This window comes from Streptomyces sp. GD-15H (genome assembly GCF_045291515.1).
Classification (GTDB): Bacteria; Actinomycetota; Actinomycetes; order Streptomycetales; family Streptomycetaceae; genus Streptomyces.
Map to the genome: position 1 here is coordinate 4,394,759 of NZ_CP149447.1, position 57,118 is coordinate 4,451,876.

48 protein-coding genes, 2 tRNA genes, 6 pseudogenes and 1 riboswitch (1 of these 57 only partly in view) are annotated in these 57,118 nt (G+C 69.9%); of the genes and pseudogenes, 29 read left to right on the forward strand and 27 right to left on the reverse strand.

What is annotated here, in order from left to right; all coding sequences use genetic code 11:
- Positions 1–433: the 5' portion of a low molecular weight protein-tyrosine-phosphatase gene (locus tag WJ438_RS20675; RefSeq protein ID WP_406726576.1), read on the reverse strand. The gene continues 59 nt to the left of window position 1, outside the view; the window shows 433 of its 492 coding nt (coding positions 1–433); the start codon lies at positions 431–433; the stop codon falls past the left edge of the window.
- A gap of 5 nt (positions 434–438) precedes the next feature.
- The gene (locus tag WJ438_RS20680; RefSeq protein WP_406726577.1) at positions 439–816 is read right to left on the reverse strand and encodes a phage holin family protein; all 378 of its coding nucleotides are present in this window, start codon (positions 814–816) and stop codon (positions 439–441) included.
- A gap of 58 nt (positions 817–874) precedes the next feature.
- Between WJ438_RS20680 and WJ438_RS20685 the strand changes: the two are divergent.
- From WJ438_RS20685 to WJ438_RS20700, 4 genes and pseudogenes are all read left to right on the forward strand, one after another.
- Positions 875–1,189 (forward strand): annotated as a pseudogene (locus tag WJ438_RS20685) (cupin domain-containing protein); the annotation flags it as partial.
- A gap of 151 nt (positions 1,190–1,340) precedes the next feature.
- Positions 1,341–1,553 (forward strand): DUF5326 family protein, encoded by a 213-nt coding sequence (locus WJ438_RS20690; protein WP_406726578.1) that lies wholly within the window; start codon positions 1,341–1,343, stop codon positions 1,551–1,553.
- Between the two features lie 302 nt (positions 1,554–1,855).
- Positions 1,856–2,581 (forward strand): IclR family transcriptional regulator C-terminal domain-containing protein, encoded by a 726-nt coding sequence (locus tag WJ438_RS20695; RefSeq protein WP_406729751.1) that lies wholly within the window; start codon positions 1,856–1,858, stop codon positions 2,579–2,581.
- Positions 2,582–2,679: 98 nt separating this feature from the next.
- Positions 2,680–3,114 carry an SsgA family sporulation/cell division regulator gene (locus WJ438_RS20700; protein ID WP_406726579.1) on the forward strand — a complete coding sequence of 145 codons (435 nt, stop codon included), beginning with the start codon at positions 2,680–2,682 and terminating at the stop codon, positions 3,112–3,114.
- A 176-nt stretch (positions 3,115–3,290) separates the two neighbouring features.
- Here the strand turns inward: WJ438_RS20700 and WJ438_RS20705 are convergent.
- Positions 3,291–4,738 (reverse strand): annotated as a pseudogene (locus WJ438_RS20705) (YibE/F family protein).
- 381 nt (positions 4,739–5,119) lie between these two features.
- Positions 5,120–5,310, forward strand: a riboswitch (TPP riboswitch).
- Here WJ438_RS20705 and thiC point away from each other — a divergent pair.
- A complete protein-coding gene (thiC, locus tag WJ438_RS20710; RefSeq protein ID WP_406726580.1) occupies positions 5,303–7,117 on the forward strand; it encodes a phosphomethylpyrimidine synthase ThiC in 1,815 nt (604 codons plus the stop codon). It overlaps the preceding riboswitch by 8 nt.
- An 81-nt stretch (positions 7,118–7,198) precedes the next feature.
- Positions 7,199–8,598, forward strand: a pseudogene (locus tag WJ438_RS20715) (VWA domain-containing protein).
- Positions 8,599–8,799: 201 nt separating this feature from the next.
- Here WJ438_RS20715 and WJ438_RS20720 read toward each other — a convergent pair.
- The 3 genes from WJ438_RS20720 to WJ438_RS20730 form a co-directional block, all read right to left on the reverse strand.
- Entirely contained in the window at positions 8,800–9,669 is an 870-nt protein-coding gene (locus WJ438_RS20720) for a hypothetical protein (protein WP_406726581.1), read from the reverse strand.
- A gap of 183 nt (positions 9,670–9,852) precedes the next feature.
- The gene (locus WJ438_RS20725) at positions 9,853–10,947 is read right to left on the reverse strand and encodes a metallophosphoesterase (protein ID WP_406729752.1); all 1,095 of its coding nucleotides are present in this window, start codon (positions 10,945–10,947) and stop codon (positions 9,853–9,855) included.
- A 410-nt stretch (positions 10,948–11,357) separates the two neighbouring features.
- The gene (locus tag WJ438_RS20730; RefSeq protein WP_406726582.1) at positions 11,358–12,464 is read right to left on the reverse strand and encodes a LacI family DNA-binding transcriptional regulator; all 1,107 of its coding nucleotides are present in this window, start codon (positions 12,462–12,464) and stop codon (positions 11,358–11,360) included.
- A gap of 533 nt (positions 12,465–12,997) precedes the next feature.
- Here WJ438_RS20730 and hisC point away from each other — a divergent pair.
- The 5 genes from hisC (at position 12,998) to WJ438_RS20755 (ending at position 21,703) form a co-directional block, all read left to right on the forward strand.
- Complete coding sequence (hisC, locus tag WJ438_RS20735; protein WP_406726583.1) at positions 12,998–14,077, forward strand: histidinol-phosphate transaminase; 1,080 nt, start codon at positions 12,998–13,000, stop codon at positions 14,075–14,077.
- Positions 14,078–14,382: 305 nt separating this feature from the next.
- Positions 14,383–15,888 carry a cytochrome ubiquinol oxidase subunit I gene (locus WJ438_RS20740; protein WP_406726584.1) on the forward strand — a complete coding sequence of 502 codons (1,506 nt, stop codon included), beginning with the start codon at positions 14,383–14,385 and terminating at the stop codon, positions 15,886–15,888.
- A gap of 20 nt (positions 15,889–15,908) precedes the next feature.
- Positions 15,909–16,913, forward strand: coding sequence for a cytochrome d ubiquinol oxidase subunit II (gene cydB, locus WJ438_RS20745; protein WP_406726585.1), 1,005 nt, complete (start codon positions 15,909–15,911; stop codon positions 16,911–16,913).
- Positions 16,914–16,925: 12 nt separating this feature from the next.
- Positions 16,926–20,468, forward strand: a complete 3,543-nt coding sequence (cydD, locus tag WJ438_RS20750) for a thiol reductant ABC exporter subunit CydD (RefSeq protein ID WP_406726586.1) — start codon at positions 16,926–16,928, stop codon at positions 20,466–20,468.
- Positions 20,469–20,644: 176 nt separating this feature from the next.
- Positions 20,645–21,703: a M23 family metallopeptidase gene (locus tag WJ438_RS20755; protein WP_406726587.1), complete on the forward strand. Its 1,059-nt coding sequence runs from the start codon at positions 20,645–20,647 to the stop codon at positions 21,701–21,703.
- 26 nt (positions 21,704–21,729) lie between these two features.
- On the opposite strand, the gene WJ438_RS20760 is transcribed toward WJ438_RS20755, so the two are convergent.
- The 4 genes from WJ438_RS20760 to WJ438_RS20775 all read right to left on the reverse strand — a co-directional run bounded on the left by WJ438_RS20760 (position 21,730) and on the right by WJ438_RS20775 (position 25,490).
- Positions 21,730–22,656: a Cof-type HAD-IIB family hydrolase gene (locus WJ438_RS20760; RefSeq protein WP_406729753.1), complete on the reverse strand. Its 927-nt coding sequence runs from the start codon at positions 22,654–22,656 to the stop codon at positions 21,730–21,732.
- A gap of 127 nt (positions 22,657–22,783) precedes the next feature.
- Positions 22,784–23,680 (reverse strand): LLM class flavin-dependent oxidoreductase, encoded by an 897-nt coding sequence (locus WJ438_RS20765; protein WP_406726588.1) that lies wholly within the window; start codon positions 23,678–23,680, stop codon positions 22,784–22,786.
- A 10-nt stretch (positions 23,681–23,690) separates the two neighbouring features.
- Positions 23,691–24,563 carry a DUF72 domain-containing protein gene (locus WJ438_RS20770; protein WP_406729754.1) on the reverse strand — a complete coding sequence of 291 codons (873 nt, stop codon included), beginning with the start codon at positions 24,561–24,563 and terminating at the stop codon, positions 23,691–23,693.
- A 378-nt stretch (positions 24,564–24,941) separates the two neighbouring features.
- Positions 24,942–25,490, reverse strand: a complete 549-nt coding sequence (locus WJ438_RS20775; RefSeq protein WP_406726589.1) for an RNA 2'-phosphotransferase — start codon at positions 25,488–25,490, stop codon at positions 24,942–24,944.
- Positions 25,491–25,585: 95 nt separating this feature from the next.
- Here WJ438_RS20775 and WJ438_RS20780 point away from each other — a divergent pair, with 95 nt between their 5' ends.
- The 6 genes from WJ438_RS20780 (at position 25,586) to WJ438_RS20805 (ending at position 30,049) form a co-directional block, all read left to right on the forward strand.
- Positions 25,586–25,861 (forward strand): hypothetical protein, encoded by a 276-nt coding sequence (locus WJ438_RS20780; RefSeq protein WP_406726590.1) that lies wholly within the window; start codon positions 25,586–25,588, stop codon positions 25,859–25,861.
- A 184-nt stretch (positions 25,862–26,045) separates the two neighbouring features.
- Complete coding sequence (locus tag WJ438_RS20785; RefSeq protein ID WP_406726591.1) at positions 26,046–27,074, forward strand: ABC transporter ATP-binding protein; 1,029 nt, start codon at positions 26,046–26,048, stop codon at positions 27,072–27,074.
- Positions 27,064–27,981: an ABC transporter permease gene (locus WJ438_RS20790; RefSeq protein WP_406726592.1), complete on the forward strand. Its 918-nt coding sequence runs from the start codon at positions 27,064–27,066 to the stop codon at positions 27,979–27,981. Before WJ438_RS20785 ends, WJ438_RS20790 begins: the two co-directional genes overlap by 11 nt.
- On the forward strand, positions 27,978–28,889 hold the full coding sequence (locus WJ438_RS20795; RefSeq protein WP_406726593.1) for an ABC transporter ATP-binding protein: 912 nt from the start codon (positions 27,978–27,980) through the stop codon (positions 28,887–28,889). The genes WJ438_RS20790 and WJ438_RS20795 overlap by 4 nt, the downstream gene beginning before the upstream one ends.
- 13 nt (positions 28,890–28,902) lie before the next feature.
- Positions 28,903–29,622 carry an ABC transporter permease subunit gene (locus tag WJ438_RS20800; RefSeq protein WP_406726594.1) on the forward strand — a complete coding sequence of 240 codons (720 nt, stop codon included), beginning with the start codon at positions 28,903–28,905 and terminating at the stop codon, positions 29,620–29,622.
- A 342-nt stretch (positions 29,623–29,964) separates the two neighbouring features.
- Positions 29,965–30,049: transfer RNA gene (locus tag WJ438_RS20805), tRNA-Ser, on the forward strand.
- A gap of 86 nt (positions 30,050–30,135) precedes the next feature.
- Here the strand turns inward: WJ438_RS20805 and WJ438_RS20810 are convergent.
- The 5 genes from WJ438_RS20810 to WJ438_RS20830 form a co-directional block, all read right to left on the reverse strand.
- A complete protein-coding gene (locus WJ438_RS20810; protein ID WP_406726595.1) occupies positions 30,136–30,939 on the reverse strand; it encodes an HAD family hydrolase in 804 nt (267 codons plus the stop codon).
- Positions 30,936–32,213, reverse strand: coding sequence for a serine--tRNA ligase (gene serS / locus WJ438_RS20815; RefSeq protein ID WP_406726596.1), 1,278 nt, complete (start codon positions 32,211–32,213; stop codon positions 30,936–30,938). Before serS ends, WJ438_RS20810 begins: the two co-directional genes overlap by 4 nt.
- A 593-nt stretch (positions 32,214–32,806) precedes the next feature.
- On the reverse strand, positions 32,807–33,739 hold the full coding sequence (gene pheA, locus WJ438_RS20820; RefSeq protein ID WP_406726597.1) for a prephenate dehydratase: 933 nt from the start codon (positions 33,737–33,739) through the stop codon (positions 32,807–32,809).
- Positions 33,740–33,809: 70 nt separating this feature from the next.
- A complete protein-coding gene (efeB, locus tag WJ438_RS20825; protein WP_406726598.1) occupies positions 33,810–35,102 on the reverse strand; it encodes an iron uptake transporter deferrochelatase/peroxidase subunit in 1,293 nt (430 codons plus the stop codon).
- 6 nt (positions 35,103–35,108) lie between these two features.
- Positions 35,109–36,344 (reverse strand): copper resistance D family protein, encoded by a 1,236-nt coding sequence (locus tag WJ438_RS20830; protein ID WP_406726599.1) that lies wholly within the window; start codon positions 36,342–36,344, stop codon positions 35,109–35,111.
- A 279-nt stretch (positions 36,345–36,623) separates the two neighbouring features.
- Here WJ438_RS20830 and WJ438_RS20835 point away from each other — a divergent pair, with 279 nt between their 5' ends.
- A complete protein-coding gene (locus WJ438_RS20835; RefSeq protein ID WP_406726600.1) occupies positions 36,624–36,890 on the forward strand; it encodes a hypothetical protein in 267 nt (88 codons plus the stop codon).
- A gap of 2 nt (positions 36,891–36,892) precedes the next feature.
- Here WJ438_RS20835 and WJ438_RS20840 read toward each other — a convergent pair.
- The 5 genes and pseudogenes from WJ438_RS20840 to WJ438_RS20860 form a co-directional block, all read right to left on the reverse strand.
- Positions 36,893–37,180, reverse strand: a pseudogene (locus tag WJ438_RS20840) (copper resistance protein CopC); the annotation flags it as partial.
- Positions 37,181–37,223: 43 nt separating this feature from the next.
- Positions 37,224–37,652 carry a copper chaperone PCu(A)C gene (locus WJ438_RS20845; protein ID WP_406729755.1) on the reverse strand — a complete coding sequence of 143 codons (429 nt, stop codon included), beginning with the start codon at positions 37,650–37,652 and terminating at the stop codon, positions 37,224–37,226.
- A 38-nt stretch (positions 37,653–37,690) separates the two neighbouring features.
- Positions 37,691–38,352 (reverse strand): annotated as a pseudogene (locus tag WJ438_RS20850) (SCO family protein).
- A gap of 92 nt (positions 38,353–38,444) precedes the next feature.
- Positions 38,445–39,194, reverse strand: coding sequence for a YcnI family protein (locus WJ438_RS20855; protein ID WP_406726601.1), 750 nt, complete (start codon positions 39,192–39,194; stop codon positions 38,445–38,447).
- Positions 39,195–39,494: 300 nt separating this feature from the next.
- On the reverse strand, positions 39,495–40,322 hold the full coding sequence (locus tag WJ438_RS20860; protein WP_406726602.1) for a hypothetical protein: 828 nt from the start codon (positions 40,320–40,322) through the stop codon (positions 39,495–39,497).
- A gap of 220 nt (positions 40,323–40,542) precedes the next feature.
- Between WJ438_RS20860 and WJ438_RS20865 the strand changes: the two genes are divergently transcribed.
- A complete protein-coding gene (locus tag WJ438_RS20865; RefSeq protein ID WP_406726603.1) occupies positions 40,543–41,007 on the forward strand; it encodes an ATP-binding protein in 465 nt (154 codons plus the stop codon).
- A gap of 93 nt (positions 41,008–41,100) precedes the next feature.
- Here the strand turns inward: WJ438_RS20865 and WJ438_RS20870 are convergent, their stop codons facing one another.
- A complete protein-coding gene (locus tag WJ438_RS20870; protein ID WP_406726604.1) occupies positions 41,101–42,612 on the reverse strand; it encodes an aminopeptidase P family protein in 1,512 nt (503 codons plus the stop codon).
- Between the two features lie 168 nt (positions 42,613–42,780).
- Entirely contained in the window at positions 42,781–44,223 is a 1,443-nt protein-coding gene (locus WJ438_RS20875; protein ID WP_406726605.1) for a PP2C family protein-serine/threonine phosphatase, read from the reverse strand.
- A gap of 622 nt (positions 44,224–44,845) precedes the next feature.
- Here WJ438_RS20875 and WJ438_RS20880 point away from each other — a divergent pair.
- Positions 44,846–45,508 (forward strand): bifunctional DNA primase/polymerase, encoded by a 663-nt coding sequence (locus WJ438_RS20880; protein WP_406726606.1) that lies wholly within the window; start codon positions 44,846–44,848, stop codon positions 45,506–45,508.
- A 565-nt stretch (positions 45,509–46,073) separates the two neighbouring features.
- On the opposite strand, the gene WJ438_RS20885 is transcribed toward WJ438_RS20880, so the two are convergent.
- From WJ438_RS20885 to WJ438_RS20895, 3 genes are all read right to left on the reverse strand, one after another.
- On the reverse strand, positions 46,074–47,039 hold the full coding sequence (locus WJ438_RS20885; protein ID WP_406726607.1) for a DUF5926 family protein: 966 nt from the start codon (positions 47,037–47,039) through the stop codon (positions 46,074–46,076).
- 205 nt (positions 47,040–47,244) lie between these two features.
- The gene (locus tag WJ438_RS20890; RefSeq protein ID WP_406726608.1) at positions 47,245–47,883 is read right to left on the reverse strand and encodes an ATP-binding protein; all 639 of its coding nucleotides are present in this window, start codon (positions 47,881–47,883) and stop codon (positions 47,245–47,247) included.
- A 180-nt stretch (positions 47,884–48,063) separates the two neighbouring features.
- Complete coding sequence (locus WJ438_RS20895; RefSeq protein ID WP_406726609.1) at positions 48,064–48,891, reverse strand: glycerophosphodiester phosphodiesterase; 828 nt, start codon at positions 48,889–48,891, stop codon at positions 48,064–48,066.
- Positions 48,892–49,210: 319 nt separating this feature from the next.
- Between WJ438_RS20895 and WJ438_RS20900 the strand changes: the two are divergent.
- Together WJ438_RS20900 and WJ438_RS20905 are read left to right on the forward strand one after the other, a co-directional pair.
- Positions 49,211–50,751, forward strand: a pseudogene (locus WJ438_RS20900) (S1C family serine protease).
- Between the two features lie 64 nt (positions 50,752–50,815).
- Positions 50,816–50,902 (forward strand) — tRNA-Ser (locus WJ438_RS20905).
- A 214-nt stretch (positions 50,903–51,116) separates the two neighbouring features.
- On the opposite strand, the gene WJ438_RS20910 is transcribed toward WJ438_RS20905, so the two are convergent.
- A complete protein-coding gene (locus WJ438_RS20910) occupies positions 51,117–51,872 on the reverse strand; it encodes a GntR family transcriptional regulator (protein ID WP_406726610.1) in 756 nt (251 codons plus the stop codon).
- A 79-nt stretch (positions 51,873–51,951) separates the two neighbouring features.
- Here WJ438_RS20910 and WJ438_RS20915 point away from each other — a divergent pair, with 79 nt between their 5' ends.
- The 7 genes from WJ438_RS20915 (at position 51,952) to WJ438_RS20945 (ending at position 56,259) form a co-directional block, all read left to right on the forward strand.
- Positions 51,952–52,230 (forward strand): hypothetical protein, encoded by a 279-nt coding sequence (locus WJ438_RS20915; protein ID WP_406726611.1) that lies wholly within the window; start codon positions 51,952–51,954, stop codon positions 52,228–52,230.
- Positions 52,231–52,242: 12 nt separating this feature from the next.
- Entirely contained in the window at positions 52,243–52,539 is a 297-nt protein-coding gene (locus WJ438_RS20920; RefSeq protein WP_406726612.1) for a hypothetical protein, read from the forward strand.
- Positions 52,539–52,742, forward strand: a complete 204-nt coding sequence (locus WJ438_RS20925; RefSeq protein ID WP_406726613.1) for a hypothetical protein — start codon at positions 52,539–52,541, stop codon at positions 52,740–52,742. The genes WJ438_RS20920 and WJ438_RS20925 overlap by 1 nt, the downstream gene beginning before the upstream one ends.
- 234 nt (positions 52,743–52,976) lie before the next feature.
- Complete coding sequence (locus tag WJ438_RS20930; RefSeq protein ID WP_406726614.1) at positions 52,977–53,708, forward strand: GntR family transcriptional regulator; 732 nt, start codon at positions 52,977–52,979, stop codon at positions 53,706–53,708.
- On the forward strand, positions 53,705–53,995 hold the full coding sequence (locus tag WJ438_RS20935; protein WP_406726615.1) for a hypothetical protein: 291 nt from the start codon (positions 53,705–53,707) through the stop codon (positions 53,993–53,995). The genes WJ438_RS20930 and WJ438_RS20935 overlap by 4 nt, the downstream gene beginning before the upstream one ends.
- A gap of 113 nt (positions 53,996–54,108) precedes the next feature.
- Complete coding sequence (locus tag WJ438_RS20940; protein ID WP_406726616.1) at positions 54,109–55,518, forward strand: IS4 family transposase; 1,410 nt, start codon at positions 54,109–54,111, stop codon at positions 55,516–55,518.
- Between the two features lie 192 nt (positions 55,519–55,710).
- Entirely contained in the window at positions 55,711–56,259 is a 549-nt protein-coding gene (locus WJ438_RS20945; protein ID WP_406726617.1) for a DUF4262 domain-containing protein, read from the forward strand.
- A gap of 176 nt (positions 56,260–56,435) precedes the next feature.
- Here WJ438_RS20945 and WJ438_RS20950 read toward each other — a convergent pair whose 3' ends face one another.
- Positions 56,436–56,879 (reverse strand): hypothetical protein, encoded by a 444-nt coding sequence (locus tag WJ438_RS20950; RefSeq protein ID WP_406726618.1) that lies wholly within the window; start codon positions 56,877–56,879, stop codon positions 56,436–56,438.
- Between the last annotated feature and the right edge of the window lie 239 nt (positions 56,880–57,118).

Consider the following 57,118-nt stretch of genomic DNA (forward strand, 5'->3'; position numbering starts at 1 on the left):
CCTCCACCATCTCAAGGCACGCGACGAAGCCGTCCGCCTCTCCGGAGTACGGGTCCGGTACGTCGGGATCGTCGCTCGCCTCGGGGTCGTACGAGCGCAGCAGGCGCACCTTGTCCGCGTCCTGCTGGGTGGGTGCCAGGCGGCGCAGTGCTGTGAGGTGGCCCGTATCGAGCGCGATGACGAGATCGAGACGGGCGAACCACGACGGGTCGAACCGCCGGGCCGTATGGCCGGCGGCGTAGCCGTTCGCCTCCAGGGCGGCCACCGTGCGGAGATCGGCGCCGTCGCCCTCGTGCCAGCCGTGGGTGCCGGCGCTGTCCACCTCGACCATGCCGTCGAGGCCGGCCTCCGCGACACGCGCGCGGAAGACCGACTCGGCCATCGGGGACCGGCAGATGTTGCCGGTGCAGACGAAACAGACGCGGTACGTCATGGTGCTCAGTCCCCTTCGGGCAGCACGACGTTGAGGGCCCAGGAGACGACCGAGATGACCAGACCGCCCAGCACGGCCGTCCAGAAGCCCTCCACATGGAAGCTCAGGTCGAACTGGTCGGCGAGCCAGGAGGTGAGCAGCAGCATCAGCGCGTTCACCACCAGCGTGAACAGCCCGAGCGTCAGGATGAGCAATGGGAGGCTCAGGAGCTGCACGATCGGCTTGACCAGAAAGTTCACCACGCCGAAGAGCAACGCGACGAGTATGAGGGTGCCGATCTCCTTGCCCGTGCTGTCACCTGTAAGGGTGATCTTGTCGATCAGCCACACCGCGACCGCGAGGGCGGCGGCGTTGGCGATCGTCTTGACTACGAAATTCTTCATGTGTCTGATCGTGGCAGACAGGACCGGACATGAGCAGTGAGGCAGGGGCGGACAGGCTATGAAGGCATTCCGGCTGGACGAACTGGAGGCCGAACGCGCCGCCAATGACGGCGCGTACCTTCAGTTCCTGCGGGAGCGGAACATGTCGGTCGGCCTGTACGCCCTGGACGCGGGTGGGCAGGATCCGCAGCAGCCGCACGGCCAGGACGAGGTGTACTTCGTCGTCAGCGGCAGGGCGGCGATCACCGTCGGCGTGGAGACCACGCAGGTGGCACGCGGCAGCGTGGTGTACGTGCCGGCGGGTGTCGCGCACAAGTTCCACCACATCAGTGAGGACCTGCGGGTCCTGGTGGTGTTCTCTCCCCCGAGAGCTGAGCGGCGGTCTCGGGGTTCCCTAGGGGACCGGTCAGGGGAGGACGAGGGATCCGAGGGCCCCGGTGGGACTCCTGGCGCCCTAGCATCGAGCGCAGGACATCATTCACGCGACCCGGCACGAGACGGGCGGAGAGGTAAGGACGAAGGCGATGCGAGAGATCTTCACGGGACTGCCGTGGTGGGTGAAGTGGATCGCGGTGCCGGTCATCGCCCTGGTCGTGTTCGGGGGGCTGATAGTGAGCGTGGTCGGCTTCGTGATCGAGCTGCTCTTCAAGGTGCTGGTGTTCGCGGCCCTGGTCGGCGGAGTCATCTACGTCGTACGGAAGTTCACGTCGAGTTCGTCGTCGCGCGGCGACTGGTGAGCCCCACGGGGAGCCGGTGAAGCGGTAACGGGCGACACCGGTTCCCTCGCGCGGGGGAAGTTTCCCGGACGGACCGTCCGTGTGCGGTGACAGACGGTTAGAGTCCGGAACGCCATGCGGGGACAATCCCCGCGAGCGGCGTACACCCCCACCCGTGTTCCCCCGCACGGGCTGCCCCCTCGCTTCGGGAGTGACCCTTGGCCACGGCTGACACCGGCACCGCACATCTGCCCGCCGTTCCCTGCCAGCCCCATGCGCGGGCAGTCTCCGAACCGGCGCCCACCGCCACCCTCATCGGATCCGTGCAGCGCGCGATGCGTCTACTGGAATCCGTCGCCGGACATGAGTACGGAGCCCCGGCCAAACAGTTGGCCCGCGAGACCGGACTGGCCCTTCCCACGACGTACCACCTGCTGCGCACCCTTGTGCACGAGGGCTATCTGCGCCGTGACAAAGGGCTGTTCTTCCTCGGCGACGCAGCCGAGCGGCTGAGGAGCAGCGGGGCCCCGCAGAAACGTCGCAGCACGGTCGTCGACGCGCTCGCGCGGTGGCGTGACGCGATCGGGGCTCCCGTGTACTACGCGGTATACCGCGAGGGTGAGGTCGACCTCGTGTGCGTCTCCGACACTCCGGGCAATCCCGCGGTCCAGGAATGGGCCGACTTCCGGGAGACCGGCCACGCGCACGCCATCGGGCAGTGCCTGCTGTCCCAGCTCGACGAGGCCGCCCGCCGCGACCACCTCGACCGCTTCCCCGTGCAGCCCGTCACGCCGTACACCGTGCGCGACGGGCACAGTCTTCTCCGGCGCCTGGACCGGACCCGGCGCATGGAACCGGTGATCGAGCGCCAGGAATACGCCTTGGGCACGGTATGCGCGGCCATCCCGATCACGGCCGGCGCCACGGCCGCGACCATTGCCCTCTCCCTGCCCGCACATCAGGCCCACCGGCTGCTCCCCGCCGCGCAGCAACTGCAGGCGGAAGTGGGCCGTCTCCTCGGGCCGTTGGCACTCTCTATCACCATCTGAAAACTCACTCCTTGTGATTCACCGTGTACGTTGAGCAAGATTCCCCTAGTGTCAGGGGTCCATTCCCGGCCGGTCCGCAGCTAATGACGGGGTAGGCGATGCGCGAGTCCGTACAGGCAGAGGTCATGATGAGCTTTCTCGTGTCGGAGGAGCTGTCCTTCCGCATCCCGGTGGAGCTTCGCTACGACACCTGTGATCCCTACGCCGTGCGGCTGACCTTCCATCTGCCCGGTGACGCGCCTGTGACCTGGGCGTTCGGCCGGGAGTTGCTGATCGACGGCGTCGGCAGGCCGTGCGGTGAGGGCGACGTGCGGGTCTCGCCGGTCGAGCCCGACGCACTGGGCGAGGTGCTGATCCGGCTTCAGGTCGGTGGCGACCACGCGTTGTTCCGTTCGTCGACGGCGCCACTCGTGGCCTTTCTCGACCGCACCGACAAGCTGGTACCGCTGGGCCAGGAGGGAGCGCTCGCCGACTTCGACGCTCATCTCGACGACGCGCTGGACCGCATCCTGGCGGAGCAGAGCGCCGGGTAAAGGGTTCCGCCACTCGGGCAGTCGGTGGCGGAACCGTTCACCGTGTTCCGCCACATCGGTGCAGGAACACTTCCGCACCGGTGGACGAGCCGCCCGGATGGGCCGGTTGCCCGGAGGCGGGGCTGCAGCCGGTCATGTGTCGGCAGCAGGATGTCCGGCGCCGCGCCGTGACGGGGTCAGCGCTTCCGGCGCCTGCCCTTCCCACCGCGCGCCGGAGCCGCCCGGACGCCCTCCCCGGGGGTCTGCGCCGCCGCGCGGTCGGCCGAGACCACCAGGGCGGCCAGAGCTGTGGTGACCGGCACCGCGGCCACCAGGCCGATCGAGCCGACCAGCGTGCGCACGATCTCCTCCGCGACCAGCTCGCTGTTGGCGACCGTCCCCAGCACCTGCTCTGCGCGATGGAGAACAGCAGCAGCAACGGCAACGCGGCGCCCGCGTAGGCGAGGACGAGGGTGTTGACCACGGACGCGATGTGGTCGCGGCCGATGCGGATGCCCGCGCGGTACAGCCCCCGCCAGCCCATCGATGGGTTGGCCTCGTGCAACTCCCAGACGGCCGATGTCTGTGTGACCGTCACATCGTCGAGCACACCGAGCGACCCGATGATGACGCCGGCCAGCAGCAGACCGCTCATGTCGATGTCGGGGTACAGGCCGTGGATCAGTCCGGTGTTGTCGTCGGTGTTGCCGGTCAGCGCGGCCCAGTCGATGAAGACCGAGCCCAGAATGCCGATCAGCAGCAACGAGACCAGAGTGCCGAGCACCGCCACGGAGGTGCGTGCCGACAGCCCGTGACAGAGATACAGGGCCTGCAGCATGATGGCGCTCGCCCCCACCACCGCCACGACCAGCGGGTTCGAGCCCTGCAGAATGGCGGGCAGGATGAAGAAGTTCAGCACGAGGAAGCTGACCGCCAGCGCGACCAGTGCCATCACACCGCGCAGCCGCCCGACGGCCACGACGGCGACCGCGAAGATGCCGGCGAGCAGGGTCATGGGGAGACGCCGGTTCACGTCGGCGACCGAGTACTGCAGATCCTTCGGAGCGGAAGGTTCGTAGGCGACCACGACCTCCTGGCCCTCGCTCAGCTGACGGGACTGGTCCGGCTGCACGATCTCGGTGAACGTGCGGCCCTGGTCCTCGCCGCTGTCGACCCGGATCGTCGCTCTCTTGCACGTGCCGTCCGCCTGCTGTTGCGCGGAGGAGCCCTCGGCTGTCGAGGTGTCGCCGGTCGGGACGCCTCCAGAGGCGTTGACGGACGAGCAACTCACCTCGACCACCTTGGTGACCGTGGCCTGCTGCGTCTCCCGGTCGAAACCGACGCCGGTGCGCTCGTGTCCCGGTGCGCCGCCCGGCCACAGCACGACGAGGCCGACCAGCACCGCTGCGGTGAACGGGATGAGGACCGCCGCGATGACCTTGCGCAGGTGCTTCGAGACGGGGGCGGCGGGGCCGTGGCTGTGACTGTGCCCGTGCGAGTGGCCGTGTCCGCCGCCGGAGTCCGGACCGTGATCGTGTCTGTTGTCGCCCGGAGGGGGGCCGCCGTGGCCACCGCCGTTCGGGCCGCGGTCGCGGTCGCCACCGCCCGGGTCCGGACCCCGGCCATGACCGCGGGCTTGTCCCACCCCCTGTCCCTGGCTCGGGTGGCCCGCGCCGGGCCCGGGAGCCCGGCCGGGATGCCCGGACCCGGGGCCTTGCGGCCCGGGATCTCCGCGGCCGGGCAGGTGGCCCTGGGGTGCCGGTGCCGCCGGTGCCTCGCCGGGGCCGCGCCCGTGTCCGAACCAGTCTCCGGAACCGGGGCCGTCTCCCTGGCCGTCTCCACGGCCCGTGCCGTCGCCGACTGCGGGCCCTCTGCCACGGCCGCCGCCGTCTCGAGCGCCGGAGCCGCGGGGTGGTTCGGGCGGTGGGTACGAGGGATGTTGCGTCGAGGTCACCGCCCGATCATCGCAAGAACAACGAGGGCCCTCTGTTCACCGCGCCAGAATGGACGCTAGCGTGGGGGCATCTTTTGTCCACGCGGGAGCTCGGAGCACCGGGCTGAGAGGGCGCTGACCTCCGTCCCAGCGGCGTTTCACATGAAACATCCCTGTTGTCCGAGTGATGTTTCACACGGAACGCCGACCGACGGAAACCGCTGCGTCGACCGCTGAACCTGTTACCGGGTAATGCCGGCGTAGGGAGTAGGTCTCATGACCAACAAGGACGCACGCACGCACGCCTCCACGCAGAGCCCGACGGAGACGTCGGAGCAGGAGGCGGCCGGGAAGTCCATCGGCTGGCACAAGGCGTACGTCGAGGGCACACGCCCCGATCTACGGGTGCCGGTACGTCAGGTGCACCTCACCAACGGCCAGTCGGTCACGCTGTACGACACATCGGGCCCGTACACCGACCCCTTGGTCGACACCGATGTGCGCAGAGGGCTGGTGCCGCTGCGGGAGAACTGGATTGCCGCGCGCGGCGACACCGAGGAGTACGCGGGCCGTCCCGTCCGTCCCGAGGACGACGGGATCAGGCACACCTCGCCGCGCGGCGGCCTGCGCAACCTCGACGCGGTGTTCCCGGGCCGGCCCCGTCAGCCCCGCCGGGGCCGCGCGGGCGGGGCGGTCACGCAGCTGGCGTACGCACGCCGCGGCGAGATCACGCCCGAGATGGAGTACGTGGCCATCCGGGAGAACGTATCGCCGGAGGTCGTCCGTGAGGAGATCGCGGCAGGCCGCGCGGTGCTGCCCGCCAACGTCAACCATCCGGAGATCGAGCCGATGATCATCGGCAAGCGGTTCCTGGTGAAGGTCAACGCCAACATCGGCAACTCCGCGGTGACCTCCTCCATCGAGGAGGAGGTGGAGAAGATGACCTGGGCGACTCGCTGGGGCGCCGACACGGTCATGGATCTGTCCACCGGCCGCAATATCCACACCACCCGGGAGTGGGTGCTGCGCAACTCCCCTGTTCCCATCGGCACCGTGCCGCTCTACCAGGCGCTGGAGAAGGTCGACGGCAGGGCCGAGGAACTGACCTGGGAGATCTACAAGGACACGGTCGTCGAGCAGGCCGAGCAGGGCGTGGACTACATGACGGTTCATGCGGGCGTACGGCTGGCGTACGTGCCGCTCACCGCCAACCGCAAGACGGGCATCGTCTCGCGCGGTGGCTCGATCATGGCGGCGTGGTGTCTGGCGCACCACAAGGAGTCGTTCCTGTACGAGAACTTCGAGGAACTCTGCGAGATCCTCGCGACGTACGACGTCACGTACTCGCTTGGCGACGGGCTCCGGCCGGGGTCGATCGCGGACGCCAACGACCAGGCCCAGTTCGCTGAGTTGCGCACACTCGGGGAACTCAACCGGACCGCGAAGCGTTTGAATGTGCAGACCATGATCGAGGGCCCGGGGCATGTCCCGATGCACAAGATCAAGGAGAACATCGACCTTCAGCAGGAGATCTGCGATGAAGCCCCGTTCTATACGCTCGGCCCGCTGACGACGGACGTCGCGCCCGCGTACGACCACATCACCTCCGGTATCGGTGCCGCCATGATCGCCTGGTGGGGCACCGCCATGCTCTGTTACGTCACGCCCAAGGAGCATCTCGGCCTGCCCGACCGTGACGACGTCAAGACCGGCGTCATCACCTACAAGATTGCCGCACATGCCGCCGACCTCGCCAAGGGACACCCGGGTGCGCAGGAGTGGGACGACGCACTGTCCGACGCGCGCTTCGAGTTCCGGTGGGAGGACCAGTTCAACCTCGCCCTCGACCCGGACACGGCAAGGGAGTTCCACGACGAGACCCTTCCGGCAGAGCCCGCCAAGACCGCGCACTTCTGCTCGATGTGCGGGCCGAAGTTCTGCTCCATGAAGATCAGCCAGAGCATCACGGAGCGGTTCGGCGGTGCCTCGCCGCAGGGTGCCTCGGCCGAGGAGATCGCCGAGGGGATGCTGCAGAAGTCGAAGGAGTTCGCGGAGGCGGGCAACCGTGTGTACCTGCCGCTGACGGACTGAACTGACTGAACGGGCGAGGGGCGGGTCGTTCGGGCCCGCCCCTCTCGCCGCTCGTGGGGACGGATCGGCAGACTGGATGCCATGACAGCGCAATCAATGAGCAAGGGGTCCAACCTTCCCGGCGATGCCCCGGTGGTGCGCGTCGAACTCGCTTGGACCGCCGGGGCCGGCGTGCCCGACATCGACGCGTCGGCTCTCCTGCTCACGGAGGCCGGACGGGTGCGGGACGACGGCGACTTCGTCTTCTACAACCAGCCGCGGCACGCCTCCAGCGCCGTGACGCATCTGGGAAAGCGGAGCGCCGTCGGAGCCGCGACCGACACGGTCGAGGTCGACCTGCGCCTGCTGGAGCCGGCCGTCGAGCGGATCGCGCTGTGCGCATCATCCGACGGCGGGACCTTCGGCCAGGTGCCGGGGCTGGTGCTCAGGCTGCTCGACGCCGGGGAGGGAACCGAAATCGCCCGGTTCGACATGGTGGCCGGCACGGAGACCGCGTTCATCGGTGGCGAGCTGTACCGACGCCAGGGGAAGTGGAAGTTCCGCGCGGTGGGCCAGGGGTACGCCTCTGGGCTCGCGGGGCTGGCCACTGACTTCGGTATCACCGTGGACGACGCTCCCCGGCGGCCCCCACCGCCGTGCCTCCGGTCGTCGCGCCCCCCGTCACGCCTGCCGCCTCCGCTCCGGTACCTCCCGCTCCGGCTGTTCCACCGGCCGCTCCGCGTCTCACCAAGGGGGAGGAGCGGCTGCCCGTGGACATGCGCAAGCGGCTGTCGCTGCGCAAGGAGCAGGTGGCCGTCAGTCTGCGCAAGCACGGGGCCGCCGAGATCACCGCGCGCGTCATCCTCGTCCTGGACGCCTCCGGCTCCATGTCACCCCAGTACTCCAAGGGAGTCGTGGCGGACGTCGTCGAGCGCATGGCCGCGGTCGCCGCGCAGTTGGACGACGACGGTGAGATGCAGGCCTGGACGTTCGCCTCGCATCCGGCACGGCTGCCGGACCTGCGGCTGGGCGAGCTTCCCGACTGGCTCCGGCTGCACGTGCGGGTGGGGGAGATGAGCCTCTTCCGGCGAGGGCGGAAGAAGGGCCTGGACCCGAGCCAGGTCGACATGCGGGAGGTCGGCATCCAGAACGAGGAACAGAAGGTCATCGCCGAGGTCCGCTCGTTCGTCGGGAGCAACCCCGCGGCGGCCCCGACGCTCGTGCTGTTCTTCTCCGACGGCGGGGTCTACCGGAACGCCGAGATCGAGCGGGAGCTCCGCGAAGCGGTGGAGGAACCCATCTTCTGGCAGTTCGTGGGGCTCGGACGATCGAACTACGGCGTGCTGGAACGATTCGACACGCTGCCCGGACGCCGCGTCGACAACGTAGGGTTCTTCGCCGTCGACGACATCAGCACCGTGCCGGACCCGGAGTTGTACGACCGTCTGCTGTCCGAGTTCCCGCTGTGGATCACAGCTGCGGGCCGGGCGGGCATTCTTTGACCAGGGACATGCTCTGGCCCGGGCATGCACTGACCCGGACCCGGGCATGCTCCGGCCCGGGCAGGACCGGATCCGGTCATGACCTGACCGGGGTGCCCGGCTCACGCCCCCGTCGCGGAGTCTCTCGAGAGGGCTCCGTCGGGGAGGGAGCGCGCTGGCGACTCGGGTACCCGGGCCGGTACTTCGGCCATTCGACCCCTCCTACTCCGGCTGGTGGTCCGGTCCCCCGAAGTCCGGGCTGCTGTAGTCCGGACTCGAGTAGCTCGGCCGCGGGCCGCGGGTCGGGCCTTCGCCGGGGCTGGTGAATCCCGGCCGGTGGTAGCCGAGGTGCGGGATACGGCTGGTCGGTTCGGACGGTGCCGCGTAGTGCAGTGCGGCCGCCGTGCCGGGATCGGTGAGAGCGTCTCGCAGGAACGGCATGATCCCCCGCTCCAGCAGTGCCTCGTGCCAGGCATCCCTGGCCAGGGCCAAATCCTCGTCGACCTCCACGTACGGCCCGCTCCGGGCCGAGGGCTTGTTGCGCAGCGCGGTGAGGAGCAGGCCCACGGCGGCGACCAGGATGGCGACCGCGGTCACGGCGCCGAACGTCCAGCCCGTGGTGAGCATGGTCCGGGCGAAGGCCGCGCCGGGGTCGAGCATGCGCAGGAGGTAGCCGACGAGCAGGAATATCGCGGCCGCCGTTCCGGCCAGGACGGGTGCCAGAACGGCGACGACGGCGACGGCACCCGCGCCGGCGGTCTCGGCGACCTCTCCCATGGCGGGGGCGAGCCCCGCTGTGCCCGGTTCCGGCTCGGAGGAACCCGACTCGCGCGCGGACGGGATGGCCGACGCCGGTGGCCGGCGCAGTTCCTCGCGGACCTTGATGTAGTTCTGGTACTCGGTCGCCGCGGCCGCCGTGATGATCGCGGTGGCATTGAGCGCCATGGTGCGCAGTTGTTCGGAGTTGAGCCGCTGACCGACAGCGGTCAGTTCCGGGCGGTGTGGTGCGGAGCGCAGCACCTCATCGAGAATCCGCTCGTATTCCTGGCGGTCCTCGGTCAACAGGTGCTGCGGAACGCTGTTCATGTGCATCCCCCGATGCTCCGTAGGGCTTGTGACTCGGCATGCTGACGAGCCGTTGGGCAGAAACGGAGGGGAGCCTGCTACGGATAAGCCGATGGTAGAGCGCTGACGGTGCGCCGTGACAGGGGGTTTACCGAAATTGGCCTCTGCCCGGTGCGGTCCCGGGCCGGCGGCACCCGGCCCGGCGCCGGTTCACTTGGCGAGTGGCAACTGCTGGACCAGCAGTTTTCCGGCCATCGTCACGCCGCCGTCCATGGCGATGGCCAGTCCCTCGGCGTAGACGTGCGGACCTTCGACGACGGGACCGTTGTCGTCCTCGCCGTCCTCGGAGCCGACTTCGCCCAGCAGGTACGGAATGGGGCTGTGGCCGTGGACGACCTGGGTGCCACCGTACGTATTCAGCAGGGAGCGCACCGCTTCGGCGCCGCCCTCGTCGCGGAAGGAGAACCGCTTGGTGAACTTGCGGAACAGGTCCCAGACCTCGTCGGCGTCGTTGCGGGTGATCGTCTCGCGGACGGTGTCGTTGACCTCTTCGATGGAGTGGCCGTAGTCGAGGTAGGCGGTGGTGTCGGAATGCAGCAGGAGATAGTCGTCGACGGCCTCGACGGCGTCCAGACGGGCCATCCACTGCAGGTGGTGGTCCTGGAGCCGGTCCATGTCGGTTTTCTGCCCGCCGTTGAGAAGCCAGGCCGCCTGGAAGGTGGCGGTGCCCGCGCCGGAGTTGACGGGGGTGTCGCCGAACCGTTTGGCGCCGAGCAGCAGCAGTTCGTGATTGCCCATCAGGGCCTTGCAGTAGCCGCCGGCCGCGGCGGCCTCGGCGGACAGCCGCATCACGAGGTCGATGACACCGATGCCGTCCGGTCCCCGGTCGGTGAAGTCGCCGAGGAACCACAGCCGTGCGGGGCCGGCGCACCACTGGCCCGCGGAGTTGATGAGGCCCTGCTCCTGGAGGGCGGCCACCAACTCGTCGAGGTACCCGTGGACGTCACCGACCACGTACAGCGGGCCTGGCCCGGTGGCGGGCTGTGGTGCGGAGACGGACGCGGGGTCGACGATCACCTGCACAGTGTCACCCCGATTGATGACCGGGAGGTCCCGACGCGTGGGCGTGTATCCCTCAGGGTGGCTCTCCGCGGGCGGCGGGGCCGCAGAGTCGCCGGGGTGCATGCTGTGGGCGTACGGACCGGTCTCGTGGACGTACGCGGGTACCCGGAAGTCGCGCACCGTCGCTGTGCGCTCCACCTCGGGTCCCTGACCGGCCCCCTGAGTCATCGACCCCTCCACCATCAAGCCGCAACTGCACCGCGTCGGACTGCCTGGTCGCAGCGGCCCGCGGTGTCGTGGGCCCATCATAGGAACGCGGATCGCGCCATGTGACGACCCAGGGGTGGTGAATCGGAGCAAGACTCCAGTTCGCCGCGTCTTTCGCCCCATTTGGTCAGGGCTTCGCCCACCGTGCGGCCACCGGCCGAGCCGGCTCCCGTGGGACCGCGTACGTCTGTCTTCGGGCAGCCGGCCCGTTTCCGCCCCGGAGAGAGGCCGGAGACGGGCCGGAAGCGGGCCGGAGGAAGGTCCGAGGAGCGGCGGAGGAGCACAAGGGCTGCGGCGTCGCCTCGTCCCTGCCGAAAGCAGTGGCTCCGCCCCTTCGGGGGCCCGGCCCGGTCATCCTTTCCGGGAACCCGCGGTTTTTCTGCCGGTCAGGCCGGCGACCGCGGCGGGCTGACCGTCGTGCGCGGTGGTCGGCGCTGCGACGAGGTGCGCACGATCAGCTCGGTAGGTATCACCTGCGCCACCGTGTGTTCCGGATCGACCCCTTCGATGGCGTCGATGAGCAGCTGGACCACGGCCGTGCCGATGCGGCGCGGTTTGAGCGAGAGCGTGGTGACGGGCGGCTCGGTGTTGGCGTAGACGGTGGACTCGCTGCAGCAGACGAGCAGCAGGTCGTCCGGGACGCGCAGGCCGTAGCGGCGCGCGGCGGCGAGCAGATCGGTGCCGTTGGGATCGAACAGGCCGTAGACGGCGTCGGGGCGGTCCGGGCGGGCGAGCAGCCGGTCGGCGGCGACGGCGCCGGCACACGGATCGTGTGCCGGGTAGGACTCGTACACCGGATCCTGGCCGACGCGTGCGCACCAGTGCAGATACGCGGTGGTCGACAGGTGGGTGTAGGTGTCGGTCGTGGTCCCGGTCAGCAGGCCGATGCGGCGGGCGCCCGCGGCGGCCAGGTGGTCGAGGATGCCGAGGACCGCGGCCTCGTGGTCGTTGTCCACCCAGGCCGTGACCGGGAGCGAACCGGCCGGGCGGCCGTCGGAGACGACCGGTAAACCCTGCCGGACCAGTTCACTGACGACCGGATCCTGGTCCGAGGGATCGATGACGACCGTCCCGTCCAGAGCGACGTTGGACCACACGTCGTGTCGGGAGGTCGCGGGGAGGATCACGAGGGCGTAACCGCGGGCGAGCGCGGCGGAGGTGGCGGCGCGCGCCATCTCGGCGAAGTACGCGAACTCGGTGAAGGTGAAAGGTTCTTCCCCGTACGTCGTCACGGTCAGGCCGATGAGTCCCGATTTGCCGGTACGGAGCGTGCGGGCGGCGGCCGAGGGACGGTAGCCCAGTCTGTCGGCGACCTCGCGGACGTGGCGCCGGGTGGCGTCCGGGAGCCTGCCCTTGCCGTTGAGGGCATCGGAGACGGTCGTGATGGAGACTCCGGCGGCGGCGGCCACGTCCCTGATGCCCGCTCGACCCGGCCTGCTGCCTCGGCGTGAGGTTTCCGCGCGGCTTACCTGGTGCTTCCCTGCTGCTGTCATGGCGAGCCGATAGTAGGGCTCATGCGGTGGGGTCGGGCGGACGCATATGCATGCATTGACAGGCACGTTTCTGCATGATCATTAAGGGGTAAGTAGCTTACAAAGCAAGGACGTTGAACGTTCTCATGTCAAGACCTGGCGCGTCGGCGCATGCGGGCCTGTCGAAGGGGCGATGTTGCGAAGAGGTCTCAACTCACCTGCACGGGGGATGCGCGCCACGGCGCGAGCCACCGGCGCGTAGATATATGTGCGGCGCGCCCCCGGTTCGGACGCCCTTGCGCGCCTACACATGGTGATGCCCCTGTTGCTGGAGGCGAAGGGTGCAGCGGCGAGGTTGATGAGACCTACGGGGACCTCGTCGTGTGCATCGATGGGTAAGCAGGGTGTACGGCTCCGCTGCCGCTGCACGTGCACACGTGGTGGCGTCTCCTGCGCAGCGACGTCTCTACTCCGCAGCGTCGAATCCTCATAAGGTGAGCAGTATTGGATGTCGGCGGCGGTCATGGGCCGCCGGTCTTCGGAGGAGGACTGCGGTGAGTGAGACGAGCCCCAAGCTGCGCGCCGAGCTGGAGGGTGTCCCCACGTACAAACCGGGCAAGCCGGCGGCGGCCGGTGGTCCGGTGGCCTACAAGCTGTCCTCCAACGAGAACCCGTATCCACCGCTGCCGGGGGTGATGGAGGCCATCGCCTCCGCGGCGTCCTCTTTCAACCGCTACCCCGACATGGCCTGCACGACCCTGATGGCGGAGCTGGCCGAGCGCTTCGCCGTCCCGGTCTCTCACCTGGCCACCGGCACCGGCTCGGTCGGCGTCGCCCAGCAACTGCTGCAGGCCACCTCGGGCCCCGGGGACGAGGTGATCTATGCCTGGCGCTCGTTCGAGGCGTACCCGATCATTACCAGGATCAGCGGTGCCACCCCTGTGCAGGTGCCCCTGACTCCGGGCGATGTGCACGATCTCGACGCGATGGCCGAGGCGATCACCGACCGGACCCGGCTCATCTTCGTCTGCAACCCCAACAACCCGACCGGCACGGTGGTCCGGCGGGCCGAACTGGAGCGCTTCCTCGACCGGGTGCCCCGGGATGTCCTGGTGGTACTCGACGAGGCCTACCGTGAGTTCATCCGTGACCCCGAGGTGCCGGACGGCGTGGAGGTCTACCGGGAGCGGCCCAATGTCTGTGTGCTGCGGACCTTCTCCAAGGCCTACGGGCTGGCAGGGCTGCGCGTAGGCTTCGCGATCGCCCATGAGCCGGTGGCCGCGGCGCTGCGCAAGACGGCGGTGCCGTTCGGCGTGAGCCAGGTCGCACAGGACGCGGCGATCGCCTCGCTGCGTGCCGAGGACGAGCTCATCGGCCGGGTCGGTTCGCTGGTGTGTGAGCGCAACCGGGTCATGGACGCGCTGCGGGCCCAGGGCTGGAAGGTGCCCGAGAGCCAGGCAAACTTCGTGTGGCTGCGGCTGGGAGAGCGCACGGCGGCTTTCGCGCAGGCGTGCGAGCAGGCGGGCGTGGTCGTCAGGCCGTTCCCTGGCGAGGGGACGCGAGTGACGGTCGGCGAGACCGAGGCCAACGACATCTTCCTGAAGGTGACGGAAGCCTTCCGCAAGGAGCTGTAGCCGCCCGCGGCCTCGGACCGCCTCGGTCCTGCGCAGCCGCAGCAGCCGGCCGACGGTTCAGCCGTCGGCCGGCTGCTGATGTTTCTCCTCTTGGCAGCGTGTCGCCCCCATGTTTCCCCCAGGCGTCCCCCAAGCGTCCCAGGGGTGGACGTCACAGGGGACCCCCCTTCCGGATGCGAAAAGCAGTAGGTCATAATTGCTTGTGAATGTGAACGCGTTCACAAGCGCATCCTGTTTCTTCCGAGATGTGGGGGACGAATGGGATCAAGCGGCCGCTGTGACACGGCGATGTAAGGAGCGACGACGTGGACCTGGCTTTGGCGCCGGAGACCCTGGCGCGATGGCAGTTCGGTATCACCACCGTCTACCACTTCCTCTTCGTTCCCCTGACGATCTCGCTGGCCGCCCTCACCGCCGGGCTGCAGACCGCCTGGGTGCGCACCGAGAAGGAGAAGTACCTCAGAGCGACGAAGTTCTGGGGCAAGCTCTTCCTGATCAACATCGCGATGGGCGTGGTCACCGGAATCGTGCAGGAGTTCCAGTTCGGCATGAACTGGTCCGACTACTCGCGGTTCGTCGGTGACGTCTTCGGCGCCCCGCTCGCCTTCGAGGCCTTGCTCGCCTTCTTCTTCGAGTCCACCTTCATCGGTTTGTGGATCTTCGGCTGGGACAAGCTGCCCAAGAAGATCCACCTGGCCTGCATCTGGATGGTCTCGCTCGGCACCCTGCTGTCCGCCTGGTTCATCCTCGCGGCCAACTCCTGGATGCAGCACCCGGTCGGTTACCGGATCAACGAGGAGAAGGGCCGCGCCGAGCTCACCGACTTCTGGCTGGTGCTCACCCAGAACACCACGCTCAACCAGGTCTTCCACAGCTTCTCGGCGGCCTTCCTGACGGGCGGCGCCTTCATGGTGGGCATCGCGGCCTTCCACCTGATGCGTAAGAAGCACATCCCCGTGATGCGGACGTCGCTCCGGCTCGGCCTGGTCACCATGGCGGTCGGCGGCCTGCTCACCGCGGTCAGCGGGGACACCCTCGGCAAGGTCATGTACGAGCAGCAGCCGATGAAGATGGCCGCCGCCGAGGCGTTGTGGGACGGCGAGGGCCCGGCACCGTTCTCCGTGTTCGCGTATGGGGACGTCGACAAGGGGCACAACAAGGTCGCGCTGGAGATCCCCGGGCTGCTGTCCTTCCTCGCCCACGGCGATTTCGAGTCGTACGTGCCCGGAATCAACGACACCAACGAGGCCCTGCAGGAGCAGTTCGGCCCCGGTGACTACAAGCCCATCGTCCCCGTCGCCTACTGGGGCTTCCGCTGGATGATCGGCTTCGGCATGGCGTCCCTCTCGCTCGCCCTGCTGGGGCTCTGGCTCACCCGGAAGAGGTTCCTGCTGCCCGTCGCCCTGCGCACGGGGGAGGACGAGGTACCGCACCTGGTGCTGCTGAAGAATCCGCTGGGCGCGAGGCTCACCCGGCTGTACTGGCTCTTGGCGCTCTGGACCATGGCGTTCCCGCTGATCGCCAATGCCTGGGGCTGGATCTTCACCGAAATGGGCCGGCAGCCCTGGGTCGTCTACGGCGTGCTGCAGACCCGGCACGCGGTCTCACCCGGGGTGTCCCAGGCCGAGGTCATCACCTCGATGACCGTCTTCACCCTGCTGTACGCCGTCCTGGCCGTGGTGGAGGTCAAGCTGCTCGCCAAGTACGTCAAGGCGGGCCCGCCCGAGCTCACCGAGGCCGATCTCAACCCGCCCACGAAGATCGGTGGCGATCCCCGTGACGCCGACAAGCCGATGGCCTTCTCGTACTAGGCCGAGGGAGCCGCACAGTCATGGAACTGCACAACGTCTGGTTCGTTCTGATCGCCTTCCTGTGGATCGGCTACTTCTTCCTGGAGGGCTTCGACTTCGGGATCGGGATCCTCACCCGCCTGCTCGCCCGTGACCGTACCGAGAAGCGGGTGCTGATCAACACCATCGGGCCCGTCTGGGACGGCAACGAGGTGTGGCTGATCACGGCCGGCGGTGCGACCTTCGCCGCTTTCCCCGAGTGGTACGCCACGCTCTTCTCCGGCTTCTACCTGCCGCTGCTGATCATCCTGGTGTGCCTGATCATCCGGGGCGTCGCCTTCGAGTACCGGGCGAAGCGGCCGGAGGAGCGCTGGCAGCGCACCTGGGAGACGGCGATCTTCTGGACCTCGCTCATCCCCGCCTTCCTCTGGGGTGTGGCGTTCGGCAACATCGTGCACGGAGTGAAGATCGACTCCGAGTTCGAGTACGTGGGCAACGTCTGGGACCTGCTCAACCCGTACGCGCTGCTGGGCGGCCTGGTCACGCTGACGCTCTTCACCTTCCACGGCGCGGTGTTCGCGGCACTCAAGACCGTCGGCGACATCCGGGGGCGGGCCCGGCAGATGGCGCTGCGGGTGGGGCTCGTCGCGGCCGTACTGGCGCTGGTCTTCCTGCTGTGGACGCAGGTCGACGGTGGTGACGGAAAGAGCCTGGTAGCGCTGGTCGTCGCGGTCGCCGCGCTGGTCGCCGCCCTGGTGGCGAACCAGGCGGGGCGCGAGGGGTGGTCATTCACGCTGTCCGGTCTCACCATCGTGGCCGCCGTGACGATGCTCTTCCTGACGCTCTTCCCGAACGTCATGCCGTCCACGCTCGACGCGGACTGGAGCCTCACCGTCACCAACGCCTCCTCGAGCCCCTACACGTTGAAGATCATGACTTGGCTCACGGTGATCGCCGCGCCGGTCATCATGCTCTACCAGGGCTGGACGTACTGGGTCTTCCGTAAGCGGATCGGCACCCAGCACATCGCCGATCCCGTGCACTGAGGTGTGTTTCACGTGAAACCAATCGACCCGCGACTGCTCCGTTACGCCCGTGCCACGCGACTTTTCCTGGTGGCGGTCGTCGCCCTGGGCGTCGTCGGCGCGGGGCTGGTGATCGCTCAGGCCATGCTCATTGCCGAGGTGGTGGTGGGCGCCTTCCAACACGGTCTGGGCTTGGCCGAACTCAGCACTCCGGTGGTGCTCCTGGCCTGTGTCGCGGTCGGCCGTGCCCTGGTCGGCTGGCTCACCGAGCTGGCCGCGCACCGGGCGAGCGCGGCGGTCAAGTCGGAGCTGCGGGGCCGGCTGCTGGAGCGCGCGACGGTACTCGGTCCGGGGTGGCTGACCGGGCAGCGGACCGGTTCGCTGGTCGCCCTGGCGACCCGTGGGGTCGATGCCCTCGACGGTTACTTCTCGCGCTACCTGCCCCAGTTGGGGCTGGCCGTGGTCGTTCCGGTGGCGGTGCTGGCGCGGATCGTCACCGAGGACTGGGTCTCGGCGGCGATCATCGTCGTCACGCTGCCGCTCATCCCGGTCTTCATGATGCTGATCGGCTGGGTCACCCAGTCCCGGATGGACAGGCAGTGGGAGCTGCTCTCCCGGCTGTCCGGTCACTTCCTGGACGTCGTTGCCGGGCTGCCGACGCTGAAGGTGTTCGGGCGGGCCAAGGCACAGGCGGAGTCGATCCGACGGATCACCGCCGAATACCGCCGGGCGACCATGCGGACGCTGCGGATCGCCTTCATCTCCTCCTTCGCGCTGGAACTCCTCGCCACCCTCTCGGTGGCGCTGGTCGCCGTGACGACCGGCATGCGGCTCGTGTACGGCGAAATGGACCTGTACATCGGCCTGGTCATCCTGATCCTCGCGCCCGAGGCGTATCTGCCGCTGCGGCAGGTCGGTACGCAGTACCATGCCGCGGCGGAGGGGCTGGCCGCCGCCGAGGAGATCTTCTCGGTCCTGGAGACATCCGTTCCGACGCCGGGGACCGGTGCGGTGCCGTCGGGCGCCCTGTCCTTCGAGGGCGTGACCGTCCGCTATTCCGGACGGTCGTCGGACGCGTTGTCGAACGTGTCCTTCTCCGTCGAGCCCGGGGAGGCGGTCGCGCTCGTCGGACCGAGCGGAGCAGGTAAGTCGACGTTGCTGAACGTGCTGCTGGGCTTCGTGCGACCGACCGAGGGACGGGTCCGGATCGGGGAAGCCGATCTCGCCGGTGTCGATTTGGCGCAGTGGCACAGCCGGGTGGCCTGGGTACCGCAGCGACCGCACCTGCACGCCGGGACGATCGCCGAGAACGTACGCCTGGCCCAGCCCGACGCGGACGACGACGCCGTTCGCCGCGCCCTGCGGGACGCGGGCGCCCTGGAGTTCGTGGACGCGCTGCCCGAGGGCGCCGACACCGCGCTGGGCGAGGACGGGGCGGGACTGTCCGCGGGGCAGCGGCAACGGCTCGCGCTGGCCCGTGCCTTCCTCGCGAACCGGCCCGTGCTGCTGCTCGATGAGCCGACGGCCGCGCTGGACGGGGCCACCGAGGCCGAGGTCGTGGCAGCGGTACGGCGGCTGGCGGCCGGCCGGACCGTGCTGCTGGTGGCGCACCGGCCTGCACTGCTGGCGGTGGCGGACCGCGTGGTGCGCGTGACGGAACCCGCTCCCGGTGACCGGGCGCAGCCCGTGCCGGCGGAACACGCCGGCGTCGACCGGGAGCCGCTGCTCGCCGAACACGCCCCCGGTGCCGCTCCCGCCTCCGCCGAAGGTGCGACGCGGTCCGGGCCGGAGGGCATCCCGGCAGAGGCTGCCGCGGAAGCCGGTGCGCGTGGAGTGTTGGCCCGTGTCCGTGCTCTGTCCGGTGCCCGGCGAGGGCGGCTCACGTTCGCGCTGCTGCTCGGCAGTATCGCGCTGGGCAGCGCCGTGGGCCTCATGGCGACGTCCGGGTATCTCATCTCCCGGGCCTCGCAGCAGCCGCCCGTGCTCTACCTGATGGTCGCCGTGACCGCGACGCGGACCTTCGGCATCGCGCGGGCCGTGTTCCGGTACGCCGAGCGACTCGTGTCGCACGACGCGGTGCTGCGGATGCTGGCTGACACCAGGGTCGCGGTGTACCGGCGGCTGGAGCGGCTGGCGCCTGCCGGACTGCGGGAGGCGCGTCGGGGCGATCTGCTCTCCCGGCTGGTCGCCGACGTGGACGAACTGCAGGACTACTGGCTGCGCTGGCTGCTTCCGGCGGGTGCGGCGGTCGTCGTCTCGGCTCTGTCCGTCGGCTTCACGGCCTGGCTGCTCCCCGAGGCCGGGGCCGTGCTCGCGACCGGGCTGCTCGCGGCGGGAGCCGGTGTGCCGGTGATCACGGGCGCCGTGGCCCGGCGTGCGGAGCGCCGACTGGCGCCCGCCCGCGGAGTCCTCGCGACCCACGTCACCGACCTGCTCACCGGAACCGCGGAGCTGACGGTCGCGGGCGCCCTGCCCACGCGGACCGCAGAGACACGACGGGCCGACGGAGTTCTCACCCGGATCGCCTCGCGCGCGGCCACTGCCACCGCCCTCGGAGACGGGCTCACCGCACTGATCTCGGGCCTGACCGTCACGGCCGCGGCTCTCGTCGGCGTGCAGGCGGTGGCCGCCGGCAGGCTGGACGGCGTGGCGCTGGCCGTTGTCGTCCTCACCCCGCTGGCGGCCTTCGAAGCCGTACTCGGACTGCCGCTCGCCATGCAGTACCGGCAGCGGGTGCGCAAGAGCGCCGAGCGCGTGTACGAGGTACTGGACGCCCCGGTGCCCGTACAGGAGCCGGAACGGCACCGGCAGGCGCCCGCGTCGCCGTTCCCGCTCGTGGTCAAAGGACTCGAGGCCCGGCACGCCGGGCAGGAAAGGGACGCGCTCGCCGGGCTGGACCTGAGACTGGAGCAGGGCCGCAGGGTCGCGGTGGTCGGCCCGTCCGGCTCCGGCAAGACGACGCTCGCACAGGTGCTGTTGCGGTTCCTGGACCCGGGCGCGGGCTCGTACACGCTGGCCGGTGTGGACGCGTACGCCCTGGACGGCGACGACGTGCGGCGGCTGGTCGGACTGTGCGCGCAGGACGCCCACCTCTTCGACAGCTCGGTGCGCGAGAACCTGCTGCTCGCGAAGCGGGACGCCACCGAGGGCGAACTGCGCGACGCGCTCGCCCGTGCCCGGCTGCTGGAGTGGGCCGACAGCCTGCCCGACGGCCTGGACACACTCGTCGGCGAGCACGGGGCACGGCTCTCCGGCGGCCAGCGGCAACGCCTGGCGCTGGCCAGGGCGTTGCTCGCGGACTTCCCCGTGCTGGTGCTGGACGAGCCCGCGGAACACCTCGACCTGCCGACCGCGGACGCGCTCACCGCCGATCTGCTGGCCGCCACCGAGGGCCGTACGACACTGCTCATCACCCACCGGCTGGCCGGACTGGCGGCGGTGGACGAGGTGATCGTGCTGGACGAGGGGCGCGTGGTGCAGCGCGGAGCGTACGAGGAACTGGCCGTTGCGGCCGGGCCGTTGCGGCGGATGCTGCGGCGTGAGGCCGAGTCGGACCGGCTGGCGGTGGTGAACTGACCGGGACGCGGAGCCCGTGACGCCGCAAGCGTGACGAGGGGCATGCGTGGCGGGACGTCAAACTCGACCGGAAGAGCCTCTTTTCGGCGGTATCGCTGGGCCATCCGGGTCGCACGCTCCCCCAGGCGTACGACATGAACAGGACCGGGTGCCCGAGCGGAGTCAGGATCGCTGTCATGCGCCTCACCCGCCGTCATCCGCTGCTCGTCGCCGTGCCGCTCTGCGCGCTCGCCGTGCTCGCCGCCCGGCCCACCGACGGCGGCGGGCCCCAGGCCCCCGGCCACGGCGCGGAATCCGGTATCAGCGCACAGGTGGTGCGGCTGTACGAGGACGCGGCCGCGGCGACCCTGAAGTACGAGGCGGGCCGGCGCGAGGCCGAACGGCAGCGGACCGAGGTGGAGCGGCTGGAGAAGCTGCTGCATCGGGAGCGTGAGGAGTCCGCTGTCCTGCGCGAGGACCTGGGCCGGATCGCGCGGTCCCAGTACCGCAGTGGCGGTGGGCTGCCGCTGACCGTGCACATGCTCCTCGCGGACGACCCCGAGGAGGTGATGCGAGGTCAGCGGGCCTTGTGGAAGGCGCATGTGGTCCTCGACAACGCGATCGACAAGAACGCACGGGCCGAGGCACGAATCGCCCGTGACGAGGCGAAGGCAGCGGAAGCGTGGAAAGCGCTGGAAAAGCGGAACAAGGAACTCGCCGACCTGAAGAACGGCATCGAGCAGAAACTCGAGACGGCGCGGTGGCAGTTGCAGGGGCAGGCGGACGTCTCGGTGGCGGCCGGCTCCTGCCGTGGTGCGGTGCGGCTCGACCAGCCGGAGTTCCGGTTCACCGACTCCTGGGTGTCACCGGTGGAGACCTATGTGCTGTCCGCGTCCTACGGGAGTGGCGGCGCACTCTGGGCGAACCGGCATACCGGGCAGGACTTCGCGGTGCCGATCGGCACGCCGGTGCGGTCCGTGGGCGCGGGCAGAGTGGTGAAGGTGTCCTGCGGAGGGGCCTTCGGCATCGAGATCGTGGTCCAGCACGCGGGCGGCTACCACACGCAGTACGCACACCTGGCCGCCGTCGCCGTGGACCAGGGCGACCGTGTCTCGCCCGGACAGTGGATCGGCCAGTCCGGGACCAGCGGCAACTCCACCGGACCGCATCTGCACTTCGAGGTGCGGGTCACGCCGGAGATGGGCTCGGCGGTGGATCCGGTGTCGTGGCTGGCACAACGAGGGCTGACCCTCTGAGCGAGTCCCCGCCGGGCAGGCAGGCCCTAGAGCTGTTCCGCCAGCAGTTGTTCGATCACCACGGCCACGCCGTCCTCGTTGTTGGCGACCGTGTGTCCCGAGGCGGCGGCGAGGACGTCCGGGTGGGCATTGCTCATCGCGTAGGAACGGCCCGCCCAGGTGAGCATCTCGATGTCGTTGGGCATGTCCCCGAACGCCACGACCTGATCGTGCGAGATTCCGCGCTCGGCGCAGCACAGGGCGAGCGTGCTCGCCTTGGACACGTCGGGACCGCTGATCTCCAGCAGGGCGCTCGGGCTGGAGCGGGTGACGTTGGCACGGACGCCGATGGCCAGCCGCGCCAGGGTGAGGAAGGCGTCGGGGTCGAGCTCGGAGTGGTGGGCGAGGATCTTGAGCACCGGCTCGTCGGCGGCGGGGGCGTCCGGCGCCAGCAGTTCCTCGGCCGGGGCCAGGAGGTCCGGGGCCTCCATATGCAGCTTCGGGTACGCCGGCTCCTGGTTGAAGCCGTAGGTCTGCTCGACGGCGTACACGGTGCCCGGTGCGGCGTCGCGCAGCAGCCGTACCGCGTCCAGTGCGTTCTGCCGGGCGAGCTCCCGCACCTTCACGAAGCGGTGGGCGCCGGGACCGCCGTGCAGGTCGACGACGGCGGCGCCGTTGCCGCAGATGGCGAGCCCGTGGCCGTGGACGTGGTCGCTGACGACGTCCATCCAGCGGGCCGGGCGGCCGGTGACGAAGAAAACCTCGATGCCCGCCTTCTCGGCGGCGGCCAGTGCGGCGACCGTGCGGGGGGACACCGACTTGTCGTCGCGCAGCAGGGTGCCGTCGAGGTCGGTGGCGATGAGCCGCGGTGGGGTGACGGGACTGCCTTCCTGCTCGAGCGAGGTCGAGAACTGGGGAGAGCTCGGGGTCGCGGGCTGTCGGGTCGCTGAGGTCACCCGGCCATTGTCCCGTATGCGCCCGCACGATCGTGCGGCACTCCGCACATGTGAGTGGTTACCGCTCTCCGACGTTCCCCGGAGCCCTTGGTGAAGCGGTTTCCCGTGTGGGCACGGGCATCGTCCCACCCGATCGGGCTCCTGCTCAGGACAGCTGCGTCGGCGTCTCCATGGCGATCTGCTCGAAGATCTTGTGGTCCGCCGCGAAATTCGAGTCCGGGACGGGCCAGTGGAGCACGATCTCGGTGAATCCCAGCTCCGTGTGGCGGCCCGCGAAGTCGACGAACGCGTCCAGGGACTCCAGCGGACGGCTCCGCTCCGGGGTGAATCCCGTGAGCAGGATCTTGTCCAGTTCGGTCACGTCCCGCCCGTGCTCGGCGCAGGCGTCGGCCAGCTTCTCCACCTGACCGCGCATGGCGTGAACCGACTGTTCGGGCGTGCCGTTCTCGTACAGTTTCGGGTCACCCGTGGTCACCCACGCCTGCCCGTGCCGTGCGGCGAGCCGCAGCCCGCGCGGTCCGGTGGCGGCCACGGCGAACGGCAACCGGGGCCGCTGCACACAACCCGGGATGTCGCGGGCCTCGTGCGCCGCGTAGAAGTAACCCTCGTACGACACCGAGTCCTCGGTGAGCAGCCGGTCGAGCAGTGGAACGAACTCCGCGAAGCGGTCGGCCCGCTCACGCGGTGTCCACGGCTCCTGGCCGAGCGCGGTGGCGTCGAAACCGGTTCCGCCCGCGCCGATACCGAGGGTGACGCGCCCGCCGGAGATGTCGTCGAGGGAGATCAGCTCCTTGGCGAGGGTCACCGGGTGCCGGAAGTTCGGCGAGGTGACGAGCGTGCCGAGCCGGAGCCGTTCGGTGGCCGCCGCGGCGGCGGTGAGCGTGGGTACCGCGCCGAACCAGGGGCCGTCCCGGAAGGTCCGCCAGGACAGGTGGTCGTAGGTGTAGGCGGCGTGGAAGCCGAGCTCTTCGGCGCGTCGCCACTTGTCGCGGCCCCCCTCGCGCCAGCGGTCGATCGGCAGAATCACAGTGCTCAGTCGCATGGGGACGACCCTACGAGAGACCGAGCAGGTGTTGCATCGACTGCGCGGCGCGGACGGCGGCGTCACCGCAGCAGTTGTTGAACAGGACGTGGACCTCCCGCGCCTGCTCGGCCATCTCGCGGACGCGCGGTGTCCACTCGGAGAGTTCTTCGGGCGTGTACGAGTGGCGGAACCTCTCTTCCTTGGTGCCGGTCCCCCACGCGCTGTTGCGACCGTGGAAGCGCACCAGGGCGAGTTCCGGGGTGGTGACCCGTACGACCGGTGGTACGGAAGCGGGAAGCGTCTGCACCATGTCCACGGCCACGGCGGCCGTGTCCAGCTCCGTCAGCAGGGCGGTCGTCGCATCGACGTGCTCCTCGCGCCACCAGCCGGGGTGTCGGAACTCCACGGCCATCGGCCATCCCGCGGCACGCTCACGGCACCGGCGCAGGAACTCCACCGCCGGCCTCCCCGGTACGAGCCGGTGCGGGAACTGGAAAACCAGCGTCCCCAGACGGCCGGATGCGCGCAGTGGTTCGAGGGCCGCGCTGTACCGATCCCACACATCGTCGAGCAGTCCGGGATCGATGCCTGCCCGCCCCCGCTGCCGTGCGAGGGCCGGGCGCAGTTCGGCGGGCAGCGCTTCCGGCCGTGTCGGATGCCCGGTGAGCAGGGAGAACGCCTTCACGTCGAACCGGAAGCCCCCAGGGGTGCGGTCGGTCCACAGAAGGCTGTTACGGGTGCTGGGCAGCCCGTAATAGGTGGAGTCCACCTCTGCCACGGGGAACTGTGTGGCGTAGTGCCGCAGCCTGCCCTCCGCGTCGCGGTGGCCTGTCGGGTACCAGCCGCTGGACACCAGCGCCTTGTCCGTCCACGAGCAGGTTCCGACCCGGATCTCTCCCATCCCGCCAGTCTTCCCCGGACGCGGTGACGGATTCGTCCGGCACGTGAGGCCATCCGCCCGGCGGTCCGCAACGGGCCCCGGTGGCTTCGCCGGTGCCGCCGGTCGGCGGACCTTGCCGTCCCTCCAGGGCCTGAACGAGGCGCCGGGCACGAGTTCTGGTACGTCTCGTCACCGGGAAGCGGGACGACCGGCCACCAGCCGGGCGGGAAGAACCGTCCCTTCACACGGGTGAGCCCGTCGGCGCCGACGCTCGGTACGACACCCGACCTCGTCCCGCGCCGTGACCGCTGATCATGCGGCGGCGTCGGCCGTGGGGAAAGCACGGCAGCGGTGGCAGTGAGGAACTCGCGAGGGCGATGACCGGGGGGAACCGCTGTGTCAGTGGCTCTCGGAGAACCGCAGATACCGAGCGGGTACGGCGTGGGTCAGCCATACGCCGTTCGCGCTCACCCGGAAGACATGGCCGCCGCGGAGCATGGCTGCCGTGTCCACGGAGAGCACCACCGGGTGGCCCCTGCGGGCACCGACGCGGGTCGCCGTCCCGCGGTCGGCGGAGAGGTGCACGTCGTGCCGGTCCATGGGCAGAAGCCCTTCGGCGCGGATGGCGGCCAAGTGGCGGCCGACGGTGCCGTGAAAGAGATACGGCGGTGGGGTGGCCGACGGCAGTCCCAGGTCGACCTCGACGCTGTGTCCCTGGCTGGCACGAATCCGGGTGCCCTCGATCGCGAAGCGCTGTTTGTCGTTGGCGGCGACGACGTGGTTCAGTTCCGCCCGGGTGAACCGGAAACCGTGTGCGGTCGCCGCGGCGATCAGCGTGTCGATCTCGACCCAGCCGGCCTCGTCGAGGGCCAGCCCGATCTCCTCGGGCGTATGGCGCAGATGCCTGGCGAGGTACTTCGACACCTTCACGGTGCGTCTTTCGTCCATCTGCTCAGCCTGCCGGGAGAGACGTACATCACGCGATCGGTTTTACCCAGGATGTTTGATCCACAATCAAGTGCGGTTATCCACAGTGGAATGGGGTGCACCTGTGGACAACGGCCTTGGAGCTGCACCAGTCGCCTCAGAGGAGCGGCTCCACCCGGGCGATCCGGCGCACCGCCCCCGGCCGCCACCGCGACAGCGGGTACGCCCCGCATGCCTCCGGTGTCACCGGCACCACCGCCTCGTCCCGCCCCACTGCCCGCAGGATCGCCGCGGTGACCTTCTCCGGGGACAGCCGCGAGCCCGTACAGGCGGGCGGCCCGCGGCTGAAGGCGCCGCCCCTCCTCGGCGTCCGCCCCCGAAACGCGCGGTGAAGGTGAGGCCGGTATTCACAGAACCGGGTGCCCCGCGTCGTCCCCCGACGGCGGACGCCGTACCGCGGCTGCGCCACATGGACGTAGCGTGACCCGGCGAATCCGGCAGCCCGGCGGAGGGCCCCCTACGGGCCTGTACGACTCCAGGGGGACCCCAAGACGGCTCTCCGGTCTGACGACTCGCATGGCGCGGGCCACTAACGTCGGGGATGTGACTGTGATCGCGACCGAAAGCCTGAGCAAGCGGTACCCCAGGGTGACCGCGCTTGACCGGCTCTCCATGGATGTCGAGCCCGGTGTGACCGGACTCGTCGGAGCCAACGGAGCCGGCAAGTCCACACTGATCAAGATCCTTCTGGGTCTGTCCCCCGCCACGGAGGGCCGCGCCGAAGTCCTCGGCCTCGACGTCGCGACCAAGGGCGCCGCCATCCGCGAGCGGGTGGGCTACATGCCGGAGCATGACTGCCTGCCACCGGACGTCTCGGCCACCGAGTTCGTCGTCCACATGGCCCGCATGTCCGGCCTGCCGCCCACCGCCGCGCGGGAGCGCACCGCGGACACCCTGCGCCACGTCGGCCTGTACGAGGAGCGTTACCGCCCCATGGGCGGCTACTCCACCGGCATGAAGCAGCGGGTGAAGCTCGCGCAAGCCCTGGTGCACGACCCGGAACTGGTCTTCCTGGACGAACCGACCAACGGTCTCGACCCCGTCGGCCGCGACGAGATGCTCGGCCTGATCCGCCGGATCCACACCGACTTCGGCATTTCGGTCCTGGTCACCTCCCACCTGCTGGGCGAACTCGAGCGCACCTGCGACCACGTGGTCGTCGTCGACGGCGGCAAGCTGCTGCGCTCCAGCTCCACCACTGACTTCACCCAGATCACGACGACCCTCGCGATCGAGGTCACCGACACCGAAGAGCACCCGGACGGCACCCGCGCGGTGCGTGACGCGCTCCACGCGCGCGGGGTGACCGTCCAGGACGGCAGCGGACTGCCGGGCGCCGGCCACGTCCTCCTGCTCACGGCTCAGGGCGAGGAGACCTACGACCTGGTGCGGGACGTGATCGCCGACCTCGGGCTCGGCCTGGTGCGCATGGAACAGCGCCGCCACCACATTTCCGAGGTCTTCAAGAACGACACCGACATCGTGACCGGCTCCGACACCGGCAACGGCGAGCAGCGGAAGGAGGCGGTCGGCCATGGCGGTTGAGCAGCCCCGGCGGACACCCGCACCGACGTCGGGTGACCAGACCCGTATCCACAACATCGGTTACCGCTCCTACGACGGCCCCCGCCTCGGCCGCTCCTACGCCAGGCTCTCGCTGTTCTCGCAGTCCCTGCGCGGCTCCTACGGCCTCGGCCGCTCGGCGAAGTCCAAGGTGCTGCCGATGCTGCTGTTCGTGGTGATGTGCGTGCCGGCCGCCATCATGGTCGCCGTCGCGGTCGCCACCAAGGCGAACGAACTGCCCGTCGACTACACGCGCTACGCGATCATCATGCAGGCCGTCATCAGCCTGTACGTCGCCTCGCAGGCACCCCAGTCCGTCTCGCGCGACCTGCGCTTCAAGACCGTGCCGCTGTACTTCTCGCGGCCCATCGAGACCGCCGACTACGTGCGCGCCAAGTTCGCGGCGCTGTCCTCCGCCCTGTTCATCCTCACCGCCGCTCCCCTGCTGGTGCTCTATGCGGGCGCGCTGCTGGCCAAACTCGACTTCGCCGACCAGACCAAGGGGTTCGCACAGGGACTCGTCTCCGTGGCACTGCTCTCACTGCTCTTCGCCGGTATCGGCCTGGTCATCGCCGCGGTCACTCCGCGCCGCGGCTTCGGCATCGCCGCCGTGATCGCCGTCCTGACCATCTCCTACGGAGCGGTCTCCACCCTCCAGGCGATCGCTGAGTTCCAGGGCAGCTCCGGGACGATCGCCTGGATCGGTCTGTTCTCCCCGGTCACCCTCATCGACGGTGTGCAGTCCGCCTTCCTCGGCGCGAGCTCCACCTTCCCGGGCGGAGTGGGCCCGACGAACGGCGAGGGCGTGGTGTACGTCCTCTTCACCCTCGGCCTGATCGCGACCTGCTACGGCCTCCTGACGCGCCGCTACCGGAAGGTGGGCATGTGACCACGCTCTCCATCGACCATGTCTCCCGCTGGTTCGGCAACGTGGTCGCCGTCAACGACATCACCATGACCGTCGGCCCCGGCGTCACCGGCCTGCTCGGCCCCAACGGCGCCGGAAAGTCCACCCTCATCAACATGATGGCCGGCTTCCTCGCCCCCTCCACCGGCACCGTCACCCTCGACGGACAGGCGGTGTGGCGCAACGAGAAGATCTACCGGCACATCGGCATCGTCCCCGAGCGCGAGGCGATGTACGACTTCCTCACCGGCCGTGAGTTCGTCCTCGCCAACGCCGAACTGCACGGACTGGGCGCCGACGCGGCCCAGCGGGCACTGGCGACGGTCGAGATGGAGTACGCGCAGGACCGCAAGATCGCCACGTACTCCAAGGGCATGCGCCAGCGCGTGAAGATGGCCTCCGCGCTGGTCCACGAGCCGTCCCTGCTCCTGCTGGACGAGCCGTTCAACGGAATGGACCCGCGCCAGCGCATGCAGCTGATGGACCTGCTGCGGCGCATGGGCGACGAGGGCCGCACCGTGCTGTTCTCGTCCCACATCCTCGAGGAGGTCGAGCAGCTCGCCTGGCACATCGAGGTCGTCGTCGCCGGCCGGCACGCGGCCAGCGGTGACTTCCGCAAGATCCGCCGACTGATGACGGACCGCCCGCACCGCTACCTGGTGCGCTCCAGTGACGACCGCGCCCTCGCGGCCGCGCTGATCGCGGACCCGTCCACGTCCGGCATCGAGGTCGACCACAGCGAGGGCGTGCTGCGGATCCAGACCGTCGACTTCGGTCGCTTCACGTCCCTGCTGCCCAGGGTCGCGAAGGAACACGGCATCCGCCTGCTCACGGTCTCGCCGTCCGACGAGTCCCTCGAGTCCGTCTTCTCGTATCTCGTCGCGGCGTAGGAGGCCGAACAACATGTACGACCCCACAGTCGCCCGACTCACCTACCGGGCCCTGCTCGGCCGTCGCCGGGCGCTCATCCTGGGCGCCCTGCCGCTGCTGCTGATCGCGATCTCCCTGGCGGTGCGCGCCCTCGCCGGTGCCGACGACCAGACCGCGGCCGACGTGCTCGGCGGGCTGGCGCTCGCCACCATGGTGCCGATCATCGGTGTCATCGCGGGTACCGGCGCGATCGGTCCCGAGATCGACGACGGCTCGGTGGTGTACCTGCTGTCCAAGCCGATCAAGCGGTCCACGATCATCTACACCAAGCTGATCGTGGCGATCGCCGTGACGATGGTCTTCTCGGCGGTGCCCACCCTGGTCGCGGGCTTCATCCTGAACGGCAACGGCCAGCAGATCGCCGTCGCCTACACGGTGGCCGCGCTGGTCGCCTCCATCGCGTACGCGGCGCTCTTCCTGCTGCTCGGCACGGTCTCCCGGCACGCGGTGGTGTTCGGTCTGGTCTACGCGCTGGTCTGGGAGGCGCTGTTCGGCTCCCTGGTGCCCGGCGCGCGCACGCTGAGCGTCCAGCAGTGGTCACTGGCGGTGGCCCAGAAGGTCGCCGGCGGTGACCTGGTCACCTCGGACGTCGGCCTGACGACCGCGACGGTCCTGCTGCTCGTCGTCACCGTGCTGGCCACCTGGTACGCCGGTCAGAAGCTGCGCACGCTCACGCTCGCCGGCGAGGAGTGACAGCACCCTGCTCCGAGGCCACCGGGCAGGGCACGGCAGCGGTCGGCTTGGTGCCGAACCAGATACCCCTTGGGGCCTGTCCGGCGGACAGGCCCTAATTGGGTGGCGCCCCCTTCGCCAGGAGGGCAGAGTGGTGGTGTCCGCATCGCCGGGAAGGTCCGGTGTCGTGAACCGGGAGAGGAGCGGGGCGATGTCCATGCACGGCAGTACGTCCAGCTCCTGCCAGGGCAGTCGGCGGCGGACTCCGGAGTAGTTCCTGCTCCGTTGCCGAGTCCGCTCCACGGGGAGCTGCCCGGGGCGGCCGCTTCGAGCGCGCGCATCAGACGCGTGGGCCGCCCACCCGGAGGATTGGCCGAGGGGTAAGGCACCGGCTTGCTGAGCCGCGGTCGGGTGGAAGCCCGCGCACGTTCGATTCGTGCATCCTCCGCACACGTTGAACCCGGCTTCCCGAGTCCCGCGGCCACCCCGAGTCCCGCCGTCCCCGAGCCGTCCTGAGCGGCTCAGGGGGCGTCCTCAGCCCAGCAACCGCTCCACCACCACCGCGATCCCGTCCTCCTCGTTGGAGGACGTCACCTCGTCGGCCACCCCCCGCAGGTCCTGGTGGGCATTGGCCATGGCGACGCCGCGCGTGGCCCAGGCGAACATCGGGATGTCATTCGGCATGTCGCCGAACGCGATCGTCCCGGTGGCCTTCGCCCCCAGCCGACGAGCGGCCAGGGACAGCCCGGTGGCCTTGGACAGACCGAGGGGGAGCAGTTCGACGATGCCCTCGCCCGCCAGGGTGACGGTGACGAAGCCGCCCGCGGTGCGTGTGGCCGCCTCGGCGAGTTCGTCGTCGGTGAGGGTCGGGTGTTGGATGTACACCTTGTTCAGCGGCGCCGCCCACAGGTCCGAGGCGTCCGTGAACGGCGTCGCGGGCAGCGGGCCCTGCACTTCGTAGCCGGGGCCCACCAGCACCTCGCCGTCCAGGCCGGCACGACTCCCGGCCAGGTGCAGCGGGCCGGTCTCCGCCTCGATCTTGGCCAGCGCCACCGCGGCCAACTGCCGGTCCAGCGTCACCGAGGTGAGCAGCCGGTGCGCTCCCGCGTCGTACACCTGGCCACCCTGGCCGCAGACGGCGAGCCCCTGGTAACCGAGGTCGTCGAGGATGGGCCGGGTCCAGGGGACCGCGCGCCCGGTGACGACGATGTGGGCGGCGCCCGCCGCGGTGGCCGCGGCGAGCGCGTCACGGGTGCGGCGGGAGACCGAGTGGTCGTCACGCAGCAGCGTGCCGTCGAGGTCGGTGGCGATGAGCTGGTAGGGGAACGGGGTGCTCACTTGGCGACCGGCTCCAGGAGTTCCCGGCCACCCAGGTACGGGCGCAGCACCTCGGGCACCCGCACCGAGCCGTCTGCCTGCTGGTGGTTCTCCAGGATCGCCACGATGGTGCGCGGCACGGCGCACAGGGTGCCGTTCAGCGTGGCCAGCGGACGCACCGCCTTGCCGTCACGCACCCGGATCTGGAGCCGACGGGACTGGTACTCGGTGCAGTCCGAGGTCGAGGTCAGCTCGCGGTACTTGCCCTGGGTCGGGATCCACGCCTCGCAGTCGTACTTCCGCGAGGCCGAGGAGCCCAGGTCGCCCGAGGCGACGTCGATCACACGGAACGGCAGCTCCAGCGACGTCAGCCACTGCTTCTCCCACTCCAGCAGCCGCTGGTGCTCCTCCTGCGACTCCTCGGGAGTGACGTAGGAGAACATCTCGACCTTGTCGAACTGGTGCACGCGGAAGATGCCGCGGGTGTCCTTGCCGTGCGAGCCGGCCTCGCGGCGGAAGCAGGGGGAGAAGCCCGCGTAGCGCAGCGGCAGCCGATCGGCGTCGATGATCTCGTCCATGTGGTACGCGGCGAGCGGTACCTCGGACGTGCCGACCAGGTAGAGGTCGTCCTTCTCGAGGTGGTAGACGTCCTGGGCCGCCTGGCCGAGGAAGCCGGTGCCCGCCATGGACTGGGGACGGACCAGGGCCGGGGTCAGCATCGGGGTGAAGCCTGCCGCGGTGGCCTGGGCGATCGCGGCGTTCACCAGCGCCAGCTCGAGCAGGGCGCCGACGCCGGTCAGGAAGTAGAAGCGCGAGCCGGAGACCTTGGCGCCGCGCTCGACGTCGATGGCGCCGAGGATCTGGCCGAGCTCCAGGTGGTCCTTGGGCTCGAAGCCCTCGGCGCCGAAGTCGCGGGCGGTGCCGTGCGTCTCCAGCGTGACGAAGTCCTCCTCACCGCCGACGGGGACGTCGGGGTGGACGAGATTGCTCAGCCTGCCCAGGAGCTCCTGGGTCTCGGCCGCTGCCGCGTCCCGCTCGGCGTCGGCCGCCTTGACGTCGGCGGCGAGTGTGCCGGCCTTCTTCAGCAGCTCAGCCTTCTCGTCGCCGGTCGCCTTGGGGATGAGCTTGCCGAGCGCCTTCTGCTCGGCACGCAGCTCGTCGAAGCGGACGCCGGACGACCTCCGCCGTTCGTCGGCGGACAGGAGGGAGTCGACGAGCGCGACGTCCTCTCCACGGGCACGCTGCGAAGCGCGCACACGGTCGGGGTCCTCACGGAGCAGGCGAAGGTCAATCACGCGGTCAAGGCTACCGGTGCGCGGTGACACCCCACGACTCACTATTCCGAGGAGGCCGGTCACGCCCCGTTATGGGCGATGTGCGCAATGTGCCCCCGAAGTTGAGGGGTGGTCGACGGGTGATCACCGGAAGGCGTCCCGGATGGCCAATGCGAGTGGTCCACCCCCTGGAAGGAATCAGTGCGCAGGATGCCCGTTGACAGGAATTCCCTGCGGGAAACGGGATCTGAGGCCCGGTTGTCCACAGGCGTCCACAGTCTTCCGAAAGTTATCCACAGGCTGTGAAGAAAGCCTGTGGAATCCGGAATCGACCACTCCGAAACACGTGGCTGAAGGTGGGGGTTCCCGGCGCGAACTCCCCTTACCTTGACTTTCGAGGGGAAAGGGGTCGCTCCAAAGGGTTACCGAAAGGGAAAGAGTGGACGAAGGGCGATCCGCGGATGAGTGAATGCGATCAGGGGCACTGGGGAGATTTGTCGACCGAACGGGGCAATGCTGTCGACTTGTCCCCAGGTCGAGAAGCGGGCCTGTGGATAACTTCTGTGGATAACGAAAATCAGCAGGTAGGACCAGCCCCACCCCGGCTGGGGCCCTCAGAACCGGCCGTCCTGGCAGCGGGCCACCCAGTCCGCCGCGGACACGAACTCGTCGTCCGACGTCCCGGGAAGCGGATCCCTTACCTCCGTCGGCCGCACATCCGCACGCGGGTACGAGCCGAGGAAGCGCGCCTGAAGACAGATCCGCTTGAGCCCCGTCAACGTCTCGGCCACCCTGCGGTCCGAGATATGGCCCTCGGCGTCGATGCAGAAGCAGTAATTGCCGATGCCGGCACCGGTGGGCCGGGACTGGAGCAGCATCAGGTTGACGCCCCGCGTGGCGAACTCGTCCAGCAGATCGCGCAGGCCACCGGGGTGGTCGTCGCGCTGCCACAGCACGATGGAGGTCTTGTCCGCACCGGTGGGCGCGGCGGGCCGGGCCGGGCGTCCGACCAGCACGAAGCGGGTCTGGGCGTTCTCCGCGTCGTGGATTCCGGTCTCCAGGACCTCCAGCCCGTACCGGGCCGCCGCGAACTCGCCGGCGAAAGCCGCGTCGTACCGGCCCTCCTGCACCAGACGGGCCCCGTCCGCGTTGGAGGCGGCCGATTCCCAGGCGGTGTCCGGGAGGTGCTGCTTCAGCCAATTGCGCACCTGCGGCTGGGCGGCAGGGTGGGCGGTGACCGTCTTGATGTCCGACAGCTTGGTGCCGGGACGGACGAGCAATGCGAAGGTGATCGACAGCAGTACCTCGCGGTAGATCATCAGCGGGGTGCCCGCGACCAGTTCGTCGAGGGTGGTGGTGATGCCGCCCTCGACGGAGTTCTCGATGGGAACGAACGCGGCCTCGGCCTCACCGGCGCGTACCGCGTCGAGCGCGGACTGCACGGACACATACGGGACCAGCTCCCGGGTGGCCGCCTCCGGAAGGGTACGCAGGGCCACCTCGGTGAAGGTGCCCTCGGGGCCGAGATACGCATAGCTCGCTGGCATGACCTCACCCTAATGGGCTCACGCCGACCGCACCTTCGTCTGTGCTCCCAGGAGTGGCGCGAGGCGATTTTCACCCCTCCAGCAACCGCTGTCCCACATACTCACCCTCTGCCGCGCCGCCCGGCACCGCGAACAGCCCGCTCGCCTCGTGCCGGAGGTACGGCGTCAGCGCGTCACCCCGGTCCAGCTTGCGCTGTACCGGTACGAAGCCTCGCAGCGGGTCGGCCTGCCAGCAGATGAACAGCAGACCCGCGTCGGGCACGCCGTCCGCGTCCATGCCGTCGTGGTACGAGAGCGGGCGCCGGAGCATCGCCGCACCGCCGTTCTGGTCGGGGCGGGTGATCCGGGCGTGGGCGTTGAGGGGGACCACCAGATTGCCCCTGGAATCCGTCTTCTCCAGGTCCATCTCGGACGTCTCGGTGCCTCCGGACAACGGCGCCCCGTCGGACTTGCGGCGCCCGATGACGGCCTCCTGCTCCTTGACCGCGAGTTTCTCCCAGTCGTCGAGAAGCATGCGGATGCGCCGTACGACGGCGTAGGAGCCGTTCGCCATCCACGGGGGCTCACCGTTCTCCGGTACGAAGATCCGCTGGTCGAAGTCCGGGTCGGACGACTTCGGATTGCGGGTGCCGTCGACCTGGCCCATCAGGTTGCGGGCGGTCATGGGACGGGCGGTGACGCCCGGTGTCCGGTTGAAGCCGTTCATCTGCCAGCGCACCCGGGCTGCCGAGCCGGCGTCCTTCTGCACGGCGCGCAGTGCGTGGAAGGCGACGAGGGCGTCGTGGGCGCCGATCTGCACCCACAGGTCGCCGTTGCTGCGTGCCTTGTCGAGGTGGTCGGAGGAGAAGTCGGGCAGCGGGTCCAGGGCCATCGGACGCTGCTTCTCCATACCGGTGCGTGCGAAGAAGCTGTGGCCGAAGCCGAAGGTGACGGTCAGCGAGGAGGGGCCGGCGTCGCGGGCCACATCGGTGTCGCCGTCGGCGCTCGGCTCGCCCGCCATCAGCCGTCGGGCCGTCTCCGACCAGCGGCGCAGCAGGGCAGCGGCCTCCTTGCGACCGGCGCCCGGCGCCAGGTCGAAGGCGACGAGATGGCCGCGGGCCGGGAGCCCCTGGGTGATGCCGGACTGATGTTTCCCGTGAAACATCGCCTTGCCCTCGCCCACCGAGGCCAGCGGAGTCGCCCCGGAGGGCGCGGCGGCGTAGCCCACGGCACTGCCCGCCGCGCCGAGCACGAGCCCGGTGGCCCCGGCGGTGCCGAGCAGACGGCGGCGGGAGATGCCCTTCCGGTCGGCCGGTACGGCGGCTCCTTCCCGGGGTCCCGGCGCCGCGGGGGTGCGAGCCTCCTGAGTGGACTGGTCAGTCATGGTGGTTCAGCCGATCTGCGCGTTCTTGGAGACGGTCACCTGGTCGATGTCAGAGGTCCGCACGGTCACCTCGATCGTCCAGTCACCCGCCATGGGGATCTGCACACCGCTCGCCGACCAGTGCCCGGGGGCGATGCGGTCGGGTACGACGGGCAGCGGCCCGATGTCCTTCGCGGAGAGGGTGAGGGCGACCTTCAGTTCGGGTACGTCGAGGGTCTCGCCGTCGGTCCGCTCCACAGAGAGGTGCATGTCGTTGCCGCCCACGCGCGCGGGGTTCAGGTCGATCGTGACGACGCCCTTGTCCTCCTTGCTGCCGGTGTCGAACGGCATGTTCAGGGTCACCGCACCGGTTCCCTGGGCGGACGAGGACGAGGGTGACGACGGGGCGGAGGACGAGGAGGCGGCCTTGGCCTCCTGCTCCGTACGCCCCGGCTCGGTCTGCGTCAGCCCGGTGGTGATCGCGAGCAGGACGACGGCGACACCGGCCTCGGCGAGCACTGAGTGACGCAGTCCGAAGCGGTTCGGGTCGGCGTCCCGCAGCCGCTTCTGCCGGGCGGTCTCCACGGCGGCCCGCTGCCGGGCGAGCTGAGCGGCCCGCGCGGAGCCTCCACCGGTCTTCGCCCCGGTGCCGGACGCTTCCGCCGTCCGGGCCTCAGCCTGCCCCGTGCCGGCCGCGGCCGTCGCCCGTTGCGTGTCGGTGTCGGTGTCGGTGTCGGTGTCGGTGTCGGCCGTGGCTTCGGGGCGGGCCGCCTCCGTACCGGCCTCGGCCTTCCGGGCACCGGCCGTCTCCGTACCGGCCTCCCCGGAGTCGCTCTTCGCAGCGGACACGGTCGCCGCGGGTTCCGTCTCCGTCGTCTCCCGGCGGGCCGCCGGCCCGCCCGCCGTGGCGAGTCGTGCCGTCCACCGCCGTGAGAAGTACGCCATCCCGACCATGACCACCACGAGCCCGATCTTGACGAACAGCAACTGCCCGTACCGGGTGTCGGTGAACGCCGACCAGGAACCGAGCTGCCGCCAGCTCTGGTAGGTCCCGGTGACGACCAGGGCGACCACGCTGCCGAACGCGAGCCGCGAGAACCGCTGGACGGCGGCCGCGTCGACAGAGGTCTCGGCGGGCGCCCGGTAGAGCGCGACGAGCAGGGCGGCGAGCCCGCCGAGCCAGGCGGCGACGGCCAGCAGATGGACGATGTCGACCGGCATCGCGATGCCGGGCTGGAGCCCCTGGGAGGCATGCTCGGACATGGCCCAGCTCGCGGCGAGCCCGGCCGCCACGACCGTCCCCCGATCGCGAGCCCGGAGTTCAGGTACCGCTTCTCCGTGTCGTCCCGCTGGTCCTGTGCGGCCCCGAAGAGCACTGCGATGAACAGCGCCGCCGCGGCGAGCAGCAGCAACCGCGACACCAGTGCCGCGCCGGTCTTGGTCTGCAGCACCTCCCCGAGCAGCGACATGTCGAAGATGTCGCCGATCTTGCCGGAGCGCGTGTAGGAGCCGCGCAGGAGCAGCAGCGCGAGGGTGGCCGCGGTGAGTGTGAGCCACCCGGAGACGACCAGCCGCTGCACCGCCCGTACGCCGGAGCCGGGCCGCCAGCAGGCCAGCACGAACGCGGCCCCGCCGGCCATGACCACGAACCCGGCGTACGACAAGTACCGCCCGAAGCCGTACAGCCAGCCGACCAGCCCGTCGTCGGACGCCTGGGTGGAGGCCTGGACGGAGGTCTCGGAGGGAGCACCGATGGAGAAGGTGAAGGCGCCGGCGACGGGATGGCTGTCCGCGGACACCACCTGGTAGGTGACGGTGTAGGTGCCGTCGGGCAGTCCGCTGAGCAGTCGCACGGTGTACGTCGTGCCGCTCGGGTTGGCCGGGTCGCCCTTGTCGGCCCGCTTGCCCTTGGGGTTGAGGACGCGCAGGGCGTCGTCGCTCACCGCGATCTGTTCGGAGAAGGTGAGCGAGACCTGGGCGGGGGCCTTGTCGACCACCGTCCCCTGCCGGGGGTCGCTGCCGGTCAGCGCGGCGTGCGCGGACGCGGGAGCGGCCCCGGCGAGGAGCGCGCCGATGACGGCCAGCAACAGCAGCAGCATCCGGACGCGGGGGGCGATGGTCTGGGTCACGGGGGCGTCTCCCTCAGTGTCCGTGCTTCGGGGTGTAGGTGGCCGGCTTCACCGGCATCTCGACCGTGACGGGGTCGGAGTGGGCGAAACGCAGCTCGACGGAGACCTTCTGACCCTGCTTCGGCTGCCGCTTCAGCTGCTCGAACATCAGATGGTTGCCGCCGCTCTCGAGCACGAGGCTGCCGCGGGCCGGGATGCCGAGCCCGTCGACCTCCCGCATGGACCCGTCGACGGTCTCGTGCACGGTGACGCGGTCGGCGACGTCACTGCTGACCGAGGTCAGCCGGTCGCCCGCGCCGCCCTTGTTGCTGATGACGAGGAAGCCGGCCGCCATGTCCGACACCGGCTGCGGCATGTACGCGGAGCCGACGGACAGTTCGGCCGTGTCGCTGCCGGAGTCCGAGCCGCCGGAGTCCGGGCCGCCGCAGCCGGCCAGGGTCATCGCCCCGGCGACGGCCACCGCCGCGACCGTGAGACGCCTCACGGGTTCTCGCCCTCGATGATCCGGGGAGGTCCTTGGTGTAGTCCTCCACGGTGGCGTCCTCGCCGTACAGGAGGTAGCCGCCGTCGGTCTTCGGGGAGAAGGCGATGACCTGGGTTCCGTGGTCGGAGACGATCTGGCCCTTGTCGTCCTTGCGCGGCGCGTTGATCGAGATGCCGAGGGTGCGGGCGCCGGCCTGGATCGTGTCGAAGTCGCCGGTCAGGCCGACGACCTGGGTGTCGATGCCCTTGAGCCACTTGCCGAGTGCGGCGGAGGTGTCCCGCTCGGGGTCGGTGGTGACGAACACGATCCGCAGCTCGTCCTGCTGGTCCTGGGGCAGCTGCTTCTTGGCCACCGCGAGGTTGTTCATGGTCAGCGGGCAGACGTCGGGGCAGTGCGTGTAGCCGAAGTAGATCAGAGTGGGCTTGCCGGCGGTCTCCTCGCGGAAGTCGTACTCCTTGCCCTGTGTGTCGGTGAGGACGAGGTCCGGCTTCTCGAACGGTTTGTCGAGGACCGTGGCCGCCTTCTCCGTGCCGGCCTCCTCGGAGACCACGGCGACGGGCTTGCCGCTGTCGCCGTCGCCGTCGCCGCTGCCGCAGGCGGAGAGAGTGAGGGTGGCGGCGGCGAGCAGGGCCGCCGCCGTGAAGGTCTTTTTGCGCATGATGGTTTCCAGGGTTGTGAGTGCTCCGGCGCGCACCGGGGGCTCCACGGGGTCGTGGGTGACCCCGGTGCGCGCCGTCCAGCGGGGAGGGCTCAGGCGGAGGTGCGCCGACGCCCGGCGAGTACGCCGTAGGCAACGCCCGCGGCGCCGACGACGATGCCGACGATGCCCAGGACGCGGGCGGTGGTGTCCGTGCCGCCGGAGTCACCGGAGTCGGACGCCGCGGTGGTTTCCGCGGCGGCGTTCTCGGGGGACTTGGCGTGGTCGGCCTTGTCGTCCGACGCACCGTGCGAGTGGCCGTCGGCAGAGGCCTCGGACAGGGCGAGCACGGGAGCCGGGTAGTCGGGCTCGTCCTTGCCCTCCTGAGGCACCTCGATCCAGCGGACGACCTCCTTGTTGGAGTACGTCTGCAGCGCCTTGAAGACCAGTTCGTCGGCCTGCTCGGGCAGTGTGCCGACGGACACCGGGAACTTCTGGAAGAAGCCTGGCTCGATGCCGTCGTCGTCGGCGGTCCAGGTGACCTTGGTGACAGCCTCGTCGATCTTCTTGCCGTGCATCTCCAGCGGCTTTTCCAGCGTGGACTTGGTGACCTTGATGTCCCAGCCGTCGACCGGCTGCGGCATCACGGAGGCCAGCGGGTGGTCGGTCGGGAAGGCCACCTCGACCTTGGTCGTCGACGCGTTGTCACGCTCGTTGGGGACCTTGAAGTGCACCACCGCGTAACCGCCCTTGGCGGCCTCGCCCTCGGGCTGCACGCTGACGTGCGCGAAGGCGGGGGCGGACAGGGTGAGGACGGCGACACCGGCGACGGCGCCGGCGGCGGCGATACGGGAAGCCTTCATGGCAGAAGCACTCCGCTTCAGTTGGGTTTCGCTGACGGTGAGGGATACGCGTACGGGCGAGCGCTTGTGGCGGTGAGCACCTGTGCCGGTGACGGCTCTGTCGCCCGGCCGCCGGCTCGCTGGCCGCGGGTCCGTGACGCCTGGGTCACCGACCACTGGGTCCGCGACCACTGGGTCCGCGACGGTTCGGTCGCCGACGGCTCGTCGTACGCGGGGGAACGGACGCACACGCGCGTGCCGCACGTCGGCGCCCCTCTCCTCCTCCGGATGTCCGGCGGTGGCGGGCGTGGCCCGGTCGCGTCAGGCGGCGAGGGCGAGTGCGGTACCGGTCGGCGGACCTCGGCGGATCACCGTGTGCTGGAGTGCGGTGGTACGGGGTGCGGGCGGCGCGGGCGGCGCGGTGAGCAACGGACACGGGGCAGCCTGCAAAGTCCCCGGGAGGCCCGCGCGCAGGGCGAGCACCAGAACGAGCGCCGCGCGCAGCGACCGCACGAGGGCACCTTCGGCGACGCCGTGTGCCGACAGCTCGGTGAGCCGTAGCAACGCCAGGTCACCGCGGCGCAGCAGCCAGCCCGTGGCGAGTGCCACGAGGACGTGCGTGAGCAGCATCGGCAGGGTCGGCAGCAGCGCCGGCACCGCCGAGTCCACCGCGGCCGAGGACAGCGTGTCCCCCTGGGCGTGTGCGTCGGTGCCGCCGGTCGCGCCGGGGTGGATCCGCGCGTCGATGAGGATGCGCTGCGCCTGCGCGGGACTGATGGCCGCCGCGGTGGTGCCGCACACCAGCCGTGCGGCCTGTTCGATCAGCGAGGCGTCGGAAAGGGGCGACGCCGCGTCCGCGGGGGCCGCCGCGCCGTGCTGGCCGATGCCGAACACGATGTGCAGTACGGTCTGACCGGCCGCCAGCATGGCCGCGATCCCCGGCAGGGAACGCACGCGTCCGGCGAGTGGCGCCGCGATCGCGACCGTCCCGAGGAATCCCGCGCCCAGCGTCCACAGGGGAACGGCGGTCTGGGAGGCGAGCGTGTGACCTGCCCCGGCCAGCACGACACAGACCGCGGCGAACACCGCGGCCCGCAGGATCCGGAGCCCGCGTCCGGAGCGCCTCGTGCGCGTGTGGGGGGCAGTCATGACGGGCTCATCATCGCACTGGCCCCATCGCCGCCGTACGGCAGGTCCGCAAGATGAGGTACGACCGGAAGATCACCTCTGCCACCGGTCGCCCCACATACACCGATCGGCTCCACGACACACCCGCCATATGGGGGGTGTCACGTCAGCGGCATGCTTACAAGTGAGTACTCAGGGCAATACGTAACGGTATGTCGAGCCGCGGCCGGGAGGCTGGAGCATGAGCATCTGGTGGTCACTCCATCTGCGGCGCGACGCTGCGAGCGTGCCGCTCGCCCGGCGCCTGCTGATCGGCGCCATGGAGACCGCGGGCGTCGACCCCGACATTTCCTACGACCTCTCCGTCGCCCTCAGTGAGGCCTGCGCGAACGCCGTCGAGCACGGCGGGGGCACCGTCCGGGACGGCTCCTCGGAGGCGTACCGGGTGACTGCCTACCTCGACGGCGAGAAGTGCCGCATCGAGGTCGCCGACGCGGGACCCGGCTTTCCCGCCGGAACCGGTGGCTGTGCCCGCCCGCCGGCCCGCCCCGCGCCGTCCGACGCGGAACACGGCCGCGGCCTCTGCCTCATCCAGGAACTCGCCGACCACGTCCACATCGGCAACAAACCGGGGCTGGGCGGCACCGTGGTGAGCTTCGACAAGATCCTCAAATGGCGGAAGGACGCGCCCCTGATGGCGGTCTGACCACACCACCGGACCTCCGAACGCGCTCCCGGTCGCGCCCCTGGACGCACGTCGGCCGGGTACCACGAGTGGTACCCGGCCGACGTGCGTGCGTCAGCTCTTGAGGGCAGCCATCCATGCCTCGACCTCGTCCGACCGCCTGGGCAGCGCGGCGGACAGGTTCCGGTTGCCGTCCTCGGTGACCAGGATGTCGTCCTCGATGCGGACGCCGATGCCCCGGTACTCCTCGGGCACGGTCAGGTCGTCGGCCTGGAAGTACAGTCCCGGCTCGACCGTGAGCACCATGCCCGGCTCCAGCGTGCCGTCGACGTAGGTCTCGGTGCGCGCGGCCGCGCAGTCGTGGACGTCCATGCCGAGCATGTGCCCGGTGCCGTGCAGCGTCCAGCGGCGCTGCAGACCCAGCTCCAGCACCCGCTCGACCGGGCCCTGGACGAGGCCCCACTCGACGAGCCGCTCGGCCAGCACCCGCTGCGCGGCGTCGTGGAAGTCCCGGTACTTGGCGCCCGGCCTGACCGCCGCGATACCGGCCTCCTGGGAGTCGTACACGGCGTCGTAGATCTTCTTCTGCAGCTCGCTGTAGCGGCCGTTGACCGGCAGCGTGCGGGTGACGTCGGCGGTGTAGTACGTGTGCGTCTCCACGCCCGCGTCGAGCAGCAGCAGGTCGCCGGAGCGGACCGGGCCGTCGTTGCGCACCCAGTGCAGGGTGGTGGCGTGCGGGCCGGCGGCACAGATGGAGCCGTAGCCGACGTCGTTGCCCTCCACCCGCGCACGCAGGAAGAACGTGCCCTCGATGTAGCGCTCGCTGGTGGCCTCGGCCTTGTCGAGGACCTTCACGACGTCCTCGAAGCCGCGTGCGGTGGAGTCGACGGCCTTCTGCAGCTCACCGATCTCGAAGGCGTCCTTGACCAGCCGTGCCTCGGAGAGGAAGACGCGCAGTTCCTCGTCGCGCTCGGCGGTGACCTTGTCGGTCAGGGCCGCTTCGACACCGGCGTCGTAGCCGCGCACGACGCGGACCGGGCCGGTGGCCTCGCGCAGCTTGCCGGCCAGTTCGCGGACGTCGGCGGCGGGGATGCCGTACAGCTTCTCCGCCTCGGTGAGGGAGTGGCGGCGGCCGACCCACAGTTCGCCCTGGCCGTCCAGCCAGAACTCGCCGTTCTCGCGGTTCGAGCGCGGCAGGAGGTAGATCGTCTCCTTGTGGCCGTCGTCCGTCGGCTCCATGACGAGAACGCCGTCCTCGGTCTGGTTACCGGTGAGGTAGGCGTACTCGACCGATGCGCGGAAGGCGTATTCGGTGTCGTTGGACCGCGTCTTCAGGTTGCCCGCGGGAACGACCAGGCGCTCACCCGGGAAGCGGGTGGACAGCGTGGCGCGGCGGGCGGCCGTCTCGGCGGCCTGGGGGATCGGCTCCAGGCCACGCAGCTCGGTGTCGGCCCAGCCGCTCTTCATGTTCTCGGCCAGCTCGTCGGACACGCCGGGGTAGAGGCCGTTCTTGCGCTGCTTGACGGGCGCTTCCTCGGCGGTCTCCGGGTCCTCCGCTGTTTCCGGGGCCGCTGCGTCGGCAACCTGGTCGAACGCGGTCGGGAGCTCTTCTTCCACAGCGGTCATCCTCCTTGGTAAGGCTCTGGACTCCCCCGAGCTTTCGGCTTCGTCCGAGCAGGGGGGACCACCCCCATCGTACGGTCGCCGGCGAAACAGTCACAGCGCGGAAGAGCCCGTTACCGAGGGCACACGGAGTATGACGGCTCAGACCGGCCGCCGGGCGCTCCGGAGCCGCTACTCGAACCGCGCGGCCAGCAGTACGACGTCCTCCGCGAAGCCCGTCGCGGCCGTCGCGGCCGCGCCTTCGGGCAGCACGGTGCGCAGGATGTGGTCGGCGATCGCGCCGGGGTCGCGTCGCAGCGCCTGCGGCACCCCTGCCGCCGCCGCGTGCAGCCGCGCGAAGGCGCGGTCGGTGGGGGCGCCGGTGTGGTGCAGCAGTCCGTCGGTGTAGAGCAGAACCGTCTCGCCCGGCTCCGGGTGCACCTCCACGCTCGGTGCCTCCCAGCAGGCGAGCATGCCCAGGGGGGCCGAGACGGACGTCTCCACGAACTCGGTGCGGCGCTCACCGATCAGCAGCGGCGGACTGTGCCCGGCACCGGCCAGCGTGATCTTGCGCAGTGCGGGTTCGCAGTAGCCGAACAGGGCGGTGGCCGACCGGGCCGGTTCGGTGAGCCTCAACAGCAGTTCCAGGTCGGACAGGACGGCGACCGGATCCTCGCCCTCCATCACGGCGTACGCGCGCAGGGACGCCCGTAGCCGGCCCATCGCGGCGACCGCGCTGGGCCCCGCCCCGGTGACGGACCCCACAGCGAGGCCGAGGGTGGCGTCCGGCAGCGGCAGCGCGTCGTACCAGTCGCCGCCGCCGTTCGGAGAGGTGCGGTGCCGGGCGGCGAGCTGGACGCCGGGGAGACGGGGCAGGCGCGAGGGGAGCAGCTCCTCGGCCATGGTGGCCATGGACGTGCGCGTGCGCTCGAGTTCCAGCAGGCGGGCGAGATGCTCGGCGGCGTACCGGGCGTACAGGCCGACGAGATGGCGCTGCCGTTCCGACGGCTCGGCCGGTTCGTCGTAGAGCCACACCGCTGCGCCCAGGCGTTCCCCGGGCCCTGCGGCACGCGGGGCGTCCGGGGGCTCCGGAATCTCCGGCGCGAGGGGCAGGGTGTAGCTGGCGGCGTAGCCGAGGCGGGCGGCGACCTCGCGGTGCCTGGGGTCGAGCCCCTTCTCGGCGAGCAGGTCGGGCTCGGCGATGCCGTCGTCGACGCCGGGCAGTCCGTCGAGGATCCTGCCGTACGGCAGTGAACTGCGGGGGATGGTCTCGATGTGACCGAGGTCCGCGCGGGCCAGGCCGAGGCCGATCATGATGTCCGGGCCGAGACCGTCGGCGGGTTCCAGGACGACGAGACCGCGCCGGGCGCCCACCAGGGCGGCGCCGGCGCGCAGCATCTCCTGGAGCGCCTCGTCGAGGGCCCGTGTACGGGCCAGGCGTTCGGTCAGCTCGTGGAGGGTGGTGAGGTCGGAGACCCATCCCGCGAGACGGTCCTGGAGCAGTGCGCCCGGTGCGTTCTGGGGGTTTGCCGGGGCGGCCGGGGAGGTACCCGTAGCAACGGTCGCGACAGTGTGTGCGGGTGCGGGAACCGTTGAATCGATTCCGGCCACTTTCGGAGGATGCGGGGCGTTCATGGCGTCCGGCTTTCCGGCCGGTGCTTATCGCTCAAAAACATCGCAAACCCCCATGTCATTCTGCGCCGCCGGCAGTGTCTCCACATGTACACGTACTCGTGAGGAGATGTCCAGCATTGTCCTGCTGGGATTCCTGGTGTCCATGGGTCTGAAGGGAACTCACTCCCGACCTCTTGCCGAAAAACGAACTTGGCTTGAAACTGCCTCAGGGGGAGGTTGATTGCGGTCGACTGGGCTTGCTCGACGGAGCGTCACAGCGGTCGTGAGGGGTACGTACTCGGTGAAGGTCAGGGGTGGTTGGGAATCACCCGGGAACCTGGCGACGGACCCGGGCGTCTTAACCACCGACGACCGTGCCCCATCCTCCCGTGGCGGAGGCGGAGAGAAACAAGCGCGACGGTAAACGCCAGACTTCGCCACCCCACGCCATCCCCGTGCTTCTGCTCGACGCAGTATGGGTGGTACGGCCGCGGAGGAAGTCCTTGCTCGGCCTCGGCCGGAGGGGCTCCTCTTGCCCGTGCAGGTGTGATGCGCCAACAGGTACGCACAGTGCAGTGATCGACTCATGTTGTGATGTGGACCACGGTGTTGCCAGGCGTGCAACGGAAAGGAACGAGCGCTCATGCGCGAGATCCTCGGAAGGCGACGCAGGCTCCTGTCCCAGGGTGGCAGCGGGCCCGAGCTGATCGAAGCGGCCCTGACCTTCGCCTCGGACTGGCAGTGGCCGGTACTCCCGGGTGTGGCGGCGGATCCGCAGGGCCGGTCCCGCTGCGGCTGCCCCGACCCCGAATGCACAGTGCCGGGCGCTCATCCCTTCGACCCCGGCCTGCTCGCCGCGACCACCGACGCGCGCATGGTGCGCTGGTGGTGGGGCAACCGGCCCGCGGCGCCCGTCATCCTGGCCACCGGAGGCAGGGCACCCTGCGCGGTCTCCCTGCCGGCAGTGCCGGCCGCCCGCGCCCTGGGCGCCCTCGACCGCCTCGGCATGCGGCTCGGTCCGGTCGTCGCCGCGCCGGACCGCTGGTCGATCCTGGTCAAGCCGTACTCCCTGGAGCAACTGGGCGAGCTGCTCTACGCCAAGGACTTCGTCCCAGGCTCCCTCCGCTTCCACGGCGAGGGCGGCTACCTCGCCCTGCCCCCGTCCGGTACCGGCCAGGGCGGGATCCGCTGGGAGCGTGCGCCGCTGCCCGGCTCGGCCTCGCCGTGGGTGCCCGATGTCGAGGCCGTGGTGGACGCCGTGGTCGAGGCCCTCACCCGGACGGGTGTGAGCGCGCCCGAGGTGTAGCGGCTGTCGGCGCGCGAGCCGCGCCCGGCTCCGCTGTTCCGCCGGCGGGCGCGTCCCGTCGGCGGGCGCGTTCCACCGGCTCCGCCGTTTCCGTACGGTCTTCCACGCATGACGGTGGTACGGCACCGGAACCGGCACCTGTGCCGCAGCGCCACGGCGACGAGTTGAGCGCCGTACTGAACCTCACGGGGCCCGGTCGGCGCAACGGGCGGACGCACTGCGCGAAGTTCGAGGATCGCGCCGGACGAGGGCTCCTGCTGTCCCGCTCCTGGAGCGACTCGCCTAAGGAAAAGGCCGGTTGACATGCGACTGCGTGCTGCCGGCAACCGCGGTCACGCAAAGACCCGGTTGCTGGCGACGGGGGATGCACCAGCAACCGGGCTAATGGAACGGTAACAAGAGATCGGCTGTTAGCAAATTCGGACTCAGCTTTTCCGGTCACCGACTGGCTTGTCCGCACCGGGAGTTGTGAATGGGGCCAGTGGTTCCGGCGGGGCGGTCGTGCTGACCGGCCAGTCAGCACGACCGGGGCGCATGCCCGTGCCGCCACACCTCTCGGCGTGTCTCAGCTGAGGGTGACCTGCCGGTTGGTCAGCCCGCCGCGCGCTCGGCGCTCGTCGGCGGTGAGCGGAGTCTCGGTGGCCAGGGCGGCGGCGAGGCGCTCGGCGAACTCGGCCGCCGGCTTCTCCACCTCCTCGGCGCCGACCCCGCTGGGCAGGTCCCAGACCGGGACCGTGAGCCCGTGAGCACGGAAGGAGCCCACGAGACGGGTGCCCTCGCCGAGGGAGGACCGGCCCGCCGCGTGCAGTCGCGCCAAGGCGTCCAGAAGCCGCTCCTCGGAGTGCGGCATGACCCATCGCAGATGGTTCTTCTCCGGCGTCTCGCACCAGTACGCGGCGTCCACGCCCGAGAGCTTGACGGTCGGGATGGCCGCCGCGTTGGCACGCTCCAGGGAGGCGGTCACGTCCGGCGTGGCGTTCTCCGGGTCGGGGACCCAGAACTCGAAGCCGCTGTGCACCACCGGCTCGAACGCGCCCTCGGGGTCCAGCAGATCCTGCAGGCGGGTTCCCTCGGCCGGAGCGCGGCGGGCCTGCACCGGGGTGCCAGGGGCGGCGGCGAGCGCGCGCTGGAGGGTGTCGGCGAGGTCGCGGCTGATGTCTCCGGACGACGTGTCGTTCTGCAGGCCGAGGAGGACCGAGCCGTCGTCACGGCGCAGCGCGGGCCACGCCATCGGCAGCACGGTGGCCAGGGTGACCGACGGGACGCCCTCGGGCAGGCCGTCCTTGAGGGACAGCTCGACGGTGGCCGCCGGCACCAGCTCGCGCAGTGCCACCCAGTCGCACTCGCCCGGCAGTCCCTCGAACGGGCGGTGCACCAGCTCGGTCACGGCGTGCGCGGCGGCACGGCCGTGGCAGGCCTTGTAGCGGCGGCCGCTGCCGCAGGGGCAGGGCTCACGGGCGCCGACGACCGGGATCTCCCCGTCCGTGAGCTGCGGGCGCTTGGCCTTCGTGTGGGGGCGCTTCTTGGCCATCGTGGGTGTCTCCCGGTTACGGCTCGTCTCGTACGGGCGGGAGCCTAGTCGTTCACGGCGCGACCGACGGGACCCTGTGGACAACGTGCCGACTGTGGGCAGCCGGCCGTGACGCGTGAGCCGTACGGGACCGGGGTCGCGCGGCGCACACAGGATCGCCCGGGGTGGCCGTGGGAGACCAGGGGGTCACCGCACGGCCGCGTGGTCAGTCGAAGGTGTCGAAGGCGTCCGCGAACTCCAGCCCGGGTATCTCGGACACCGTGGGAGCCGTCACCCGCGAGGCGAAGTCGTCGCGCCGGTGCCCGGCGACCGGGTCGTGCACGTCCTCGTGGACGACGACCCACACCGTGACCTCGCCGGGTACCTCGTCGCGTACACCCCAGTCGTCGGCCAGCGCCGTGATGATGTTCAGCCCCCGGCCGCCGTGCGCGGTGACCGACGGGGTGGCCGGCGCCGGGCGGGTCGGGCCGCCACCGTCGGTCACCTCCACGACCAGCCGGCCGCAGGGGTGCACATGCCAGGCCGCACGGACGGCGCCGTCCCCGGCCAGGGCATCGCCCAGGGGGCGGCCATGTCTGCACGCATTGCTCAGCAGTTCGGAAAGGATCAGTACGGCATCGTCGATGACCGTGTCCGCCACTCCGCCGTCGCGCAATTGCAGGCGCATACGGCGCCTCGCCTCCCCCACGCCCGCAGGGCCATGGGGTACGGCCATGCTCAACGACGTGGGCACTTCCTGTGCCACCACCAACGCCACCCCCGAGACCTCCTTCGCCCCACGCCACGGTGTGAATGCCCCACGGACCTGAACCGGAAACCGGCCAATCCATGTGTGGTGACGCACTCGAACGATCGAGCACGCACCGAATGCGCCGGAGCACTCCCCGTAACCGGGTGGCTGGATTTCGTCGATGTGGCCGAGATGCGAGGATGCGTCGGGAGGAGCGTCCGGTCAAGAACCCTGTACGAACCACATGAGCCACACGAACCCCGCAGACCCTGGGAACCAGGCGGCCTGCGGGGGTCAGCGGCCGAGCCGGTCGAGCACCGCGCGGGGGCGATTGGTGATGATGGCGTTCACTCCGAGGTCGACACAGGCGTCCACGTCCGCGGGATCGTTCACCGTCCACACGTGCACCTGGTGGCCGGACTGTTTCAGCCGCTCGATGTACGCGGGGTGGCTGCGTACGATCCGGATCGAGGGACCCGCGATGTCCAGGCCCTCCGGCAGCCGTCCGTCGCGCAGGCGAGGCGAGACGAACTGCTGGAGGTAGACCGTCGGCAGTGTCGGCGAGGCGGCGCGCACACGATGCAGCGACCGCGCGGAGAAGCTCATCACACGTACCGGGGACTCCTCGGCGGCATCGGGGGCGTCCAGGCCGAACCGCTTCAGCAGGAGCAGCAGCCGCTCCTCCACCTGTCCCGCCCACCGCGTGGGGTGCTTGGTCTCGATCGCCAGCTCCACCCGGCGGTCGGCGTCGACGACGAGCTCGAGCAGCCTTTCCAGGGTGAGGACGGAGGTCGCCTCCCTGTCCTCCGGCCGGTGCACCCAGTCGGGCTCCTCCGCACGCCCGCCGAGCGGGTGGCGGGTCTTCCAGGAGCCGAAGTCCAGGGCGGACAGATCGGAGAGCTCCAGCGCCGAAACCGCACCGCGGCCGTTGGACGTACGGTTGACGCGACGGTCGTGGACGCAGACCAGATGCCCGTCGGCGGTCAGGCGCACATCGCATTCGAGCGCGTCCGCACCGTCCGCGATCGCCTTGCGGTACGCGGCCAGGGTGTGCTCGGGAGCGTCCTCGGAGGCTCCGCGGTGTGCGACGACTTGGGTCGGGCGCTGACGTACAGGGGTCACCGCGTCATGGTGCCACCGCGCGGGGGTATGCGTGCGGTCGTCCAGGCGTCGATGGTGGGGACGCTGCGGTCGTCTGATCGGAGGCATCGAGATGGTGCACCCTTGGTGAGTAATGCCTTATACGAAAAATGATCTCGCACCCACAGGAACGGCTTATGGTGCCCTGACGGCCCATGGGAAAAGCTGACGTCATACAAAGAGACACGCACAGCTGAAGCGCGCCGGACTCGTCGACATGCCTGAACGAGCGTGAACGAGTGAGACTGAATGAGACCGAGTGCGACCGAGAACAACAGCCGTGGATCGAGGAGAGAGAGCTGTGAGCACCGAGAACGAGGGCACAAACGAGGGCGCATCGGTACCCCCGGCCCCGTCCGTACCGCCCACGCCGGTGGATGCTCCCGCAGCTCCGGCGCATCAGGAGCGCCCGGCTCCGGACGGGGCAGCCCGACGGCTCCCATGCCCCCGGTCCCGCCGGGCGCACCGGGGACGGCACAGGGCCACGGCACGCCGGAACACCCCGGATACGGCGATCACGCCGGATACGGAGGCCACGGCGCCCAGGATCAGGCCCCCTTCGGCCCTCCGTCCGGAGCCCCTTCGGGAGCCCCGACGGGCAGCTCTTCTCCTCCCGAGGCCTCCTGGCCCCCGCCCCCGGCGCCGGGCACCCCGTCGCACGACGGCGGCGCCGGTCACGGCGCGGGCGGCTGGGGCCCGTACCAGCAGCCCGCACCGAAGAACGGCGGCAGGCGCGGCCGCCTGGCCGCAGCGGTCCTGGCGGCCGCGCTGGTCGCGGGTGGCCTGGGCGGCGGCCTCGGGTACACGCTGGCCAAGAACAACGACAACGGCAACGGCTCGACGACGGTCTCGTCGTCCACCAGCGGTGGCAACGTCAAGCGAGACCCGGGCACGGTCGCCGGAGTGGTCGCCAAGGCGCTGCCGAGCACGGTCACCATCGAGGCCCAGGGCAGCAGCGGCGAGGGCGGCACCGGCACGGGATTCGTGTTCGACACCCAGGGGCACATCGTCACCAACAACCACGTGGTGGCGGACGCCGTCGAGGGCGGCAAGGTCGCGGCGACCTTCCCCAACGGCAAGAAGTACGACGCCGAGGTGGTCGGCCATGCCCAGGGCTACGACGTCGCGGTCATCAAGCTGAAGAACGCCCCCTCGAACCTGAAACCCCTCACGCTGGGCAACTCCGACGAGGTCGCCGTCGGCGACTCGACGATCGCCATCGGCGCCCCCTTCGGCCTGTCCAACACGGTGACGACCGGAATCATCAGCGCGAAGAACCGCCCGGTGGCCTCCAGCGACGGTACCGGCAGCCAGGCCTCGTACATGAGCGCCCTGCAGACCGACGCCTCGATCAACCCGGGCAACTCCGGCGGGCCGCTGCTGGACGCGCAGGGCAACGTCATCGGTATCAATTCCGCGATCCAGTCGACCAGCAACGGCGGCTTCGGCACCGGACAGGCCGGCTCCATCGGCCTGGGCTTCGCCATCCCGATCAACCAGGCCAAGTACGTCGCCCAGGAACTGATCAAGACGGGCAAGCCGGTGTACGCCAAGATCGGCGCCTCGGTCTCCCTGGAGGAAGGGGCGGGCGGCGCGAAGATCACCGATCAGGGTGCCGGCGGCTCCGAGGCGGTCGACCCCGGCGGCCCCGCCGACCAGGCCGGCCTGCGTCCCGGCGACGTCATCACCAAGCTCGACGACCGCGTCATCGACTCCGGACCGACCCTGATCGGCGAGATCTGGACCCACAAGCCGGGTGACAAGGTCACGCTCACCTACGAACGCGGCGGCAAGGAGCAGACCACGGAACTCACCCTGGGTTCCCGCATCGGCGACAGCTGACCGCACCCCGCCCGCACCGACCCGCTACCCTTGTCCCGCGCCGCCGATCACCCGGCCGGCGCGGGGAGGTGTGCCCGAGCGGCCTAAGGGAACGGTCTTGAAAACCGTCGTGGCAGCGATGTCACCGTGGGTTCAAATCCCACCGCCTCCGCTCTGAGAGCAGTGCAAACGGCCCCTGACCTGGGTAGTTGGTCGGGGGCCGTTCGCATGCCCGGTCTCCGTGGCTGCCCGGTGTTCCCCGTGGTTTCCCGCTCGATCGGGCACGGAAGGGGCACGGAGAGGGCACGCGCGGACGACGGCATGAGGGCATGCGGGCATGAGCAACGGGCGCCGGAGTCGGCCGACTACCGGCTACCGGCTACCGGCTACCGGCTGATCGGGATCTCGTAGACGATCTCGCAGAGAGCGGCGGGCACCACGATGTCCGCGGTCTCCACGGGCCGCCCCTGGTCGCTGTAGTAGGTCCGCCGGATGTGCGTGACGAGTGCGCCCTTCTGGATGCCCAGGAGCGACGTCTCCTCGGCGGTGGCCTGGCGGGGCTCCGGCTGCTCCACGGCGTGGCTGACGGCGATGCCGATCGCGGCCATGCGGTTCACGACGCCCGCCCCGGCGTGCGGCCCTCCCTCGGGGAGGACGACGAGGGTGCCGGCGGTGAGGTCGTACGGCTCCCAGCTCGTCGACAACTGCACCGGCCTGCCGTCGGCCAGGAACTCGTACGAGGTGCGGACGCACAGCTCCCCCTCGGCGATGCCGAGACGCGCCGCGATCTCCGCCGGTGCCGGGACCTTGGCGTCGGTCCGGCTCTCCCAGTCTCCTTGCCTGCCCACGGCCTTCATGTCCGCGCGAAACGGGGAGCCGTCGGGCTGCTCGCGCGCCGACGAACGGACCACCCGGACACGCTGCCGGGGCTCGGCGACGTAGGTGCCGGAACCGGCGCGGCCTTCCAGCACACCTTGGGAGATCAGCAGCTCCTGTGCGCGGCGCACCACGTTGTCACCCACGCCGCACTCCTGGGCGATCTGGGCGCGGGAGGGGAGCCGGTCCCCTGGCGTCCACTCGTGCTCCGCGATCCGCCGCCGTAGTTCGTCGGCGAGGCGGAGATAGGGCGGCTGCTCAGGCATATGGAAAATCTAGTCCACTAGCTCTAATCTAGTTAACCAGCTTCACTCAAAGTGATCGCCGGTGACCGGAGGATGCCCTGTGCCCGCTTCAGAGGTGAGCGCGGAGGCCATCGCCGCCCGGTTATCGGCCGCCGGGCTCGCCACGCGTGTGGAGGAGCGCGACGACTGCGCGGCCATCGAGGCGGAGGTGCCGGAACCCCTCTCCGCCGAGTCATGGCGGGAAGTCCTGGAAGCGGTGGCGGAGGCTGACCGATTCGGACTCCTCGCCACCAGTTCGAACGACCGCACTCTCTGGGCGGTCGTACGCAAAACGGTCCCCGCGACGGGCGATGTCGGGGGACCGGACCATCAGCGATAGGAGCTGAACAGCGTGTTCAATCGTATCCGCCGTACCGTCTCGCGCATCAGTGCGCGGTACATCCGTAAGGGCCGGCACCGCCGCCCCGCACAGCCCGCCCGGCCGTTGGCCGCATCGCCCGTGATCGCCCATGGCGCACCGCTGCTCCTGAGCCACAGTCGACACCACACCGGCGTTCTCATCGGCGAGGAGACCGCGCTCGTCCGCCCGTACGTGCTGGCCAGCGAGGCGCGTGCACGGCACCGCTCGACGGCCCTGCCTTGCCCTCCCTTCGCCGGTCCCTGGTTCGTCCCGGCGGGTGACTGCTGATGCCGCCTCGCCAACAGCCCCACACCACACGGGCGGGAGCCGACTCCTACCGGTCGAGCTCCTGCCGGATCGGTACGCACTACGCCTGCGCGGAGTCGTCCCCGGTCACCGCACCGGTCGGCGTGCCGGTGATCTACGAGTCCTGCGACTGCTCGTGCCACACGATCGCCCATCGCGAAGTACCGACGGAGGCGGCGCGGTGAGGGGAGAAACACCCAGCGGCGCGGTGCTCTCCCCCGTCGAGATCACCTCGGCCAGTGTGCAGCGCGGGGACGTCATCCAGGTCGGAGGCCGGCAGTGCCGGGTGACCGACATTTTCCAACTGCCCGGCGGAGTCAAACGACTTGTGTTCGACTCGGGCGAGTTGCTGACCATGCACACGGGGACCCGACTCATCGCCCTGCGGCTCCTGAGAGTGCGAGGCGGTGATCCAGCCCATGCCCTCGCGTCGCGACGCCATCGCCGATGACCTACGAGACCGGATCGCCACCGGCCGGCTCAAGCCCGGCGAACGCCTTCCCTCTGAGTCCCACCTCGCCGCGCAATACAGGGTCAGCACACCAACGCTCCGAAGCGCTCTTGCCGTGCTCCAAGTGGAAGGCCTCATCGAGAAGGCCCACGGCAAGGGGAACTTCGTCCGTCGTCCCCTTCGCAGAATCACGTACGTCGGAGGGGGCCGAACCCCCGACGGACAGACCGCCGCTGACACCGCTCTGAGCGTCACCGTCCACACCACCCGGATCCGGGCCCGCGGGCATCTGGCGACCCTGCTGAAGGTGTCGGCCAGCAGCCCTCTGACCGAGTTCCTCTGTCTCAGCCATGAGGGCGAGAGACCGCACAGCCTGGCCCGCATCTACGTCCCCTGCGACCTGGCGCCGGCCGCCGCGCTCCGCGAGCCGCTCCCGTACGAGGGGATGACGACGCGACTGACGCAGCTCCGCCCGCCGCTGGCTGAAGTGCGGGAGAGGGTCAGCGTCCGACTCCCGACGCCGGAGGAGGCATCCACTCTTCGGATCAGCTCTGCCCTGGCGGTCCTCGCCATCACACGCCAGATGGCCGACACCGCTGGACGCGTGGTCGAGGCCGCGCTCCTGGTGCTGCCGGGGGACCGCGCCGACGCGGTGTTCACCACTCACTACGTGATCGACGAGAAGGGGACGGAAGGGTGACGATGTCACACGAGCTGCGGCTCCTCCCATGGACGGGGCCCGACGGTAAGCCCTGCTTCCTCAGCACCGATGACAGCGACAGCTACCTGTCCCGCCTGGCCGACAACCTCGAATCGGTACAACTCGGCATGGCGACCGAACTTCTGGACCGGGCGTTGGACATGCTCGCCGACGCTGATACGCAGCCGGACGACCTGCGACTCCTGGCGAAGGACCTGACCGGAGCCCTGAGGGACACCCTCCGCGTAGCAACCAGCCGCGGCCACCGCCTGGCAACGCATGAATAGCCCAACACCGTTGCGTTTGAGTCTTGAGTCGCAGGTCAAGCCCTGATGAATGGCGCAACGGGACGTCCTGATAGATCAGCTTGTGTCGAGCAAGAAGATCATCGGGAGTCCCGTTGCAGGAGAAGTCTGTCATCACGCGCACGGTCGAGGCGGCCGGGGGCGTGTACGCGCCCGGCCACTTGGGCGAGTTGACCCAGATCGTGGACTTCGTACTGGTGGACACGGTGATCGAGGAGACCGGGTCACGTGAGAAGCGGCTGCGGCTGCTGCCGTCCCGGGTCGTGGTCTACTTCGTCCTCGCTCTGGCCCTGTTCGAGGACTGTTCCTATCGGAGCGTGTGGGGCAAGCTGACGGCGGGGCTGGAGGGACTGCCGCTGGTACGTCCGGCGGTCTCCTCGCTGTCCAGGGCCCGACGGCGCATAGGAGCGGCACCGCTGCGGCGGCTGTTCGAGATCCTCGCCGGACCCGTCGCCCACCTCGGGCAGGCCGGTTCGTTCTATCGAGGGCTTCGGACCGTGGCCGTGGACGGCACTTTGCTGCACGTGCCCGATGAGGAGGCGCTCACCTGGCACTATCCCAAGCGAGCGGGCGAGAGCGTGGAGTTCGGCTACCCGCTGCTACGGCTCGTGGTCCTGGTCGAGTGTGGCACCCGTGCCGTGTTGGCTGCCGCGTTCGGCCCCGAGAGCGACGGCGAACTCACCTACGCGGGACGCCTGTTGAGTGTGCTGGACCGCACGATGCTCCTGCTGGCCGATGCCGGCTTCGATGGAGCCGAGTTCGCCCGGGACGTCCAGGCCACCGGCGCCCAGTTCCTGGTGCGCTCCTCCGCCCGCCGGATACCCACCCCTTTCCGGCACCTGGGCGACGGCTCCTACCTGGCCCGGATCGGCTACGGCGTCCTGCCTGTTCTGCTGCCCGTCCGCGTCATCGAGGCGTCCATCACCGTAACCCTGGGCGATGGCACCGTCCGCACCGAACAGTGGCGCCTGCTCACCAGCCTCCTCGACCCGACCGTCCACCCGGCCGCCAGGCTCGTGGATCTCTACCACGAGCGGTGGCAGTCGGAGACGACGTACTTCTCGATCAAGGCGACCATGCTGGACGGCCGTGTCCTGCGCTCCCGCAGCCTGACCGGCCTCGACCAGGAGGTCTACGCCCTGCTCACCACCTACCAGGCCTTGATCCGCGCCGCCGCCGACACCGCCTGCACCCGGGCCGGCCTGGACATGGACCGCATCAGCTTCACCGTCCTGCAGACCACCGCCGCCGACACCGTCACCACCGCGACCGCAATCCTGCCCCCGACGGGACCCGCCGACCTCGTCGGCACCATCGGCCGGGCCGTCCTCGACGCCCTGCACCCCGCCCGCCACCGGCACCGCGTCAAGGCCCGCACCCGCAAGAACCCCACCAGCAAGTACGGCCCGAACGCCGGAAAACACCCCACGACCAGCCAGAACTACACCGTCCACAGCACCGTCACATTCTTCGAGCACGGACTCTCGAACCGCTCAAAGACATAAACGCAACGGTGTTGATGAATAGCCGGTCTGCTGATCACCGGTCCGGCTGACCAGCGAGGCTGAAGAAGCCCACGGCTCTGACCAGTTCAGATGCCGTGGGCTTCTGTCGTTGTCGGCCGACGTCGGGTTCCCTCGGACGGCCCGGAGACGGCCCAGCGCTGGCCGTGAGTGCAGACGTCGTAACCTCCTCGGGTGGACGACTCCTCTTGCTTCTGCCTCCTGTGCGCCCCTCCTTCGGATGGCCCGGCCTGGGAGGAACGTGATCGCCGTATAGCCGCAAGCGTTTCCGAGTTCGGCTGGCACGTGATGGGGGTCGGCGCCGGGGGCGATGCGCCGGCGGACTGGGCCTACTCGATCGGCCTGTGGCACACCCTGCGCAGCCCTGAGGTCTGCATCTTCGGCCTGCGGGTCGAGACGATGATGCCCATCCTCAACGTTGCAGGCGGAGAGATCCGTAACGGTCGCCCACTGGAAGCCGACCAGGTGCGTAACGACATCCTGAACGGCTACCCGGTGACCGTCCGGCCAGTTCACCCGAGTTGGTACCGGGACTTCTTCGGCGCTGGGATCGACTACTACCAGGCCCCTCCGCTTCCCGTCATGCAACTGTTCTGGCCGGACAGGGGAGGCCGCTTCCCCTGGGACGACCAGGCCGAGGAGTACTGCCGCGCGAACCAGCCTCTTCTGTGGGTCTCGAAGGACGAAACCAGCGGACCGTGGGCTGAGCCCGACCGAGGTTGACGCTCGGTCTCGGGCGGGGCGGCCTGGTGGTGAGCCCCGCATCAGGAGTTCGATCACCGACCTCCTACGAGGGCTGCGTCCGCGCTCGCGCACGTTGCTGATAGGTGCCTGGGTGTGCTGGCGTAGGCCCCCGTTGATGTCAGGCATGGATGTCAGCCCCTGCGCTGGGCCTGCGGCTAGTCGCCCGAGTGGCCCCAGAAGTGGATCTCTTGGGGGTGGCCCTCGTCGTCGTGCAGCACCGCGCATCGTCCGATCCACCGTGACCGGGGGAAGATGTCGAAGTCCTTGACGTGCGCGCGGGTCAGCTTGTCGGTACCCAGCAACGCGCGCGCTTCCTCAGCCGTCACGGGTTCCACGGTGTTGTAGTCCGGGGTGTCGTCAGGCCCCACGACGCGGAAGATGTCCAGGATCGAGTGGGTGCCGGCCTCCTGGACCAACTCGTCCTCCCACAGTTCCTCCAGCGACTGCGGCCGCGGCTCCCGCTCCTCCTCTGGTCGCCAGTCGCCGCCGTTGACCCAGTAGTAGTCCCCAGCTTCGAACACCTCGCGCCGCAGCTGCTGAAGCGCAGCGTTCAGGTCCTCCTGGTACGGCACGTAGTAGTCCCACCCCGAAGCCCCCATCAGCCCTCAGCTTCCGTTTCTTCTGGACGGCGGAAGTTAGCAGTCGGGTCTGACATCCAAGCTCTCAGCTTGGGAAGCTGCGATCACTTGGTGCTCGATCGGGCACTGACCTAGGCGGACGGCCAGTGAATGGCTTCGTCGGGCCGGCTGCTCTCACCGTGACTCCCCGCTGTTCCCCGCTCGATCTGGTGCACTTGTGGTGCGCTAGGGCTCCGTTGCCGTCCGGTACCGCCTTGAGC

Excerpts from the sequence above, each read along its gene's own strand:
- WJ438_RS20680 (WP_406726577.1), bottom strand. The coding sequence starts at position 816 with ATGAAGAATTTCGTAGTCAAGACGATCGCCAACGCCGCCGCCCTCGCG.
- WJ438_RS20690 (WP_406726578.1), top strand. The coding sequence starts at position 1,341 with ATGCGAGAGATCTTCACGGGACTGCCGTGGTGGGTGAAGTGGATCGCG.
- WJ438_RS20700 (WP_406726579.1), top strand. The coding sequence starts at position 2,680 with ATGCGCGAGTCCGTACAGGCAGAGGTCATGATGAGCTTTCTCGTGTCG.
- thiC (WP_406726580.1), top strand. The coding sequence starts at position 5,303 with ATGACCAACAAGGACGCACGCACGCACGCCTCCACGCAGAGCCCGACG.
- WJ438_RS20720 (WP_406726581.1), bottom strand. The coding sequence starts at position 9,669 with ATGCACATGAACAGCGTTCCGCAGCACCTGTTGACCGAGGACCGCCAG.
- WJ438_RS20725 (WP_406729752.1), bottom strand. The coding sequence starts at position 10,947 with ATGGTGGAGGGGTCGATGACTCAGGGGGCCGGTCAGGGACCCGAGGTG.
- WJ438_RS20730 (WP_406726582.1), bottom strand. The coding sequence starts at position 12,464 with ATGACAGCAGCAGGGAAGCACCAGGTAAGCCGCGCGGAAACCTCACGC.
- cydB (WP_406726585.1), top strand. The coding sequence starts at position 15,909 with ATGGAACTGCACAACGTCTGGTTCGTTCTGATCGCCTTCCTGTGGATC.
- WJ438_RS20755 (WP_406726587.1), top strand. The coding sequence starts at position 20,645 with ATGCGCCTCACCCGCCGTCATCCGCTGCTCGTCGCCGTGCCGCTCTGC.
- WJ438_RS20765 (WP_406726588.1), bottom strand. The coding sequence starts at position 23,680 with ATGCGACTGAGCACTGTGATTCTGCCGATCGACCGCTGGCGCGAGGGG.
- WJ438_RS20770 (WP_406729754.1), bottom strand. The coding sequence starts at position 24,563 with ATGGGAGAGATCCGGGTCGGAACCTGCTCGTGGACGGACAAGGCGCTG.
- WJ438_RS20775 (WP_406726589.1), bottom strand. The coding sequence starts at position 25,490 with ATGGACGAAAGACGCACCGTGAAGGTGTCGAAGTACCTCGCCAGGCAT.
- WJ438_RS20785 (WP_406726591.1), top strand. The coding sequence starts at position 26,046 with ATGGCGCGGGCCACTAACGTCGGGGATGTGACTGTGATCGCGACCGAA.
- WJ438_RS20790 (WP_406726592.1), top strand. The coding sequence starts at position 27,064 with ATGGCGGTTGAGCAGCCCCGGCGGACACCCGCACCGACGTCGGGTGAC.
- WJ438_RS20800 (WP_406726594.1), top strand. The coding sequence starts at position 28,903 with ATGTACGACCCCACAGTCGCCCGACTCACCTACCGGGCCCTGCTCGGC.
- pheA (WP_406726597.1), bottom strand. The coding sequence starts at position 33,739 with ATGCCAGCGAGCTATGCGTATCTCGGCCCCGAGGGCACCTTCACCGAG.
- efeB (WP_406726598.1), bottom strand. The coding sequence starts at position 35,102 with ATGACTGACCAGTCCACTCAGGAGGCTCGCACCCCCGCGGCGCCGGGA.
- WJ438_RS20830 (WP_406726599.1), bottom strand. The coding sequence starts at position 36,344 with ATGTCCGAGCATGCCTCCCAGGGGCTCCAGCCCGGCATCGCGATGCCG.
- WJ438_RS20845 (WP_406729755.1), bottom strand. The coding sequence starts at position 37,652 with ATGACCCTGGCCGGCTGCGGCGGCCCGGACTCCGGCGGCTCGGACTCC.
- WJ438_RS20855 (WP_406726601.1), bottom strand. The coding sequence starts at position 39,194 with ATGAAGGCTTCCCGTATCGCCGCCGCCGGCGCCGTCGCCGGTGTCGCC.
- WJ438_RS20860 (WP_406726602.1), bottom strand. The coding sequence starts at position 40,322 with ATGACTGCCCCCCACACGCGCACGAGGCGCTCCGGACGCGGGCTCCGG.
- WJ438_RS20865 (WP_406726603.1), top strand. The coding sequence starts at position 40,543 with ATGAGCATCTGGTGGTCACTCCATCTGCGGCGCGACGCTGCGAGCGTG.
- WJ438_RS20870 (WP_406726604.1), bottom strand. The coding sequence starts at position 42,612 with ATGACCGCTGTGGAAGAAGAGCTCCCGACCGCGTTCGACCAGGTTGCC.
- WJ438_RS20875 (WP_406726605.1), bottom strand. The coding sequence starts at position 44,223 with ATGAACGCCCCGCATCCTCCGAAAGTGGCCGGAATCGATTCAACGGTT.
- WJ438_RS20880 (WP_406726606.1), top strand. The coding sequence starts at position 44,846 with ATGCGCGAGATCCTCGGAAGGCGACGCAGGCTCCTGTCCCAGGGTGGC.
- WJ438_RS20885 (WP_406726607.1), bottom strand. The coding sequence starts at position 47,039 with ATGGCCAAGAAGCGCCCCCACACGAAGGCCAAGCGCCCGCAGCTCACG.
- WJ438_RS20910 (WP_406726610.1), bottom strand. The coding sequence starts at position 51,872 with ATGCCTGAGCAGCCGCCCTATCTCCGCCTCGCCGACGAACTACGGCGG.
- WJ438_RS20925 (WP_406726613.1), top strand. The coding sequence starts at position 52,539 with ATGCCGCCTCGCCAACAGCCCCACACCACACGGGCGGGAGCCGACTCC.
- WJ438_RS20930 (WP_406726614.1), top strand. The coding sequence starts at position 52,977 with ATGCCCTCGCGTCGCGACGCCATCGCCGATGACCTACGAGACCGGATC.
- WJ438_RS20950 (WP_406726618.1), bottom strand. The coding sequence starts at position 56,879 with ATGGGGGCTTCGGGGTGGGACTACTACGTGCCGTACCAGGAGGACCTG.